This is a genomic window from Pseudomonas sp. AC229 (genome assembly GCF_979254655.1).
Genome location: NZ_CEEDHK010000013.1, coordinates 112,735 through 168,537 on the forward strand (window position 1 = coordinate 112,735; position 55,803 = coordinate 168,537).

A 55,803-nucleotide genomic window follows, 5' to 3' on the forward strand; every position below is an offset into this window, starting at 1 on the left:
CGAACAAGCCAAAACCCTGCTGGAGGCCGCCAGCAAAGGCGCCCGTGGGCAGAACTTCATCGGCTCGGCTGCGCTGAGCTGAGCCTTATTTCACCCGACACCGGAGATCTACCATGCACTACCAATCGCCTCGTCAACTCGCCGCCGTGGTCCTCGACTGGGCCGGCACCGTGGTCGACTTCGGCTCGTTCGCGCCGACGCAAATCTTTGTTGAGGCCTTCGCCGAATTCGGCGTGCAGGTATCGCTGGAGGAAGCGCGCGGCCCAATGGGCATGGGCAAGTGGGACCACATCCGCACCCTGTGCGACCAACCGGCGATCGCCGAGCGCTTCGTCCGCGCGTTGGGCAAGCGCCCCACGGACGACGACGTTACCGCTATCTACGAGCGTTTCATGCCACTGCAAATCGAGAAAATCGGCCTGCACTCAGCCTTGATTCCTGGCGCGCTGGAAACCGTCGCGCACTTGCGCAAAGCGGGTCTGGCCATTGGCTCGTGCTCCGGTTACCCAGCCGTGGTGATGGAAAAAGTGGTGGAGCTGGCGCGCCAGAATGGCTTTGTGCCCGACCATGTTGTGGCCACCGATGAAGTACCCAACGGCCGCCCGCACCCGGCGCAGGCGCTGGCCAACGTCATCGCCTTGGGCATCAATGACGTCGCCGCGTGCGTGAAAGTGGACGACACCTGGCCGGGCATTCTTGAAGGCCGCAGTGCCGGTATGTGGACCGTGGCGCTCAGTTGTTCCGGCAATGCCCTGGGCCTGACGTATGCGCAGTACCAAGCCTTGCCTGCCGACGAGCTGGACGCCCAGCGCCAACGCATCGGTGAGCTGTTCGCGCCCAGCCGGCCGCACTACATCATCGACACCATCGCCGAGCTGCCGGAAGTGGTGGCGGATATCAACCGTCGCTTGGCCAACGGTGAAATGCCGCAGAGCAGCTAAGCCGTCCGCCGCTCACGGCGAACGGCTGGCGACCGCGGCTTACTGAGCCAAGGTTTTGTCAGGCGTTTGCTGAGGGCTGGCCTGGGGTTTGCGCACCACCGGCCAGAACAGTTCTTCCTGCCACGACACTGGATTGAGGTCTTCGATGCCGTAGGCCTCTGGACGGCGGCGGGTGATCTTGGCGGTGCCGAACAGCACGTCCCACAGGAACAGCAAGTTGCCAAAGTTGCCCTTGTAGTGGGTCACGCCGTCGTTGGCGTTCAGGCCGTGGTGGGCCGAGTGGGTGGAGGGCGTGGAAATGGTGCGCTCCAGCAACCACATCAGCGGGCGCAGCGCTTTTATCTCGTAGAGCTTGGCATCCCAAAGCACGCTGCTGTGGGCGCCGAAAATCACCAGCATCTTGAGCACCAGGTACGGGTAATACACCGGCGCCAGGCCCATGTAGATCAGCATTCCCGACAACCACAAACCCGGCATCAGCAGGTAATAGAAACTGTTGTTGCGGTACACGATGCGAATGCTCATGTACGGCGCCGAATGGTGGGCGCGGTGCAGTGCATACAGAAACGGCACCCGGTGAGTGAGGCGATGCCACCAGTATTGGGTCATGTCATCGAACAGCAGAAACAAGCCGAAGCCGGCCCACCAGGGCAGGTTGGCCAGACTGTCTTTTAACTGCGGCGCGGTGTGGCTGAGCAGGGCGGCGCTTAAGAACATCACCAGCGGAAAGGTGACGCCCAGCAGCAAGCTCGAACCGATCCACTCGATCAGCACATCACGGCGGCTGCCGGCGGGTTGGCGAAAACAGGCGAAGGCCAGCTCCAGGGCGATAAACACAAAGAAGATGGCGGCGACGACGGCGATAGGGTTATTGGCGGTCATTGTTATATCCATGGCAATCTTTCGTCTGGCCCGGAACGGGCAGTGCCACCCTATGAGAAACCATGGCCTCACCTGACAACAGGCGCGAAATGGACAGAAAACTGACCGAACTGGCCAATGCGCCGCACGCCCCCGGCCAACGCTTTCACCGTGGCCCGTTAGGCGGCGTGCTGGAGCGGTTTCTCAACAGCAAGCGCCCCGCCAAAGCCGACTACAGCGCCCTGGCACTGGAACAGTTATGGGACGAAGCCGCGCGCCATAACCCGGCAGTTGGCTTGCACTTGTTTGGCCTGTTCAGTTCGCAAGACCGCCATGTGATTGCCTTGATGGCGCAGTACGCGGACACCGTTTCGCAGGCCACCCACAACTGGGTGCGCTATGCCGGCTTGGCTTCGGACATGGATCGCCTGACGCGCGTGGAAGACGCCAATGGCATTGGTGTACAGGTGACCATCGACGCGCCGGCGAATCTGGCGCGTTATCTGGTGGAACACTATTTCGTCATGGCCCTGACAGTGTGCAGCGAAGGCGCGGGCCAGCGCGTGCTGCCGACTCGGGTGCAATTGGCGCACCCGCGCCCGGCCTATCACGCAGAATATGCGGCCTGGTTTGGCGAGCCCGTCAGCTTCGGTTGCGGCCATAACCGCCTGTACTTCAGCGCGGCCAGCCTGGCGCTCCCGATGCGCAACCGCCATCCCGGCATGCTCGCCGTGTTGTGTGCCGAATTGGATCGCTGCCTGGCACGCCAGCAACAGCTCAGCGGTTGGGCGGGGAAGGTGGCGCAGAGCATTCGTCACAGCTTTGCCCGTGGCCAAACGCCGAGCCTCGACAGCCAGGCCGAGCTGCTGCATCAAAGCCCGCGCACGTTACGCAGACGCCTGGACGACGAAGGCATGACCTTCCGCCAGTTGCTCGACCTGGTGCGCGCCGACCTTGAGCAAACCCTCGAACTGCAAGGCGAAAGCCGCGCCGACATTGCCGCGCAACTCGGCTACAGCGACCTCAGCGCCTACCTGCACGCGCGCAAGCGCTGGCGCAGCGAATAGCCGATCAGGCGTTGAGGCGCGCCACCAGATCGATCAGCGCCTCGATATCGCCATCGCCGGTACGCCACGACGACACACTGATGCGCAAGGCCGGGCGGCCTTGCCACACGGTGCCGCCGAACCACGCTTGCCCTGACGCTTGCACCGCCTCGCGGGTGGCGATGGTTTGCGCATCGCTGTGCGCACGAAACAGCACCTGATTGAGCACCACGCGGTTAAGCACCTCGAAGCCTGCCGCGCGCAAGCCCTCGGCGACCCGCTGGGCCTGACGGCAATGGCGTTCCACTTGCTGGGCCACGCCCTGTTTGCCCAGGCTGCGCAATGCCGCCCACACCGGAATGCCACGCGCTCGCCGGGAAAATTCCAGGGTGAGGTTTTTCTGCGCGTCGGCGCTGGCGCTGGAGTAGGCGGCGTCGCTGTTCATGGCGCTGGCGAGCGCGTCGGCATCGCGGCAGATGGCCATGGCGCAGTCGTAGGGCGTGTTCAGCCATTTATGCGCATCGGTGGTCCAGCTGTCCGCCTGTTCGATGCCCGCCGTGAGCGGCGCCAAGGCAGAGGCGCGTGCCCACAGGCCGAAGGCGCCGTCGACATGCACCCAGGCGCCGGCTGCATGTGCCTTGGGAATCAGTTGGGCGAAGGGGTCGAACTCGCCGGTGTTCACCTCGCCGGCTTGCAGGCAAACGATGGTGTGCGCATCCAGCGCCGGTAAGCGCTCTGGGTCGACCTGGCCGAGGGCGTTAACCGGCGCGTAGATGATCTTCGCGCTGCCAAAGCCCAGCACGCGCAGGGCTTTTTTCACGGTGATATGCGCAAGTTCAGACGCCACCACTTTGATTTCCGGCGCGCCGATCAACCCGTCGCGGTCGAAGTCCCAGCCGTGGCGCGCCAACAGCGAACGACGTGCAGCGGCCAGGCAACTGAGCGTGCAGGCGGTGGCGCTGGTGCCGAAACCCACGGCGCTGTCACGCGGCAGATCCAGCGCCTCCAGCACCCAGCGCGCGGCCGTGGCTTCCACCGTGGCGGCCACGGGGGCGTTGTCGAAGGTCGAGGCGCATTGGTCCCAGGCCAGCATCAGGCGCTCGGCGGCCGCCGCCACCGGCAACGACGCACCGATCACGAAACCGAAATAGCGCGGCCCGTTGGACACCACGGTCGCTGCGGAACCGCGCTCATCCAGTAACTGCAATGTTTGTGCGGCGGGCAGCCCGAGCGCGGGCAATGGCTCGTCAAAGGCAGCCAGGCCGGCCAGTGCCTCGGCATCCGGGTACACCCGGCGCGTGGCCAGGCTGGCGGTGTAATTCAGGCCGCGCGCATCGGCGTCGGCGAGTAGTTCGACTTCGTTCATACGTCTTCCAGGCGTTGGTGCGCGGCAGTGGCGCGGTGCAGGAAGTATTCACCGACGCCGCAGCGAAGCAGCCGTACAGCCGCGTACTTCCTCAGCGCAGCAGTGGTCGCGCGATTTTCACTGTGTGCAGCACAGTTGGCCGAAAATATAGTTATAAGTAATAACTTGTTGCACCGTTGCGGTGCGGGGCGGTTTTCGCAAAGTGGATAGATAAAGCGCGGTTCGTGGCTCAAAAATGGCATCGACGGTTACCGGGGTATTCGGCAACCAGATAACATCACTAACCAATGCCTTTCCTGCACTTCTGCCATTCAACAATCATAAAAATGGAGCGGAACCGCATGACCCGAACGCCACTGGGCCTCGCCGCCGGCCTGCTTTGCTGCCTCGCGCTGCCGGCGCACGCCGTTGAACTCAACGAAGATTTCTCCTTGGGCCTGACGCTTACCGCGCTTAGCGACTACCGCACCGGCGGCATCTCGCAAACCGCCGGCGACCCGGCGCTATGGACGGATGTCACCCTGACCCACAGCAGCGGCGCGTATGCCGGCATGTTTAGTTCCAACGTCGACTTCGGCACCGACACCCGCCGCGAGTACGACTATTACGTCGGCTTCGCCCACGACTTCAGCGAGCAGTTGAACGTCAACCTGATGTACGTCGAGTACGACTACCCCAAGGACAGCGAATTTAACTATGGCGAGTGGATCGGCACGTTCGGCGCCTATGGCGCGACCTTCGGCATCAAGTACACCAACGAGGTGAAACCGTTCGACGATGACCGCAGCGTGATGTGGCTCGGTTACACGGTCGATCTGCCCTACGAAGCCGCGCTGGATCTGCGCTACGGCTACAGCGACGCCAAAGACGAGGTCTGGGTTTCCAGCGACGGTTCCACGCGCCATAGCTACTACGACTGGGAAGTGGGGCTGAGCAAAACGCTGTTCGGTGTTGACTGGCGTGTGGCGTACATCGACACCGATTTGTCGCAGGCCGAATGTGCCTCGGTAAACGGCTTCGACGATGTGTGCTCGGCCACGGTGGTCGCCCAGGTGGCGAAGCGTTTCTGATCCCTTTCAGGTATTAATCGATGAACCCAAAACACTTCATGCTCGCCGCCTGGGCGTTGCTATTTTCCCTTGGCGCCCACGCGGCCCAGGATGTACCAGGCCAGGATGTCAGCAGCGCCCCGACGCGCACCTGGCAACCGTTCTGGGGCAAACGCCTCACCGGTTACCTGGCCGCACCAGACGGCACCGAGTTGCGCTATTCGGTGTTGCTGCCCAAGGGCGAGGGCACGTTTCCGGTGCTGGTGCGCTACAGCGGATACGACAGCGGCAGCATCGGCGGCTCGGCCTATCTGGCTGACGACGAAACCTTCTCCGTCGACCTCGACAAACAACTGGTTGAACAGGGCTACGCCATCATGGGCGTGCAAGCGCGGGGCACCGGCTGCTCGCAAGGCACCTTCGATTTTCTCGGCCCGGATTACGGCAAAGACGGTCGCGCAGCAGTCGAGTTTGCTGCCAGCCAAGGCTGGTCCAATGGCCGTGTCGGCATGTTTGGTTGGTCGTGGGCGGGCATGTCGCAATTGATGACCGCGTCCGAGCGTCCGGCCGGCCTCAAAGCCATCGCACCCGGCATGGCCATGGGCGATGCGCGCAGCGACAGTTGGGCGCCCGGCGGCGTGCCGGCACCGGAATTCGTCACGGGCTGGCATTGGTATTTGAGCCAGCGCTGGGCGGCCGTCAAAGCCAGCGCGCTAAGCGAGCAAGACCAACGCTGCCTCAAGCAAGTGGCACAAAACGAAGTGGATGTAAAAAAGCACGCGCTGACTTACCAGATCATCCGCCATCCGCAGCGTGACGCCTGGACTGCGCAACGCAGCATTCGTGATCGCACTCAGCGCATTCAGGTGCCGGTGCTGTCCATGCAGGCCTGGCAAGACGAAGCCGTGATGGCGCGTGAAGGCTATTACCAGGAAACGCTTGATCCCGAGCAACTGTGGCTGGTGCAAACCAACGGCCCGCACGACTTGTATGAGTCGACCCATTTCCGCAAACAGCTGCAGGCGTTTTTCGATCACTTTGTGAAGGGGCTGGATAACGGCTTCGACAAACTGCCGCACGTGGAGATATGGCAAGAAACCAGCAGTACCGGCTCCGTCAATGACCTGCATGGCCTCAACGAGCCGGCCAAGCCTGGCTGGACCATCACCCGCGAGCGTTTCCCGGTGGCCGTCAAACCGCTGAGCTTCGCCCTGGGCGCCAACCGCACGCTCGTCGAAGGCGGCAAAGCCAGCGGCGAGCCCGATGAATACAACTACCCAGTCGCCGGCCCGGACGTGAACACCTACGAGGTCGATAACGCCTGGGGCGAACTCAAGCACGGCTGGAAAGAAGGCAGCCTGGCCTACACCAGCGCACCGCTGAGCCGCGACCTGGTGACCTACGGCCCAGGCAGCGCCGACCTGTGGCTGGCCACGCCATTAGGCCCGGACATGGACGTGCAAGTGACGCTGACGCAACTGCTGCCCGACGGCCAGGAAGTGTATGTGCAGCGCGGCTGGCTGCGCTTGTCGGCTCGCGCGCTGGACCCGCAAAAATCCACCGCTGTGCGCCCATGGTTGCTCGACACGCCCGACAGCCTGATGCCGCTGGAACCCGATGAGCCGGTGCTGGGCCGCGTGGAGTTGCGGCCGTTCTCCCACACCTTCCGCGCCGGTTCGCGACTGCGCATCTGGATCGACGCCCCCGGCCGTACCGGCGGCTATGGCTTCGACACCTACGCCCTGGCAGCGCGCAGCAAATTGCTGCACGACGCCGAGCACCCGTCGCAGCTGGTGCTGGGCGAGTTGCAAGGCGTGAACGTGCCGGTGCCGCAACCGGCCTGCAACAGCCTGCTCAAACAGCCATGCCGTCCCGACCCGCTCCAGTCACCCTTCGCTGAGGATTAACCACCATGAACAGAGTTCGCACCGTATTGCTCGCCGCTTCACTGCTGGGCCTCGCCAGCGTCCAGGCTGATGAACTGAACGAACCCAAGGCCAACCGCGTGACCAACGAGTTGGTGATGCAGATTCACGTCAAGCTCGGCCCCGAGGAAGACATGGGCAAAGGCGCTGACGGCCACCGCATCAACTACCCCATTATCGGTGGCACGTTTGTCGGCAAAGGCATGAAGGGCACCGTGGTGCCCGGCGGCGCCGATATGTCAGTGGAGCGCGCCGATGGCGTGACCCTGATCGAAGCGCTGTACCGCCTGAAAACCGATGACGGGCAAATAATCATCATCCACAACCCGGGTATCTGGCGGCCCAACGCCGAGGGTTTGGCCAAGCAGGCCAAAGGTCAGCAATTGCTCGAAACCGACTATTACTGCCGCACCACACCGAGCTTCAAAACCCAGCCCGGCGCCTATTCGTGGCTGAGCGATTACGTGTTCGTCGGCACCATCGATGACGTCAGCGAAGACGAGGTACTGATCGGGGTGTACCGCGTCGACGGCGCCTAATGGTTAATAACATCCTGTATAGATTGGAGACCTGAAAGGGCTGTGCCAGAGCGGTCGGCGGCGGCTAGGCTTTGAGCTTTTGGAGGATTATTCATGTTCAAACGCTCATGCCTGGCGCTGCTGTGCGCCGCGCCACTGCTGGCCAGCGCCGCCCCCGAATACGGCCAGCAACTGGAGGGTTTCGACTACCCGTATCCGGTTCAACGCTTTACCTTCGAGTCGCAACATCAGGCGCTGGACATGGGCTACATGGACGTCGCGCCCACCGGCAAAGCCAACGGCCGTACCGCCGTGTTAATGCACGGTAAGAACTTTTGCGGCGCCACCTGGCAAGACAGCATCAAGGCGCTGAGCGCGGCGGGATACCGCGTGGTGGTGCCGGATCAGGTCGGCTTCTGCACCTCGACCAAACCTGAAAATTACCAGTACAGCTTTCATCAGTTGGCGGCTAATACCCATGCCTTGCTGAACAAGCTTGGCGTGAGCAAGGCCAGCATCATTGGCCACTCCACCGGCGGCATGTTGGCCACGCGCTATGCGCTGTTGTATCCGCAGCAAACTGACAAATTGGTCATGGTTAACCCCATCGGCCTGGAAGATTGGAAAGCCCTGGGCGTGCCATGGCGCAGTGTTGACCAATGGTACGAACGCGAGCTGAAGGTCACCGCCGAAGGCATTCGCAAGTACGAGCAGAACACCTATTACGCCGGACGCTGGAAACCCGAGTACGACCGCTGGGTCGACATGCTCGCCGGCCTCAGCAACGGCCCGGGCAAACAGCGCGTGGCATGGAACTCGGCGCTGATCTACGACATGATTTTCACCCAGCCGGTGTTCTACGAGTTCCCCAACCTCAAGGTTCCGACCGTGCTGATGATCGGCGATGCCGACACCACCGCCATCGGCAGCGACATCGCCAGCCCGGAACTGAAAGCCAAGCTGGGTCGCTACAGCGTGCTGGGCAAGCAGGTCACCGCCATGATTCCGGGCGCGAAGCTGGTGGAATTTCCGGGCCAGGGCCACGCGCCGCAGATGGAGGATCCGGTGGGGTTCAATCAGAAACTGGTCGAGCAGCTGAAGCTGTAAAAACCGCTACGCCGTCGGCCACGCCCCTTCGCCCAGCACGGCGGCGAGGGTGCGTTCGCCCAGGCCCAGCCCTACGCTCATGCCCACGCCGGTGTGCATCAACACCGCCGTGACGCCGTCGGCAGCGCGGGTAATGCTGAACGGGCCTGGCCCGCGCGCGCCATAAACGCCTTGCCAGCGTTCCAGCACTTCAACGCCCATGCCCAAGGTGTGTTCAGCCAGCTCAAGCATGATGCGGTCGGTGCTCTCGGCGTTGAACGGCGAGGCGTCGCTGCCGTAGTCGTGGGAGTCGCCAATAATCAGCTCGCCATAGGGCGTTGGGCTGATGAGCAGGTGAATGCCCAGGGTTTCCAGTTCGGGTTGGTCGCGGCGGATTTGCGCGCGAATGGCATCGGCTTCAGGCAAGTCTGAGAACGCGCCGTAATGAGCGCAACTGAGCCCGGTGAGTACCGCGTGCTTGAGCGCCAAGGGTTTCGCGGGACGAGCCCTGAGCATTTGCAGACGGCACACCTTCGGTTGCAAGCGAGCCAAGTGGTCAGCCAGCAGTGTTTGGTAGTCGTGGCCGGCGCACACCAGAATATGCCGCGCGCGAAAACGTCCGGCCGTGGTGTCGGCGTGGCCGGATTGCACATCGCGCACCAGCGTTGAGAAATGGAAGGCCACGCCCAGTTCACTGTGCAGGTAGTCGACGATTTGCGGCAGCGCTTCGCGCGAATAAAGCTGTTGATCGTCGAGGCCATGCAAGGCCGCACGGTGATGACTGAAACTGCCGTCATACAGCGCATTCAACGCCTCGCCGCGCAGCAGTTCGGTGCGATAACCCAGCTCGTCACCGCGCCCGTTTACGAAGGCTTCCAGTAATGCTTCTTCGGTCTCGGTGCGGGCAAACCACAACGAACCTTGCTGGTGCAGCGTCAGCCCGGCAGCCTGGCCCAACTCTGCCCACAGCCCGCGCGACTGTCGCGCCAAATTGAGCATGATGCCGGGCGGCTGACCGCTCACCAGCGCCTGGCCGAAGTTGCGGATCGAGGCCCCCAGCGGCGTATGGCTGCGTTCGAATACCTTGACCTTGAGGCCACGCTTAGCGCCTGCCCAGGCGTGGGCGAGACCTAGAATGCCGGCGCCGACGATCAGCAGATCGCAGTCGTGTTCAGACATGTGTTGACTCCTGTATTCCACCGACCCGTAGGAGCGAGCTTGTTCGCGAAAAAGGCCACGCGGTTTCGCAAATAACGGCGTGGGCAATTCGCGAGCACGCTCGCTCCTACAAGGGCGGGGCGGTGATAGCGGCGGGTTATTGGGGCAGCGGTTCGGATTTGCCGTCGTAGCGTTTGCGCCACTCGGCGAGAATTTTGTCGCGGTTTTCCGAGGCCCAGTTGAAGTCGTTCTTGATCAGGCGCTGTTCGTAATCGGCCGGCAGTTCCTGGAAGCGTTCGGCAATGCCCGGCTGGGCGAGTACGGCAAAGTTGGCCTTGTACAAATCCATCGCTTCGCGGCTGGCGGAGAAGTCGGCGAGCTTTTTAGCGGCGGCCAGGTGGGCGGTGCCTTTGATGATGCCGGTGGCTTCAATTTCCCAACCCAGACCTTCCTTGGGCAGCACGATGTCCAGCGGCGCGCCTTTGCGCTTGAGCTGTACGGCTGGGTATTCAAAGGAAATACCAATCGGGAATTCGCCGGCGGCGGCGAGCTTGCAAGGTTTGGAACCGGAATGGGTGTACTGCCCGATGTTGGCGTGCAGTTTGTCCATGTAGGCCCAGCCCTGGGCTTCGCCGAAGGTTTGCAGCCAGGCGCTGACGTCGAGGTAGCCGGTGCCGGAGGAGGCCGGGTTAGGCATGACGATTTTGTCTTTGTAGACGGGGTTCGTCAGGTCTTCCCATTTGGTCGGTTTGGGCAGGCCCTGCTTTTCCGCTTCCACGGTGTTGAAGCAAATGGTGGCGGCCCACACGTCCATGCCCACCCACGACGGCGGGTTGGCGGTGTCGCGGTAGTTGCTGCCGATTTTGTCGAGGTTGGCCGGTGCGTAGGCTTCAAGCATGCCTTGCTGTTTCAGAATCGCCAGGCTGGAACCGGCCAGGCCCCATACCGCGTCGGCTTGCGGGCGTTCTTTCTCGGCCAGCAACTTGGCGGTAACGATGCCCGTGGAGTCGCGCACCCATTTGATCTCAATGTCCGGGTTCTGTTTTTCAAAGGCTTCTTTGTAGGCCTTGAGTTGTTCCACTTCGAGCGCGGTGTACACGGTCAGCTCAGTGTTGGCTTGAGCGTGAAATGCACAGGCAGCGAGCAGGCCGGCGGCCAGTGCGGTGCGTTTGAACATGTGAAGCTCCTTGGGTTGGCGTTGGTTGTACGGGGTTGTTCAAAGGCCCGGCGTTGGCTGACGCCAGGCTTGGGAGCGGCGCAACAGGCCACGGGAAACTCCAGCCAGCAGCAGCGACACGCCGGCCGAGGTGAGCAGAATCAGGGTGGACATGGCCGCCGCACCGCCGACGTTGCCGGCGTCGTCCATGTTCAACACGGCCACGGCGGCGAGCACGCTGTCGGGGCTGTAGAGGAAAATGGCGGCCGACACCGTGGTCATCGCCGACACGAACAGGTAGCGAATGATGTCGAGCAAGGCGGGCAGGCAGATCGGCAGCGTCACGCGGAAAAAATGGCGCAGCAGGGGCACTTTCAACGACAGCGCAGCGGCTTCGTATTCGCCGTCGAGTTGGCGCAGCGCAGCAGCGGCTGTCATCTGCGCGGTGGTGAAAAAGTGGGCGATGGTGCACAGCACCAGCAACGTCAGCGTGCCGTACAAACCGCTCAGTGGGTTGTTCGGCTGGTTGAAGAAAAACACGTAACCCAGGCCGAACACCAACCCTGGCACCGCCATCGGCACGAAGCTGAGCAAGCGCAACAATTGCGTCAGCGCGGTTTGCCGGGTTTTTTCGATCAAGTACGCACCGGTGAAAATCACCAGGCTGCCAAACAGCGCGCTGCACCCTGCCAGCACCAGACTGTTGCGATACGCCAACCAGCCGCCGGGCAGTTCCGAGAAGGCGTAGTGGTCCAGCGACAGCGATAAGTTGTACGGCCAGAACTTCACCAGCGAGGAATAAATGGCCATGCCGAATACACCGAGCAAGGCCAGGCAAATCAGCGCCGTGGTGCAGAGAAACGCCAGGTCGCGACCGCGCGATGGTCGCGGGTGATACACCTGCGCCCGGCCGCCCATGGCGTCGCGCTGGCGGCGGCGTAGCCATACATCGACGGCGAAACTCAAGAGCGCCGGCAGCAGTAGCACCATGCCGATCAACGCGCCGCGGCCAAATTGCTGTTGGCCCACCACCGCCTTGTAAGCTTCCAGCGCCAACACTTGGTAATCGCCACCGACCACCACGGGCACGCCGAAATCGGTAATGCACAGGGTGAAGACCAGACACAGCGCGGCAAATACGCCTTGTCGACTGCCCGACCAGGTGATGCTGCGAAACGCCCGCCACGGCGAGGCGCCCATGCTCGACGCTGCGTCGAACAGGCGTGCATCGGCGAGCGCCAACGCCGATAGCAACACCATCAGCGCGTGGGGAAAGGTGTAAATGGCCTGGCCAATGACGATGCCCCAGAAGCCATAAATGTTGTCGCTCAACAGCCCACGCAACACGCCTTGGTTGCCGAACAGGTAGATCAGCGCAATGCCGGGCAGCATCGACGGCGCCAGCAACGGCAGCAGCGAAATACCGCGCCACAGCGGCTTGGCGCGAATGCAGGTGCGCTGCAAGGCGTAGGCGAATGCGTAGGCCAGCGGCACCACAATCAGCGCCACGGTGAGCGAGACTTTCAAACTGTTGCCCAGCAACCAGCGGAAGTTGGCGCTGCTCACTAACGTCATCGCCGCCTGCATACCGCCGCCCTGGCTGGCATCACCGGCAATGCCCCGCCACAGCATGGCCGCCAGCGGAAACACCACGGTGAGCAGCAACAGCGCCAACAGCAGCCATTGCCCGCCCTTGATAAACAGCCGGTCGGCGATCACGCCGTTGCTGCCCAGCGTGTCCTTGAGCTGCGGATTCGGCCGCGCTTGGCTCCCAGCCGAAACGGGTGTTTCGGCCTCCATCACACAAACACCTGCAGGCTGCGCGGCGGCAGCGCCACCCACATGTCTGCACCGGTAAGCCTTGGCATGGCGTCGGGCTCAACTTCGGCGAGCAACGAATGGCCGGGCAGGGCATCGAGTTCAAAGCGCAGGCGGCAGCGATTGCCTAGAAAGGTCAGCTCGTGCAGGTGCGCGCTGAACAGGTTGTCTTCGTGCACCGGCGGGTTGACCACCACCGATTCGGGGCGACAGAACAGCCGCCCGCGCGACTCACCGGGCAAGCGAACGGGTAGGCGCACGTGTAGGCCACCGACCTGGGCATGGCCGTCCAGGCTGCGCTCGAAGGGCAGCCAGTTGCCTTGGCCGACAAACTCGGCCACGAACGGTGTAGCGGGGCTGCGGTAAATGTCCTGGGCGCTGGCGTATTGCTCAACGCGACCTTGGTTGATCACCGCGATACGGTCGGCCATGAGCATGGCTTCGTCCTGATTGTGAGTGACCATCAGCGTGGTGATGCCGAGGCGTTTTTGCAGCTCGCGCAACTCGCCGCACAGGTGTTCACGCACCCGCGCATCCAAGGCCGACATGGGCTCGTCGAGCAGCAACAACGACGGCGCCGGTGCCAGCGCGCGCGCCAGGGCGACGCGTTGCTGCTGGCCGCCGGAGAGCTGGCCGGGGTACTTCTTTTCGCTGCCGGCAAGGCCGACCAATTCCAACATTTGCGTAACCCGCGCCTTGATGGTGGCGCGGCTGTTGCCGTTCAGGCCGTAGCCGATGTTTTGTTCAACGCTGAGGTTGGGGAACAGCGCGTAGGACTGAAACACAATGCCGTAGTCGCGGGCTTGCGGCGGCAGTTCGGAGACGTCGCGCGAGCCGATGACGATGGTGCCGCTGTCCTGCTTCTCCAGGCCGGCAATGCAGCGCAGCAAGGTGGTTTTGCCGCAGCCCGACGGGCCGAGCAGGCACACCAGTTCGCCTGCTGCGATGTCCAGCGAAATGCCATCCAGGGCCTTGAATGCGCCGAAGCCTTTATGGATGTTGCGGACTTTCATGCTCACGGCGTGGGGCGTGGCCATCGGAAACCTCGAAGCGCGATTGGGCTAGACCAGGCTCATGCTAGAGAGACCATGCGAAGGCTTTGTGGCAGGGAGGCAAAAGTTACCGATAGTGGTATCGGCATTCTTGGGTAGGGCGGGCTATTCGATGGCGCCGCTGCGCGCCAGGCTAAGAAACGCAGCGGGCAAACGCGCCTGGCGACGTTCTTTCAGGCAGTACAGATATTCGGCCATCAACGGCGCACCTTCGAGCTCAACGACTTTGAGCTGCGGGTTATCAGGCACTTCGTGGCGCGCGATCAGGCTAATGCCAATGTTGCGCAGCACCGCTTCACGGATGGACTCACGGCTGCCGATTTCAAGTAGCGGTCCCAGCGCCACGCCAGCCTCGTTCAACAGCTTTTCGCTGAGCTGACGCGTGGTCGAGCCAACTTCGCGCATCAGCAGGCAATGGCCAGCCAGTGCACTCAACGGCACGCGGTTGTGCATTGCGAGGGGATGGCTGCGGTGCACGGCGAGCACCAGGGGATCGTGGCCCAGCACCAGGCGCGTCAGACGCGCGTCTTCCACCAATTGCGAGGAGGCAGCGAGATCGACGCGGTAGTCTTCCAGCGCTTCGAGCACTTCCTGCGAGTTGCCGATGGTGAGCGTGACCGTGCACTGGCTGAACTGCTCACGGAAACCGCGCACCAGATCCAGCACGTAGTAGGGCGCCGTGGCGCCAATGCGCAACGCGCCCTGAACCGACCCGCTATTGCGCAGGAAAAACTCGATGTCGGCCTCTTGCTGCAACAGCGTTTGCACCATGGGCAGCAGGCGTGCGCCTTCGTCGCTCAAGGTTAAACGCCGGCCGCCACGGTAAAACAGCTCGACGCCGTATTGGCCTTCCAGTTGGCGGATTTGCGTGGTCACCGTTGGCTGGCTCAACCCCAGCTTTTTCGCCGCCTGAGTGATGCTGCCGAGGCGGGCCACCATGTGAAAGGATTTGAGTTCGCTGCAAAGCATAGGGAGGGGCCGCTGGGTGTCGGGACTACATGACGAGACGGCAACGGTATGAAAAAAATATGACGGTTAGATGATGGTTGTGGGCGTTGGCGGGGCGTGCGCGACATTGGCCAATCTGCCCCCAGGGTTTTTTCCAAGCTGGCCTTTTACCATCGGCGGCTGCCCTCTAGAATCGGGCGCGCGCCTCCGGCGTTGGAGCGTTTAAAACACACAAGGAAGCTGCGATGCACAAAGGAAAGATTCTGGGGTTGGCTTTGGCAATGGCGTTAAGTGGTTGCGCCAGTTTTACCAAGGATGAAGTGGCCCCGGTGACGTTACCGTCGATGGCGAGCTACGCCAGCAAACCCAACGTATATGTCGATTTCGACTACTACGAAGGGTTACCGAGCAACCCTTCGGCGATTGAAGTTCCGCAAGTTCGCGACGTCTATAAAACCCAGCTGGAAAAGACCATTACCGATTCCGGTCTGTTCGGCCGCGTGACGTTCGACGAGTTTCAAAAGCAGCCCGGTGACTACGGTCTACGCCTGAAAGTGCATCACCATCCATTGCCGGGCGGGCAGATGGTTTGGGCATTTTTCAGCGGCTTTACCTTCGGCGTCATGCCGGCCATGGGCACTGACCGCTTTACCATGACTCTGGAAACGCTGGATGCAAACGGCCAGAAGTTAACCGATGCCAGCAACCAGGACGCGGTGAACACCTGGATCGGTTTGGTGTTCATTCCGATGATGGGCAATACCCCGGACGAGGCGGCTCGCGACACGTTCAATCGCCAGGTGAACGCGTTGCTCAAGCGCATGGTAGAAAGCAAAACCCTGCAATATTCCGCGCTGTCAGCTTTCGAACCACGCGCGTAAGGCAAAAAAAGAGCCACAGCTGTGGCTCTTTTTTCGGTTCAGCGCAACGTTATTTAAGGGCTTGCACGAACAGTGGGTCGCTATACAGGTTGTGCAGCAACTCACGAACCAGCGGGTTGTAAGCATTGGCTGCGGCGGGAACGGCGACCGCACCGACGAAGCTGCTTTCCCACGTGCTGCTCGATTGTTGGGTGGCGTCGTACAGCACATCGCTGCCTTTGTGGACGGTGAAGCGAGCCGCCAACTTGCCGGAGCCGGTGCCCATGCCGGCGTCCAATTCACTGGTGACCAACACGACATCCAGGCTGCGGTCGGCTTTTTCATCGACCAGACCGGCCAGGCGCAACTCTTCGGTAATGGCCGCCTGAATGTGTTGAGGAATATTGCCGTTAGGCGACTTGATCGGGTTGGCCCGAACCGACAGGCTGCTGAGCGAAGACGGGGCGGTAACTTGCGGGGCGGTTACAGCGTGCAACGGCAGGTCTTTTTTCAGCACCTGAACGTTGTCGAAGTTGGGTTCGTAGCGGGTCATGTTTACACCGCAGCCTTGAAGCAGCAGCGCAAAAACGGGGACGCACAGCAGCAGTTTTTTCACGAGCACTTTCCTTGTGTAGTTGCGTGGAGAGGCCGTGATTATCAACAGGTGCGTAGGGGCCGGCAACGATTATTTCCAAAATGCCACTATCGTTGATCGGCCGTCATTCACCACGCTGAACCGAGGGAAATACGCTCTCGCAGTGGCTCTTGCGGACCTTCGCTGAACCCGCACATTTCGGTATGCACTTCGCTGTGCACCAAATGAAACGGCACGGTGATCGGCAAACCCTGCAGCAGCTCGCGGGCATGGGTCACCGAGCGTAAACGCAGCATGGCGCCGTCGGGCATTTTGATGGAATGCACACGCCCTTCGACATGGGCTTGCAGCAAGTAAATACCGCCCTCGATGGAGATCAGTTCGAGCGCTTGCAAATCGCCGGTGGCGGCATTTTCGTAGACGTCATTGACGTTCATGTTCGCTTCCCTTCGTTTGAACCGAGTGGCGCTGTGTTCTGCCTGGACGAGGCGAACACAACAGGGCCAACCGCGAACCCGAAAGCGGGTACGGGGAAATCCGGGATGGCTGAGTTAACCCTAAGCCAGATTCGCCATTTGTATAGGAAACAGCTCGCACATTTCGCCCGCAAAAGCCCGTTCTAGGGCGGTTGAGGCAAAAAATGTGATGGGATTGGCGTCAAAAGCGATGGCGTGTGTGCCACCGCGATTATTCAGGGCAAGCGAGGCGGGGCTTTGCCTGCGTTTCATAAATGAGACTGGCCGGCTGGCCGGGCACATCATCGAGCACGCCGGTGCGCTGCATGCCGATCTTCTCAAGCACTCGAATAGAGGCTACGTGGGTCGGCCGCACGATGGCAAAAACACGGGGTTGTTGCAGGTCTTCCAGGGCATAGCGGAGCGCTTGCACTGCCAGTTCGGTGGCGTATCCATTGCCCCACGCCGATGCTGCAAAGCGGTATCCCAGATTGAGGCGCTCGACGTCACCGTAGAGGCGCTGAGCGATACCGCCAAAACCGATAATTTCTTCAGGCTGTTCGCGATTGGCGATGGCCCACTGGCCGTAGCCATGCTGTTGCCAATGGGCGAGCCAGGCGTCGAACAGCGTCTCGGCTTTGCTGCAATCGGTGAGCGGCCCTGCCGGGTTGAATTGGTTGGTAGCTGGGTCGGAATGAATGGCGAAGAACTGCTGGAAATCTTCCAGCACCGGGCGGCGTAGCAGCAGGCGAGCGGTGGTGATCGACATTAAGCGCTGCTCCTGGCAAAGCGGGTCGAGCATCAAGGCAATGCCGCGAAACGCTCGATGGCAGGCTGGGGTCGATTTCGCGCTTGCCACAGGTCGTAATCGATCTGCACGCTCATCCAGGTTTGCGCCGTGCCGATACCGGCAGCCTCCAGACGCACCGCCAGGTCCGGACTGATGGGCGCATGGCCATGCAGGATGCGCGACAGGGTTTCGCGGGCAAAGCCCAAACGGCGCGCCAGTTCCGCGACGCTGATGTTCAGCTCGGGCAGCACGTCTTCTCGCAGCGTTTCGCCAGGGTGTGGCGGGTTGAAAATGCCCATGGTGCGGTTTTCCTTTTCAGTGGTAATCCACGTAGTTGACCAGTTCGATATCGGAATCGACGAAGCGAAACACCATTCGCCAATTAGCGTTTACCGTGAGCGACCAGTATTGATCAAGCTCGCCCTTGAGCGGGTGCAGCCGCCAGCCAGGGATGTCGAGGTCGGCCGGTGCGACAGCGTGGTCCATAAACTGCAGCTGTCGCGCGAGGCGTTTGGCATGATCGGCTTGAATGCCGCGGGTACAGCCGTTTTCATGAAACTGGCGTAAACCCTTGTGCTGGAAGCTGCGGATCATGGGAAAGAAGTGTGATGTATTGCATCACGGTTTGCAAGTGATAAAAGCCCAGCGCGTGTACTCATTTGGAAATCCCTCTCCGTTAGTGCCGCCAAGGCCGCTGCCCTGGCTGCAACGACACTAGGCCGCCGCGCCAGTTGCGTCTGGAGGAAGTAACGCACAGCAGCGTGGGAGAAAGCAGGGAGCGCGCGGCGCTATTGCCGCGTTCAGCCGCTCAGTCGTCCAGACGCCACATCGGGTCGTCGGCCATGGTCGCTGCCGCCCACGTGGTAAAGGCGCGAACCCGTGCCGAAAGGCGCCTGGCATAGGGATACACCACGCTGATAGGCATGCTCGGCAGGCTCCAGTCCGGCAGTAGTTGCACCAGCTCGCCGCTGACTAGCAGCGGTTGCGCTTCGCACAACGGTACCGACACAAACCCCAATCCAGCCTGCGCTGCCGCGATGTACGCACCGCCTGTGTTGAAGCGCATGGCCGGGGGCTGCTCAATGACCACGCTGTGTTCAGCGCGACTCAAACGCACCGGGTTCTGCCGCCCGGTCACCGGAAATACAAACGCCAAAAAGCGGTGCTGCGTTAGGTCGGCGGGCGTGCGGATGGTCGGTTTGCCGTGCAGGTAGCCGGGCGACGCGCACAGGACGAAGCGCATCTGGCCAATGGCCCGGCACACCAAATCCGCGTCGGTGACGGTGCCGCCGCGAATGGCGCAGTCGACGCCTTCTTGCACCAGGTCCACCACGCGTTCGCTACAGCCGACGTCGAGCTGAATGTCCGGGTACTGGGCAACGAAATCCGGCAGGGCTGGAATCAGCAAAAAACGTCCCACCGGCGAAGGCATTTCTACGCGCACCTTGCCCCGCGCAACGGTGCGGGTTTGCGAGACGCTGGCTTCCAGTTCGTCGACATCTTCAAGCACGGTTCTGGCGCGCTCGTAATAGGCGGCGCCGTCTGTGGTGGGGGTTACACGGCGCGTGGTGCGGTGCAGTAATTTCACCCCGAGCTGGCTTTCAAGCGCCTGAATCTGTCCAGACAGCGTGGTTTTCGCCACGCCCATGGCTTCGGCGGCGCGGGTGAAACTGCTCAATTCCACGATGCGGCAGAACGCGCGCATTGCATCGATACGGTCGAAAGCCATGATTGTCCGAGAGTCCGTCTAATGTTTCCGGTTTCAGTGTATTTATCCGCGCACAGCGGAGCAATAGAGTGGTTTCACCCCGGCAAGCCGCCGGCCACCACTGAGGAAACGGACATGAACAATTCGCGCGTTAACTACGCTCAGGTCGCTCCCCACGCCTTCAAGGCATTACTGGGGCTGGAAAAAGCGATGGGCGAATCGTCGCTGGAAAAATCGCTGCACGAGCTGGTGAAAATTCGCGCCTCCCAGCTTAACGGCTGCGCCTACTGCATCGATATGCACAGCGCCGACGCGATCAAACTGGGCGAAACCCCGCGGCGCATCTTTGCCCTGTCGGCTTGGCACGAAACGCCGTTTTTCAGTGAACGCGAGCGGGCCGCGTTGCTGTGGACTGAAACCCTGACCTTGCTGGCCGAGCGCGGCGCGCCAGACGCCGTTTACAGCGAAGTGGCGAAGCAATTCAACGAACGCGAACTCGCCGACCTGACCTTCGCCATTGCCACCATCAACGCCTGGAACCGTTTCGGTGTGGGCTTCGCCATGCAGCCGGGGGTGTGACCATGGGCACGCTCTTGCGCACCTCGGCATTGCTGCTAACGCTGTTCACTTCCCTGGCACATGCCCACGGCGGCGGCGCTGGCGACGAAACGGTAGCGCCCGTCGCCCATGCCAATTTGCCTGCTGTTGCCAGCTCTGATGCCACCGCATTGCGTGTGGAATTCGCCCCGGGCGCCACGTCCGAGCCGCACCGGCACCCCGGGCCGGTGTTTGTGGTGGTGGTCAGCGGCGCGGTTGAATCGTCGTTGGACGACGGCCCGCTGCACACCTACAAGGCTGGCGACGCGTGGTACGAGGCGCCCGGACAGGAGCATCGCGTGACCCGCAATGCCAGCCAGAGCCAGCCGGCCGTGTTAGTGGCGTGGTTGCTGTCCGACGGCAAAGCGCCGTTGGTAAAGCCGCTCGGGGTTGCCGACTGATCAGCGCGGCGACGCTTTCGGCTCAAAGCGCCAGGCCACGAAAAACACTATCAGACCGGCAAGCGCTGTGGCCGCGCCGATGTAGCCGGTGGACGTCCAGCCGAAACCGGCGCTGATCGCCATGCCGCCGAGCCAAGGGCCGAGCGCGTTGGCCACGTTGAAGGCGGCGTGGTTGGAGGCGGCGGCGAGGGTTTGCGCGTCCTGAGCAACGTCCATCAAATGCGTTTGTAATGGCGCGCCGAGCGACACCATGGAACCCACCGCGAACACGGCCGGCAACACGCTCCAGGGCGACAGCGCCGCCAGTGGGAATATCGCCAGCACCAGCGCACTCCACACCAACAGCCACGCCACGGCTTTGAATTGCAGTTTGTCGAACAACCAGCCGCCGACCATATTGCCGACAATGCTGCCCAGTCCAAACGCGGCGAGGGCGAAGGGAATCCAGGCGGCGGACAGGTGGGTCACTTGCAACAAAGTGGGCGCCATGTAGCTGAACACGCAAAACATGCCGGCGAAACCGACCGAGCTGATGGCCAGCGCCAACCACACTTGTGCACGGTTAAACGCGCGCAGCTCGCGCATCGGGTAACTGCGCGGCTCGTTTTTATCCAGCGGCAAAAACCACGCAACCATCGCCACCGTGCTGAGGGCGATAACGCCGACCAGAGCAAAGGCATAACGCCAACTGGCCAACTGACCGAGCCAGGTGGCCAGCGGGTTGCCCACTAGAATCGCCACCGTAAGGCCCAGCATTACCCGGCTCACGGCCTTGGCCCGCTTGTGCGGCGGCGCCATGGACGCCGCCACCAGCATTGCCACGCCGAAATAGGCGCCATGGGGCAGGCCGGCGAAGAAGCGGAACGCCATCATCGAGTGGTAATCCGGTGCCAGCGCGGTGGCGAAGTTGCCGACGGCGAAAATCGCCATCAGCAGCAAGAGCAAATTACGGCGCGGCAGACGCGAACCCAATATCGCCAACAGCGGTGCGCCGACTACAACACCAAGCGCGTAGGTGCTGATCACATGGCCCACCTGCGGCTCGGTGATGCCCAAGTCGGTGGCCACGTCTGGCATCAAGCCCATGATCGAAAACTCACCGGTGCCAATGGCGAAACCGCCCAGGGACAGCGCCAGTTCAATCAGCAAAATCGCGCGGGCCGACAACTGCTTGGCAATCGGTGCAGTGGGCGCCGCAGCAGGCAACACATCAGACATGGATACAGCCTCGAATCGGATTGCTTGAACGGGGTGAACGGATTCACCGGTGGGGCAGGTGAGAACAAATTCTTGCGGGAAGGTTTAGCGGTAACTGGCCAATATTTTTTCGAATTCGCCGTCGTTGCTCATTTGCACCAGCGCGCGCAGCAACGCCATGGTGGGGACGTCCGGTTCGTCGCGAACAATGCATGAGGCCAGGTCTGACGACAGTTCCTGCAAGGCCTGCAACTTATGCTGGGGCTTCTGAGTGCGGTTGAACCAGTTAAGGGTCAGCTCGCTGCTCACCGCATAATCGTTACGGCCGGCGTCGAGCTTGAGCAGGGCCAGTTGCTGGGTGCGGGCGTCGTCGCGCTGCAAGTCGCGGCTGTCGAATTTGCCTTGTAGCTGCGGGTAGACGTAGCCCAGTACGGTGCCGACCGTTTGGCCGTGCAACTGTTCGAGCGTCATTTCTTGCGTGTTGCGGGCCACCAGCATGTCGCGCTGTTTCATAAACGGCACGCTCCAAATGTACTGATGGTGGGACTCGGTCATCCAGGTCGGGTTCACATAGCAGCGCACATCAATCTCGCCGCGAACCAGCATGGCCTGCACGCGCTTGCGTGGCAGCACGAGCATTTCAGCGCGCCGGCCGACCTTTTCGGCCAGGCGCGTCTGCAAGTCATAAATGATGCCGCCGGTGGCTTCGCCGTTTTCTACGTTGATCAGCGGCATGGCCCAGCTTTCGATCACCGAAAAACGCAGCGGGCGCTCTTCTGCTGCGCTGCAGGCGCAAAGCAACAAAAGGGCAAAAGGCAGAAAACGCATGGCGATACCGGGTTGAGTCAGTCGCCCGGACGTGGTCAAAAGCAGGCCGGGAGCGGGCGAGGGCGGTCAAATCTAACCACAAAGCCCGCGCCCGTGTCGCCGCGATCAGGGCAGCAGAATGAATTTATCGCCGCTGCCGGCATTCACCGCGTGATAACTCGCCACGCCTTCGCTCAATGGCACTTCGCGCAATTGCTCGGGCAGCGGCAACAAGCCTTGATCGAACAAACTGCCAAAACCGTCGAGCATCGCTGCGCATTCTTGCGGGCTGTACAGCAACGAATTGACGCCCACCAGCACGCCGCCGCGCCGATACAGCGCCAGCGCCGGGAATTGCACGTTGCCGTCTACTGGCGCTGCGATAATGGCGATGCGCCCGAAGGTGGCCAAGGCCGGTACGGCGGCGGGAAGCCAGAAGCCGGTGGTGTCGAAGATCACCTCGGCACCGCCCGGAAAGTGCGCCTCAACCTGGGCCGCCAGCGCTGCCGGATCGCCCAGAAGCAAGGCAGCAATGCCGCGCTGGTTGAGATTTTCCACCGCTTCCGGCCGGCGCACCGCTGCGAGTACCTGGGCGCCTCTGGCCTTGGCCAGGTTCACCGCTGCGTCGCCGACGGCACCGTTGGCGCCGATCACCAGCAACGTGGTGCCGGCTTTTACCCCGCTGCGCTCCAGCGCATCCCAAGCGGTGGTGAACGGCACGCCGCAACTGGCTGCCTGGGCGAAACTCAACGCCCGAGGCTTTAGCGCAACGGCTGCAGCCGGCAGGGCGATATGGCTGGCGTGGCTGCCATCCCGGGTGAAACCCAGGCCCTTGCCCGTGCCCCACACCGCTTGACCGAGCAAGTGACTCGGTCCTTCAACGACTACGCCGGCAAAATCGCGACCCGGAATTCGCGGCACGGTGGTGTACGGAAAACGGCCCAGCACATTCTTGATGTCGCTGGGGTTCAAACCCGCTGCGCGAATTTCCACCAGCACCTCGCCTTCGGCCACGGTGGGTGTCGGCACTTCAACGTGCTGTAGCGAGTTCAGATCGCCCGTGAGGGTAAATTGCAACGCGTGCATATGCGCTCCTTATGCGAGGCAGATTGAAGAGGAATCAGGAGAACCAGTGGGCGATCAATTGGCGGCCGACCGGAATCAGTTGCTCGCCGGCCAACATGCCCAGCAAACCGACCAGGGCGATGGCCGGCGGCGCGGGAGAGCGCACGTCCAGTACGTTGTAGATAACGCCGACCAGCAGCCCGGCGGCTAGAGAAATCAGGTAGTTCATGGGAGCCTCCTTTCCCGTAAGTGAGGTGGGAATGGGGCTCAGTCTACTGACGGGAAAACGCTGCTCAGGTCAAAGGCTTCTGTATATCGGCCAACGTGAGCGCGGCTATTGCTTCGCCACGTACTCGGAAGGTGCCATGCCCAGCTCGCGCCGGAACATGTCACTGAAGCTGCTGGGCCGATAGCCGAGGTCGGCGGCAATTCGGCTCACCGGCGCCCCTTCGATCAACGCCGCCACTGCTGTGGCCAGTTGCACCTGCCGGCGCCAGTGGGCAAAGCCCATGCCCATGCTGTCCTGAAACAGCCGCGCCAAGGTGCGCACGCTGGCGCCGGCGGCTGCCGCATGTTGCTCGAAAGAAAACGCCAGCGAGGGCGAGGCGATTACCGCTTGGCACAGCGTCAGCAAACGCCGGTCGCTGGCATCGGGCAGCGGAACGCGCAAAAACGAGTGGCGGGCGCGCTGCAACTCCAACACGGCCAGGGCGCTCAGGTGCTGGTAGTACTCGCTGTCTTCGGCGCCTTGTTGCTCCACCAGCCCGAGAATCAGCTCACGCAGCAGCGGCTTCACGTCGACCACTTGCGTGGTGGTGGGCAAGCTATGCGGCTGGTCGGGGCGCAAGTAGATGTTGCGCATCTCCAGCTCCGAAACCACCCGCACCGCATGGGGCACATGGGCCGGCAACCACACCGCGCGCAACGGCGGAACCAACACCGCCTCGCCGGGGGTTTCCACCCACATGATGCCGCTCATGGCATACAGCAACTGGCCCCAGTCATGGGCGTGGGGCTCGATAAACAAACCGCGTGGGTAGCTGCGCGCCACCGTGCGTAAAGCGGCGCCCGGGCGATGCAGGTCGGGAGGAGCAGCGCGAGCCATGATTTAACGCAACGTCGGCAACGCCGCCCCCATCACCGCGAACATACCGCCGCACGCCCGATTGAAGCCTTTGCCGGTGCGCTCCAGCCACGGTCGAATGCGATGTGCCATGCGCGCCAGCAAAACTTCCACCACCGCTTCAAACAACACGAAGGTCAGCACCAGAATCACAAATTGCAGCCACAGCGCGCGGCTTGGATCGAGGAACTGCGGCAAGAAGGCGCCGAAGAACAGGATCACCTTCGGATTCGAAACGGCTGACAACAGCCCCTGACGAAACAAGGCGTGGCCGGCTCGGTCCGGCCCGGTTTCATCGGTCAGCGTAATCGGCGGCGCGCGCCATAGTTGAAATCCCAGCCACACCAGGTACGCCCCACCTATCCACTTCAACACCGTCAGCGCATGGGCCGACGCCTGCAACAACGCACCGATGCCAAACATCGACAGCGCCATTAACAGGGTGAAACCGAGCATGCCGCCGGTGATGGTGAACAGCGTTTTGCGCTGCCCATACAACGCCCCGTGACTGAGCGCCAACAACGCGTTCGGCCCCGGCGTTAGCGACAGGCCAACGACGGCGAGTAAATAAACCAGCCAGGTGTGCAAAGCCATGGGAACGATCCGAAACGGGCGAGTGAGCGGCGAGAATAGCAGGGCCACGGCGTGCTTTTACAGCGCGAAGCAGGGCCGGTTTGCCCGTTCCAAACAAGGCCACCGCCACTCAACAGAACGCTGCTGCTTCTATAACGTTCCGTGGCGTGATGAGGCTCGCTTAAACGCTTTCCACCGCATCCGGTTTTACCGGTGCAACCGGTTGGTGGTCCGGCTCAGGCGGCGCTGGATCGAAGCTGTCGGCGCGGGCCATTTTCCACATGCGCTCGTAGAACTCGCCGCTCACCTGGCCGCTCAACAGCGCGCCGGGTTTGAGGAAAACGTGCTCCTGGGAAAACAACTTGATCTCGGTGTTGGAAATGCGCCGCACCAAGTGGCGTGCATCGAGTTGCGAAGGATGGCTCAGGCCGGCGGCCGCCAACATTTCGGCCAAGGCTTTGAGGGTGTTGCGATGGAAGCTGAACACTCGCTCGGCTTTGTCTTCCACCACCAGCGCGCGCTGGCGCAGCGGGTCTTGGGTGGCGACGCCGGTGGGGCATTTGTTGGTGTGGCAGCTCTGACTTTGAATACAGCCGATGGCGAACATGAAGCCGCGCGCGGAGTTGGCCCAGTCGGCGCCGATGGCCAACACGCTGGCGATATCAAAGGCACTGACGATTTTGCCGCTGGCGCCGAGCTTGATGTGCTCGCGCAAATTCAACCCCACCAGCGTGTTGTGCACAAACAGCAGCCCATCACGCAGCGGTACGCCGATGTGATCGGTGAACTCAACCGGCGCCGCGCCCGTGCCGCCTTCCTTGCCGTCGACGACGATAAAGTCCGGCAAAATTCCGGTTTCCAGCATGGCCTTGGCAATGCCCATGAACTCCCATGGGTGGCCCAGGCAAAACTTGAACCCAACCGGCTTACCGCCCGACAGCTCTCGAAGCTGGGCAACGAATTGCATCAGCTCGGTGGGCGTGGAAAACGCGCTGTGGCGCGAGGGCGATACGCAGTCTTCGCCCATCGGCACGCCACGGGTTTCGGAGATCTCCTTGGTAACCTTGTGCTTGGGCAGAATGCCGCCGTGGCCGGGTTTGGCGCCTTGGCTCAGCTTGATCTCAATCATCCGCACCTGCGGGCTTTGCGCCTGCTTGGCAAAGCGCTCGGGGTCGAATAAGCCTGTGCTGGTGCGGCAACCAAAATAGCCGCTGCCCAGTTCCCAGGTCAGGTCGCCGCCGTGTTCGCGGTGATAAGGGCTGATGCTGCCCTCGCCCGTGTCGTGAATAAAATTGCCGAGTTTCGCGCCTTTGTTCAATGCGCGAATGGCGTTGGCGCTGAGCGAGCCAAAGCTCATGGCCGAGATGTTGAACAACGAGGCCGAGTACGGCTGCTTGCAGGCCGGACCGCCGACCATCACGCGGAAACTGTCAGGGTCGGTGAGCGCCGCCGGGCGCATGGAGTGGCCGATGAACTCGAAGCCGTTCTGGTACACGTCGATCAACGTGCCGAAGGGTTTGTCGGCCCCCTCGTTCTTGGCACGCGCATACACCAACGAACGCTGCGCGCGAGAAAACGGCAGCTTGTCGCCGTCGGCCTCGAGCAGGTATTGGCGGATCTCCGGGCGGATGCCCTCAACCAGGTAGCGGATGTTGCCCAGAATCGGGTAATTGCGCCGCACCGCGTGGCGCGTCTGCAGCAAATCGCCAATGCCCACCAACGTCAGCACGCCGGTTAACAGCGTGAACGGCCACAGCCATTCGTGGTGGTAGAAGGGCAAACTGGCGAAGGTGAACACGAGACAGACGACAAAAAACGCGTAACGGCTGAGTAACGACAGGCTCATGCGAAGTCCCTTGGGGCGGTGGCGGCAAGGGCTGAGAGTAGACGGGCCGGGCAGGGGAGTCGAGCGTCGATTCCGCGCATGCAGCCCGTTTCATTGTTGGGCGCAGGCGCCTACTTTTCCTTCGCCGCGCTGACGCCTTCCAACGTCGAGAACGACGTGTCTTTCGCAGTCAACAGGAAATCGCGCATAAACGGCGCATCGAGCATGTCGGTGCGAATGCCGGCATACAACGTGGCGAACAAGCCCTTATCGCCCAGGCGCTTGGCCGTCACGTAGCCGCGCGAGCTGTATTCATGCAGCGCCCAGTTGGGCAGGCCGCATACGCCACGGCCGCTGGCCACCAGCTGCATCATCATCACCGTCAGTTCCGAGGTTCGCACCTGCGCCGGTTCGATGTCGGCCGGTTCCAGGAAGCGGGTGAAGATGTCCAGGCGATCGCGTTCCACCGGGTAGGTAATCAGTGTTTCCTTGGCCAAGTCGCCAGGCACGATGTAGGGCTTGTTGGCCAAACCGTGCTGGTTGGCCACGGCGAGCATGGCTTCGTAGGTGAACAGCGGCACGTAGGTGATGCCCGACAGCTCGATAGGGTCGGAGGTGACGACCAAATCCAAATCACCGCGCGCCAGCGCCGGCAGTGGGGCAAAGGAAAAGCCCGAAGCCAGGTCCAGCTCGACCTCGGGCCAAGCGTCGCGGAATTGGTCGATGGTCGGCATTAGCCATTGGAAGCAGCTGTGGCATTCGATGGCCATGTGCAGCCGGCCCGCCGTGCCGCCGACCAGGCGCGCCATGTCGCGTTCGGCCGCGCGCAATTGCGGCAGCAGCGAGTCGGCCAGTTGCAGCAGGCGCAAGCCAGCGCTGGTGAAGCGTACGGGTTTGGTTTTACGCACAAACAGTGGCATGCCCAGGCGTTCTTCCAGCTCTTTGAACTGATGCGAGAGCGCCGATTGCGTCAGGTGCAGCCGTTCCGCTGCGTCGACCAAACTGTCGGTTTCACGCAGCGCGTGCAGGGTTTTCAGGTGGCGCAATTCCAACATGGGCGTGGCTCTCGGTGCGGCTGACGGGCTGAACATGAACGAAACTAACGTGAATGGATGTACGGATCAACTGGAAAATGTTGAGTTTGTTTCATGTGTTTTAGCTGCCGACAATGTGCGCCATCAGTTACCTGGAGCACATCGCAATGGCAGTGGCACACAACCTGGGCTTTCCCCGCATCGGTCGCGACCGTGAATTGAAAAAGGCGCTTGAGGCGTATTGGCAAGGGGATCTCGATGAAGCCGGCCTGCGCGCAGTAGGCCGTGACCTGCGCGCCCGCCATTGGCAGTTGCAAAAAGAGGCCGGCATCGAGTTGCTGCCTGTCGGCGACTTCGCCTGGTACGACCAGGTGCTCAGCCACTCGCTGCTGTGCGGTGTGGTGCCCGAACGGTTCCGTCATGGCAGCCGCCTGCCGACGCTCGACACCCTGTTCGCCATGGCCCGTGGCAGCAGCGGCCACGGCGCAGGTTGCTGCGCTGGCGCCCACGCCGAAGAAATGACCAAGTGGTTCGATAGCAACTACCACTACCTGGTCCCCGAATTCAGCCATGACCAACAATTCACGCTGAGCTGGGAGCAGCTTTTTGAGGAAGTAGCCGAAGCCCACGCGCTCGGCCATCAAGTGAAGCCGGTGATTCTCGGCCCGCTCACGTTCCTTTGGCTGGGCAAAGCCCGTAACGGCGACTTCGACAAGTTGGACCTGCTCGACCGCCTGCTGCCGCTATACGGCGAAATTCTCGGACGCTTGGCGGCCCAAGGCGTGCAGTGGGTGCAAATCGACGAACCGATTCTGGCGCTGGACCTGCCGCAAGCCTGGAAAAACGCCTTCGAACGCGCCTACAACCTGCTGCAGTACTCGCCGACGCAAAAGCTTGTCGCCACCTATTTCGGCGACTTGCAAGACAACCTCGGCCTGGCCGCCAGCCTGCCGGTGCAAGGCTTGCACGTGGACGTTGTGCGCGCTCCGGAGCAACTGGCGGCGGTGCTCGACCGCGTACCCACCTACAAAGTGTTGTCGCTGGGCGTGGTCGACGGCCGCAACGTCTGGCGCTGCGATTTGCAGCAGGCGCTGGCGCAGTTGCAGGAAGCGCAGGCGCGTTTCGGCGACAACCTGTGGGTCGCCGGTTCGTGCTCGTTGTTGCACAGCCCGGTCGACCTGAACCGAGAAGACCAATTGGACGAAGAGCTGCGCGGCTGGCTGGCATTTGCCGTGCAGAAGTGCGCTGAGATTGCCCTGCTGGCCAAGGCCTTGAACACGCCGCAAGACCCTGACGTGGTCGCCGCACTGGCCGCCAGCACTGCGGTGCAAGCCAGTCGGGCTCATTCCACACGCATCCATAAACCTGAGGTGCAGGCGCGCATCGCCTCCATCCAGCCGGCCGACAGCAAACGCCAAACGCCCTTCGAGCAGCGCATCGACGTGCAGCGGGCGCGCCTGAAGTTGCCGCTGCTGCCGACCACCACGATCGGTTCGTTCCCGCAGACGTCGGCCATTCGTCTGGCGCGTCAGGCCTACAAGCGCGGCAAGTTGTCGGTGGGCGAATACACCGAGGCGATGCACTGCGAAATTCGCCATGCCGTGCAGGTGCAAGAACGCCTTGGCCTGGACGTGCTGGTGCACGGCGAGGCGGAGCGCAACGACATGGTCGAATACTTTGCCGAGCAGTTGGACGGCTATGCCTTCACCCGTTTCGGCTGGGTGCAGAGCTACGGCTCGCGTTGCGTAAAACCGGCGGTGATAGTCGGCGACCTCAGCCGCCCGCAGGCCATGACCGTGGACTGGATCACCTACGCTCAAGGCCTGACCGACAAGGTGATGAAAGGCATGCTCACCGGCCCGGTGACCATGCTGATGTGGTCCTTCGCCCGCGACGACATTCCTCGCGAGCAACAGGCGCGACAACTGGCGTTGGCCATCCGCGACGAAGTGGTGGATCTGGAGCGCGCCGGAATCAAGATTGTGCAAATCGACGAAGCCGCCTTCCGCGAAGGGCTGCCGCTGCGCCAAGCCCAATGGGCGGCGTATCTCGACTGGGCGGTGGAAGCGTTTCGCCTGTGCGCCAGTGGCGTTGGCGATGCCACGCAGATTCACACGCACATGTGCTACAGCGAATTCAACGATGTGATCGAAGCCATCGCGGCCATGGATGCCGATGTCATCACCATCGAAACCTCGCGCTCGGCCATGGAGTTGTTGGATGCATTCGAAGCGTTTGACTACCCCAATGACATCGGTCCGGGCGTGTACGACATCCATTCGCCACGGGTGCCGGACACGGCGGCAATGGTTGGGCTGCTGAGCAAGGCGGCTAGGCGTATCCCGCTGGAGCGGCTGTGGGTGAATCCGGACTGTGGGCTGAAGACGCGAGGGTGGGTTGAGACGGAGGCGGCGTTGGTGAATATGGTGGCGGCGGCGCGGCAGATGCGGGCGGGCGGATGATCGAGGTTTTGGGTTCTAACTGCGTTCCCCACCCCAACACCGTCATCCTCGCGCACGCGGCGGTCCGACGATTCGGGATCCAGAATCTCGGATGGTTTCGCGATGGACGTCCGCCACGCAACTCTGGATCCCCGCGTTCGCGAGGATGACGGAGGTTTGGGTTTCTAATTGCTTTCCCCGCCCAACACCGTCATTCCCGCGTAGGCGGAGGTTTCGGTTTGTACCTGCGTTCCCCAATGCAACACCGTCATCCTCGCGCAGGCGGCGGTCCGACGATTCGGGATCCAGAATCTCGGATGGGGCCGCGATGTATGTTCGCCACGCAACTCTGGATCCCCGCGTGCGCGGGGATGACGGAGGTTTTGGCTCTAACTGCGTTCCCCGCCCCAACACCGTCATTCCCGCGCAGGCGGCGGTCCGACGACTCGGAATCCAGAATCTCCGATGAGTCTTCGATGCATGTCCGCCACACAACTCTGGATCCCCGCGTTCGCGAGGATGACGGGGGTTTGCTGAGGTTACGCATTCACTCGCCCCAACACCGTCATTCCCGCGTAGGCGGCGGTCCGACGATTCGGAATCCAGAATCTCCGATGAGTCTTCGATGCATGCCCGCCACACAACTCTGGATCCCCTCCTGCGCGGGGATGACGGAGGTTTTTGGTTTGCACCTGCGTTTCCCACCCCAGCTCACTACCGTTCAGCGCCCTTCATCAAACTGTCACGGTTATGTGGCAGCGCGCTCGCACGGATGTCAGCAGAATCCGCCCTTACTGGGGTTTTGCGTGTTGGTGTTTTTCTTATGCGAGCGTTTCTTTTCTGGGCCGCCTTGTGGTGTGCCTTGCCGTCTTTTGCGGCTTCACGGTGTGATGTCACGGTTCCCACTCAACGGGCAGATCTGGGCGCGGTAAATCTTGCGTACCAGAGCATTGGCCGCGATTCCGATCCGGCATTGCTGCTGGTCATGGGCCTGGGCGGACAATTGATTCACTGGCCCGACGAAGTGGTGGTTGCCCTCTGCCAGCATGGCTTTCGGGTGATTCGTTATGACAATCGCGACGTCGGCTTGTCGACCTGGGCCCACGCGCCGGAAACGGCCAATCTCACGTATGAAGTGCTGCGCTACAAACTCGGTTTTTCCGTTACCGCCCCGTATCACCTCACCGACATGGCGCAAGATGCACTCGGCTTGATGAACAGCCTGCACGTGACCCGTTTCCATGTGTTGGGCGCGAGCATGGGCGGCATGATTGCTCAGCATATGGCCGACATGGCGCCTGATCGGGTCGCCAGTCTGACGCTGATCATGACCAGCTCGGGCGCCCAGGGTTTGCCGGAGCCCAAGCCGGCGTTGCTAGCCTTGTTGGCCCGCCGTGAAGCGCCGAACCGAGAGGTGGCCATCGAGCAACAGGCCGACTTGCTCGCCGCGCTGGGCAGCCCGACGGTGCATGACGACCGCGCCGTGCTCAAAGAACAGGCCGCCGTGGCCTACGACCGCGCGTTCAACCCGGCTGGCGTACAGCGGCAGATTCTCGCCATCCTCGCCGAACCCAGCCGCGTGGCGTTGCTGGATCGCCTGCGGGTGCCGACCCTGGTGGTGCACGGCACCGCAGATCCGCTGCTGCCGGTGATGCATGGCGTGCACGTGGCGGCGCATATCAAGGGCGCGCAGCTGAAGCTGATTCCGGGGCTGGCCCACCGCTTCCAGGAAGCCTTCAAAGCGCCGTTGCTGGCCGCCGTGTTGCCATATCTGGCTGAGCATCGCCAGCCGGTCGGCTTGGCGCAGCTTTAAAGCGGGACGGCCAGTTGTCGCTGTCGCCCACGCACAACTGGACCGCGCTTCTGTCTCGCTGACGGCGAGTTTTCTCTTCTACCCTCACGACACAATCCGGCAACCGCGCTATGGTCGCCGGCTATTTATTGGGGTGGGGAAAGGCATGAGGTTGTCCGGTCGCGGGGTGGCGTTGTCGGTGCTGGCATCGGTGTTGTTCGCCTTTATGCCCGGCTACGTGAACCAACTGGCGCCGCTTGATGGCATTCAGATTTTCGCCCAGCGCGTGCTGTGGTCCATTCCCATGGTGCTGTTGTTGGTGGCGCTGTCGCGGCAATGGGGGCTGTTGCTCGGCGCGCTGCAACGCCTGCGCCGCGAGCCGTTGCTGGTGCTGGCCTTGCCCGTGGCGGCGGCGCTGATCGGCATCCAATGGGGGCTTTTTCTCTGGGCGCCCCTGCAGGGCATGATGCTGGAAGTGACGCTCGGCTACTTCCTGTTGCCGCTGGCGATGGTGCTGGTGGGGCGCGTGTTTTACCGCGAACGATTGAGCCCCTTGCAGGGCATCGCCGTCGGCCTGGCACTGTTGGGCGTATTGCATGAGTTGTGGCTGACCCGCGCGTTTTCCTGGGCGACGCTGGTGACTGCGTTGGGCTACCCGCCGTATTTCATGCTGCGCCGCTGGATGCGTCTGGATTCGCTGTCCGGTTTTATTCTGGAAATGCTTATGCTGGCGCCGGTGGCGATTTGGCTGATCGTTGCCTACGGCCCGGACAACCTGTTCACCCAAGCCCCGCAAATGTGGTGGCTGCTGCCTGGCATCGGCTTGCTGGGCACGCTGGCCTTTGCCGCGATGATGGCCTCCAGCCGGCTATTGCCGCTGGGCGTGTTCGGCATTCTCAGTTACCTGGAGCCGGCGCTGCTGTTTGTGGTGACCTTGTTGTTTCTTGGCGAGACCTTCAACCCGGCGCAGTTGTGGACGTATCTGCCCATTTGGTTGGCCATCGTGCTAACCGCCTGGGACAGCATTCACGTCCTGCGCAAGCAAAGCCGACAGCCGCTTTAACCGGGGCGAAACGGCGCGCCTGCGGTCGACCGCCTGCACAGACTGCGGGCGTTCCGGGGCAACAACCGGTAACCTATGCGGCTGTTTAGTGATCTTCGCCGAGGTAGCCCCTGTGTTTTCCCAATTCGCCCTGCATGAACGCCTGCTTAAAGCCGTGGCCGAGCTGAAGTTTGTCGAGCCCACCCCGGTACAAGTCGCGGCCATTCCGCCGGCGCTGGAAGGGAAAGACCTGCGGGTTACCGCGCAAACCGGCAGCGGTAAAACCGCGGCATTCGTGCTGCCAATGCTCAACCGCCTGATGGGCGACGCCAAACCCCGCGTGGTGATTCGCGCGCTCATTCTGCTGCCAACCCGCGAACTGGCACAGCAGACGCTCAAGGAAGTGGAGCGCTTCTCGCAGTTCACCTTTATCAAGTCTGGCCTGATCACCGGCGGTGAAGACTTCAAAGTGCAAGCCGCCATGCTGCGCAAAGTGCCGGACATCCTCATCGGCACGCCGGGCCGTCTGCTCGAACAACTGAATGCCGGCAACCTCGATCTCAAGGCCGTGGAAGTGCTGGTGCTGGACGAAGCCGACCGCATGCTCGACATGGGCTTTGCCGAAGACGTGCAGCGTCTGGCCGGCGAATGCAAAGGTGCGCACCAAACCATGCTGTTCTCCGCCACCAGCGGCGGCAATGGCTTGCGCGAAATGGTCGCCTCGGTGCTCAAAGACCCGCAACACCTGCAACTGAATGCCGTAAGCCAACTGAGCGACGGCGTGCGTCAGCAGATCATCACCGCCGACCACAACCAGCACAAAGAGCAACTGGTGTTCTGGTTGCTGGCCAACGAGACGTACCAAAAAGCGATCATCTTCACCAACACCCGCGTCGCCGCAGACCGCCTCTACGGCCGCCTGGTTGCAGCGGAGCACAAGGTGTTCGTGCTGCACGGCGAGAAAGATCAGAAGGACCGCAAGCTGGCCATCGACCGCCTCAAACAGGGCGGCGTGAAAATTCTGGTCGCCACCGATGTAGCCGCCCGTGGCCTGGACGTGGATGGCCTCGACCTGGTCATCAACTACGACATGCCGCGCAGTGGCGACGAATATGTTCACCGCATCGGCCGCACCGGCCGCGCGGGCAACGAAGGCTTGGCGATTTCGCTGATCTGCCACGGCGACTGGAACCTGATGTCCAGCATCGAACGCTACCTGAAACAGAGCTTCGAGCGCCGCGTGGTCAAGGAATTGAAAGGCACCTACGGCGGCCCGAAAAAGGTCAAAGCGTCGGGCAAAGCGGTGGGCGTCAAGAAGAAAAAGACTGACAAGAAGACCGACAAGAAAGCAGTCGCCAAAGCGCCAAGCAAACGCAAAACGGCCAACAAGCCGAAGAGCTCTTTGGTGAGTGGCGATGGCATGGCGCCGTTGAAGCGCAAGAAGCCAGAGGCGCCAGCGGCGGAGTAATCGCCGCACACCGCAATTCCTGTAGGAGTGGCTTTAGCCGCGATGCTTTTCCACCTTGAGATTCTGGATCCCGAATCGTCGGCCCGCCGCCTACGGGGGAATGACGGTGATGTTTAGAAGTCCGGTGTATCCCGTCTATACACCGTCATCCCCGCGAAGGCGGGGATCCAGAGTTTCAAGATGGAACAAGCATTCGAAAACAACGCCAAAGCAATTACTTCGGCACCACCAAAATCTTCCCTTCCCGTTCACCGCTAGCCGCCGCCTTCACCGCGTCCTTGATCTGACTCACGTCGTACGTCGCCGCAATGCGGGTTTTCAATTTGCCGCTGGCGATCAACTGCACCAACTCCCCAAACACCTTGCCTTGCTCAGCCTGACTGGCGCTGCGGAACCACTTCGCCAGCCAGAAACCGCGCAGGCTGACGTCGCGGAAAACGATGGCCGACGGCGACACCTGGCACGGTTCGCCGCTCATCATTCCGTAGTTCACCACCACGCCGCCTTCGCCCAGGCACGCGGCGAGGTGGTCGGTGGCGGCGCCGCCCACGGCGTCGATGGCCAAGCGCAGGGTGGCGCTGCCGGTGGCTTCGCGAACGCGCTTGGCCAGGTCCGGGCCGTCGACCAGTACCACGTCGCCGCCGTCTTGCTGGGTGGCAGCGACGGCTGAGTCTCGGCGCACCACGTTCACGGTTTTAAAACCGCGCAACTTGGCCAACTGCATGATGTAGCTGCCAACGCCGGAGTTGGCGGCGTTCTGAATCAGCCATTCGCCTGGCTGCAAATCTACAAACTGGCTCAGCAGCAACGAGGCAGTGGGTGGGTTGACGGTGAGCATCGCCAGCTGTTGCGGATCGGCGTCTGGCAGCGGGATGAGCTTGCTGGCGTCGGCGTTCAGGTGCGTGACCCAGGTGCCGCTGCCAACCGGCAGCAAGACGATTTGGCCGACGCTGAGGTTGCTCACAGTGGCGCCCAATTCCTCGACCTTGCCCACGCCTTCGTTGCCGCCAATGGCGGGCAACGGCGGCAGCATGCCGTATTCGCCAGTGAGGGTGAGCACGTCGGAGGGGTTGATCGGCGCGGCCAGCACTTTGACGCGCACCTGCCCGGCGCCAGGCGCCGGCAGTTGCAGTTCAACGGCTTCGATCACCTCATGCGGCACTTTGCTGCGGGTTTGGTATTGAGCTTTGAGCATGTTGATCTCCTGGCAGTTAAACGAACGAGGCAGTCTAGCTGCCCTGAAGCTTCGACGCCTCAGCGCACGCGATCACGGCTTTTTACCGCCAGGTCGAGGGCCTTTTGCATATCCAACCGTGCCGAGCGGCCGACGTCTTTGTTGTTGAGGTCGTAGTTGCGCTCGGAGGGCAGAATTGGGGCGGTCAGGTCTTCGGCGTCGGCGGGCTCGAAGTCGAACTCCTCGCCGATGGTCATGGCGCTGCGACGCAGCAGCATGCGCACCTGTTCGGGGTGCAACTGCGGGTTGATCGACAGCACGGCGGCAACGATGCCGGTGACCATCGGCGTGGCATACGAGGTGCCGCAATGGGCATCGCCTGGCGCATCGGCCGCTACCGTGGAGGCGTGGGCGCAGGCGGCAGCGGTGATGTCGACGCGCATGTCGCTGTTGGACGAACTGCGTTTGACCACGTAGGCCGGATCGTCCACGGCCACGTCTTGACGCTCGCTGCGCTGGTGGCCGCCGACGACGAACAGTTGATCGGTAATAAACGAAGAGGGCAGGCGATATTCGTCGGCGCCCGAGAACGAAGAGCCATTGCCAGCGGAATTCACCACGATCACATCCGGGTGCTTGGCGCGCAGCCAGAGGAAAAATTCTTCCAGCAGTTCCTCGTAGCCGTTCATGGCCAGGCCAGAACGCACCAGCGAATCCACCTCGTCGCCTTGGATGTTTTTCGCGCCCACGCGGTGAATGCCCCAGCTCCAATTCAGCACGCGCACGCCGTCTTCAACCAGGTTCACCGAGGCGGCGATATTGGCGGTAATGCCTGCGTCAGAGTTGCGCTCAACTATCACTTCAAACCCCGGCCCGGCGCGGTCGAGCCCGCGCAGAAAGCCGGTGTTGCCGCCCTTGTCCCAGCGTGCAGCGAGAATGCCGGTCACGGTGGTGCCGTGGCCATCGGGCTTGCTGGCGTCGCGGGCGTACACGCGGGTGTGCGGCTTGCCGTCGTCACGAGTCGCGGCGCCGAGGTAATCCGCAAAGTCGGCCGTATCGAAATCGACGTTGCGTTCAATGATGCCGATGCGGATGGGTGCCACCGGCACCGGTTTGTTCTTGGATGGAATGCGCCGCTGGTAGTAATTCACCGCGTCTAGAAAACGGTTGGCGGCCCACTCATCACCGCTGGGTTTTTCTTCGGGCGCTTGTTTGCCGGCAGCGAGGTCGTCGTCCAGGTTTTCGTTTTCGCCTTCTTCGGCAGCGGACTCCTCAATCACCACCGCGTCGACGCTAACTTCCGTGCCCAGACGCAGAATCAACGCATCGCGCTCCATCAGGTTTTTCGCCGGCAAACGGAGCTGGTAGGTATTGAGCGGTGGGATGGCGCCGACCACTTCTGCGCCGTATTTTTTGGCCAATTGCCGGGCCATGCTCAGGCCGTCGGTGTCTTCTTCGATGATCAGGCTGACCAGGTTGATGTAAGTGGTCAGGCCATCCATGTTCTTCGTCACTTCGTCTTTCGTGGCAGCGACCACATGGCTGCGATTCAACGTCAACCACACCGGATTGCTGACCTGGCCCTGTTGCTCCAGCCACACCGGCGCGCTTTTGTAGCGTTCGCCGCTCAGTTGCACCTGCACGTGTTGCCCGTCGCGTTGCACCACGCTTTCGGGCAGCGCCTCGCCGCCGAACATGACGCGCACAGCGCCGGTTTGCAGCCCTTGGGCATTCAGACAGAACTGCTGAGCATCGCTCAACACATCGCCACAGCGTTGCAGATGCACCAGGCGCAGCGGGTCGGCGGCGTTAGCGGGCAGGGCGGTGACGAGCAGGGACAGGGTCAAACCAGCGAGGGGAAGGGCGCGCATCGATAGGGTTCCATGGCAGATCGAAGTAGGGCTGTGAGTCGCCCTGGCGGCATTGGTTCAGGCCACGTTATGCCAGGCAGCGCGGGCTGGGCGCGCTATGCTTGAGCAACACGCCGACAAACCCGGGAGGTCGCATGTTTTGCCGACTGTGGGCCTTGGTGTCGCTCGTGATTATGGCGGTGGCCGCGCACGCGGAGCCGCTGCGTGTTGGCTTTGGGTTGAACAAGCCGCCGTATGTGTTCGAGGTCGAACGACGCGGCTTGGAGTACGAAGTGGTGGAAGCGGCGCTGCGCCGTGCCGGCTATGAAATGCAGCCTTACTTCGCACCCATGGAGCGCCTGCATTTAATGCTGGCCCACGGCGAGCTGGACTGCATTACCACCACCAACGAACTGAGCGGCGTGCGGGCGTATTACTCCGATACCTACATTTATTACCACAACACCGCAGTGGCGCTGAGTTCGCGCAAGGTGCAGTTGCACAGCATCAACGACCTGCGCGGTTATTCGGTCAGCGCCTTCCAGCGAGCGCGCTTTTTGCTCGGCCCCGAGTACGCCGCCGCCGTGAAAGACCACCCCAACTACCGCGAGGAAGCGCAGCAAGTCACGCGCAACCGGTTGCTCTACAGCGGCCGTATCGATGTCGTCATTGGCGACCTCAAGGTGATCCGTTATTTCAACCGCGACGTGCTCGGCCAGGTGGACATCACCCAGCCGCTGACGTGGTACGAGCTATTCCCGCCCACCGCTTACAAGGCAGGTTTCCGTTTGCAGCGCCAACGCGATGCCTTCAATCACGGGTTGGCCACCATACGCCGCACGGGTGAATACGAGGAGATTGAGCGCAAATATGCGGACTATTGAGGTCTGCGCAGGCCCTCGGCTGTAGTTTCCCGTTGCAATTGCAAACAGCCGCGCCGGCGTTTTTTTGCCAGTCTTTTGCCCACTCGATTTCAAGCCTGGAGAACGGACGATGCTGTTCAAAGCGTTAGCAGTGGTGGGGTTGTCGGTGTTGGGCGGTGCAGCGCAAGCCGAAGAAGATTTTCAGCAGAGCAGCGAACGCGGCACGGTGCAGGTGCAATACCTGCTCAACGATTTGCGCCATCCGTGGGGCATGGCGTTTTTGCCCGACGGCCAGTTGCTGATCACCGAGCGGTCTGGGCAGTTGCGCTTGGTGGCAGCCGATTTCAGCGGTTCATCGCAGGTTAGCGGTGTGCCCCAGGTTTATAGCCGTGGGCAGGGTGGATTGCTGGATGTTGCCCTGTCACCCAGCTTCGCGGAGGGCCGTTGGGTGTACCTGGCCTACGCCGAAGAGGGCGACGACAACCTGGGCGGCACCGCCGTGGGGCGCGGTAAATTGGCTGCCGACGGTAAAAGCCTGGAAGGCTTTGAGGTGATTTTTCGCCAAGCGCCGAAGCTGTCTACCGGTAACCACTACGGCGCGCGCTTGGTGTTCGATGGCGAAGGTCATTTGTTCGTAACCCTTGGCGAAAATTACCAGCGCACGGCGGCTCAGGACCTCGACAAGCTGCAAGGCAAAGTGGTGCGCCTGAACCTGGACGGCAGTATTCCGGCCGACAACCCGTTTGTAGGTAAGCCAGGCGCGCGTGGGGAAATTTGGTCCTACGGCCACCGCAACGCTCAGGGCGCGGCGCTCAATCCCTGGACTGACGCACTGTGGCTGCACGAGCACGGCCCGCGCGGTGGCGATGAAATCAATATTCCCCAGCCTGGCAAAAACTATGGCTGGCCGCTGGCAACCCATGGCATCGATTACACCCTGCTGCCGATTCGCGAGGCCAAGGGCAAAACCGCGCCGGGCACCGAGCCGCCCCAGCATGTCTGGGAAAAATCACCCGCCGTGAGCGGCATGGCGTTTTACAACGCCGAGCGTTTTGCCGGCTGGCAGCACAATCTGTTTATTGGCGCGCTGGCCGACCAGTCACTGATTCGCCTGGAGCTAAAAGGCAATGACGTGGTGCACGAAGAGCGTTTGCTGAAAGACAAACTCGGGCGCATTCGCGATGTGCGCCAGGGGCCGGACGGCTTCTTGTATGTGCTGACCGATGCCGACACGGGCAGTCTGGTGCGCATCGGCTTGGTGGAATAAACCGCGTTACAGCTCGACGGGTTCGTCGAGCGTTTCTTCAGGCGCGCTGCTGTCGGCCTGGGCGCTTTCCTCGGTTTTCTCCAAATCGAGCATGTCGGCGGCGAGCAACGGTTCGGTCACCACACTGAAGTCGGTAATTTCGATAGCGCCTTGGCCTTCGCCCAGCAGGTGAAAGGAGAAGGCCTTGCGGGTTTCGAGGTTGTCGAAACCGAAGCTCAGGTTCAGCGTTTGCCCAGGCTTGAGCGCCGGCAGCTCGGGAATCAGCCCGGCCACATCACGGTCGAACTCCTTGGTTTTGAGCAGCAACTTGGCGCCTTGCTTGGCCATGTGCACCGCGCGAATGGTGACGTTCACCCGCGTGCGGGTGCCTTGCGGCAGTTCCAGATATTGGGCGCCGATCAGGTTGTCGGCCCAGTCGTCCTTGGCCTCCGCCTTCAAGCGAATTCGCTCGTTGTTGGCGAACTGATACTGCTGGCCGATCTGGCCGTTGCTAAGCGATTGATCCAGCAGGCCCGCGCGCTCGCTAACCAGCCGCGCCTGCTTGCCGCCCACGCGACCGAGGTAGCGGGCCTGGTCGGCGATAAATCCTTCGCTGGCGTAGCGTCGGCAAATTTGCTGAAAGTCGCACTCGGTAAACGTGCCTTTGCCGTCGTGCTGGCGCAGCAAGCCGTTGGTGTACGACAGAATCTCGCGGCCCGTGCTGTAGTCGCGAAACAGCGAACGGCCGGTGAGGTTTGGCGGCACCTGAAAGTCGAAGTAATCGAGCACCGAGGCGGTGAGGTCGACGTGCCCGTACACGCCCTGTTTCAGCCGTGGCAACTGGCTTTGTTCGGGGGCGAGAATCAGATTGAAGCCCCACGCTGACGCAAGCCGGACATCCTCGATACCGTGAGACTCGTCTGAGGTAACGATCACCAAGGTGTCCTTGAGCACGCCCTGTTTTTCCAGTGCGGCGAGGAAGTCGGCGACGGCATCGTCCAGGTAACCGATGGCGGCTTGTTTGGCGCTGGGGTAGCGGTCCAGGTAATCCTGCGGCGCCGAGTAGGGCTGGTGGGTGCCAACCGTGAGCAGCGTGAGCATCCAAGGTTTTTTCGACTGGCGAAGCTCGGCCACCTGTTTCAGCGCGCCTTCGAAGTACGCCTTGTCGTCCATGCCCCACGGGAACTCCAGGTACGGCTTGTTCTTAAACCAGCTGCGACCGCGAGTTTGCTCGAAGCCCATGTGCGGCATGATTTTGTCTTTGGCCATAAAGCGCAGGCCGGCGCCTTGCAGAAAGGTGGTGCGCATGCCTTGGTCACGCAACTGCGCAGGCAAACATTGCAGATTGCGTGTGCTGCTGTTGAGCAATTCCACGCCCTTGGGGGTGCCGCTGTCGAGCTTGCTGTAGTCGCCGCACAGCATGGCGTACAGGCCGCGAATGGTTTGATGGCTGTGGAGCACGTAGTCGGGCGTGTTCATTGCGCGGTCGGCCCACTGGCTCAGACGCGGCATCAAATCCTCTTGATAACTGCTGTGCAACGCCTGACGATTGGTGGCGAGGTACGCGCCAGGAATACCTTCGAGCGTCACGATCAACACGTTCTTCGCCTGGCCTTTGCCGGCGAACAGCTTGCTGCCGTTGAGATCGAGCTGGCTGAGGCCGGCGATGTCGGGCTTGGTTTCGGGGTCGTCGTTATCCAGCCAGGCTTCCAGACGCATCTGGCCACCGTTGAACCCTTCGGCGAGCAGTTTGTGCGGCAGGTTGAATTGCTTCCACTGCACCGCCTCACTGGGCGTCAGGTACTGGCCGCTGGCGTGCAGCGCCGCGAAACCGAGGGGCAGGGCATAGGTATAAAAGGGCAGACGGCGGGCGTTCTTTTGCCGACGGATAAGCAGATTCGCAATAAGCCCTAGCGCCAGACCAATGCCGAGCAAGGGATAGGTAAGGCCGCCGCCTTGGGTGGAATGGCCAACGAACTGTGGGTCGGTGAGGTATTGCAGGTCGCTCACTTCCGGCATGCGACCCACGGCGCCTACCAATTCAGCGGTGCTCAGGGTAAATACGCTCCACACCAGCAATACCGGCAGCGCCAGCCACAATGGCCGGTTGTGCAGCAACACGATCAGCAGCGAACCAATGGCCAGATCCGACAAATAGCCGAAACCGTTCGACCAGCCAAGGCAATAGCGCGCCAGCAGGGGCACAACAAGCAGAAGGAAACCGCGAGCGAGAAATGTGTAAGCGGGGTGCTGCAGCCAGGGGCTGGAAATGCGCACAGGAGCTCCTGAGATAAGGCAGAGAGAATCCAAGCCAGTCGGCAAAGCACCTAAGAAACTAGAGCGAGAGCGGCGACCGCGTTGTCACGATTCTGAAACATCTCTATGCGTGAGGCCAGAAGCTTGTTCTGCGCGGCGGGGCGAATGTGTGAGCAGTGGTGTAGCGGGGCGTAAAACGAGAAAGGTCAGACGGACAAGGAGGGGAGAATCGGGGCGGGTACTACAGCTGTTCGAGCGCTTTCATTCAAGAATGACAAACAAAGCGCCAGGAACAGCAGCAATAACGAATAACTTATTTTTTACCGAGGGTGATATGGCGCGACGGGGCGAACACCTGACCGCTAACACCTTTTGGAATTTCCTGAATCTGGCCACCAGCTTTCAGGAATGCCGTCACTGCATCGTCGATCGAGCTGTGCGTTTCAACGGCGGGAGGGGCTTTTTTCTTCATTTCGGATGCTTTAACGCGCATGGCGGCCATTTAACCTGTCAACAGTAATTTGGCCAGGTATTGTACACAAAATGAGCGCCCCTGGCCCGGCTAAATAACGCTGAATTCTCGTTCGAGTGATTTTCCGGCGCGCCGTTGAATTCACTTAAGCCCTTGTAAACCCTTAAAAACGGCCGCTATCGAGGACGGTTCCGGCCCAGCACCGTCGGTCAGTGCAGCCGTGTGCGCACGTACAGCGCTTCCACTTTTTCGCGTGCCCACGGGGTTTTCCGAAGAAATTTCAGACTCGACTTCACGCTGGGTTCGCTCTGAAAACAGCGAATGGCAATGAGCTCGCCCAGCTTTTCCCACCCGTAATGCGCTGCCAACGCCGTCACGATGGCTTCCAGAGTGACGCCGTGAAGCGCGTTGTGCTGTTTCTCGCTGATCATGAGCCGCTCGTTATCAAAAGGGAAAATGCCGCCGGCCATGGGCGTGCATCGACGGCAGATTATCCGGCAATGGCGCCTGGCCGTCACTGTTGCCGGCGTGCTTCGGGTAGAATGCCGGCCACGCAACGAGGGCAGTGCACATGGCTTTAATCGGACGTTTCAACAGTTTGCAGGTGGTTAAACACACCAACTTCGGTCTTTACCTGGACGGCGGCGCTGATGGCGAAATTCTGCTGCCCAACCGTTACATCCCCAAAGACACGCCGACCGAAGTGGAAGACTGGCTGAATGTCTTTATCTACCTGGACAGCGACGACAAGCTCATCGCCACCAACGAAAAGCCGAAAGTGCAGGTCGGCGAATTCGCCAGTCTGAAGGTGAAAGAGGTCAACAGTATTGGCATCTTCCTCGACTGGGGCTTATCCAAAGACCTGCTGCTGCCGTACTCCGAAGAAAAGCGCACGCTGCAAGCCGGCGATTATTGCGTGGTGCACGTCTACCTCGACAAACACACCCGCCGCATCACCGCCACTGCCCGCCTGGACCGTTACCTGGATAACACGCCGGCCGCCTATAAGGTCGGCCAGGCCGTTGATTTGCTGGTCGCTGAATCCACCGACATGGGCTTCAAAGCCATCATCAACAACCAGCATTGGGGCTTGATTCACAAGAACGAAGTGTTCAAGTTTTTGCGCGCAGGCAAGCAGGAACAAGGCTTTATCAAAGAAATTCGCCCCGACGGCAAAATCAGCCTGAGCCTGCAACCGGTTGGCAAGGAAGCGGCGGTCGGGCTGCATGAGCAAATCCTCAACAAACTGCGCGAAAGCGACGGCGTGCTGGCGGTCAGTGACAAGAGTCCGCCAGAAACCATTGCCGGACTGTTTGGCGTGAGCAAGGGCAACTTCAAAAAAGCCATCGGCGCCTTGTACAAACAGGGCGAGCTGGTTATTCACGCCGACCGCATCGAATTGCCGAAATAACGCTTCGCTCCGAGGCTCGGGGCTGGTCTAGAGTTTCTCACGTGTACGCCGTTGTAGCTCAGTCGGTAGAGCATCTGATTCGTAATCAGGAGGTCGGGGGTTCGATTCCTCTCAACGGCACCATCTCGAAGAAAAGTGTCGTGCAGCCGCGCGGCGCTTTTCTCGTAACCGGCAATTCGCAGATTCACACCCCTTCGTTCCGATGGCCGCCTGGATGCAGGCAAAAGGGCGCGCATCAATCATGAATGCTGTAGCTATCTGGCTGATTCAAAAGACATTTATAAAATACCTCGGCAAACCGAGCACAGCGCACGCGTGTGATAACGGCCGTCAGCTTCACGATAATGGCCGCGTTCGCGCTCGCAATTGGGCTGGCGCGTTTGTCGATGAGATGCCCTGCGATGCGTACAACCGTACGATTTAAGTTTTTTATTTTTGCCCTCGTACCTTTCTTTTCAGCCTGCTCGTCCCTCTCTGGTCTTCAGCTACCGGGGCGGTATTCCCATGAGCCCGTCGTTGATCATTGTGCGGTCGGCTGCCCAGCGGGAGGCAGCGCGCTGACCCTCAACCGAGAGGCATACAGCCTGAACAATAATGGCGAAACCAAGTTCGCCAACTGGGTGGCCTACCGAATTACCAAAGACACGCCCGCCAGCAACCGGCCGCGAAAATGGCGGGTCGATCCCGATATTCCGACGGGCCAGACGCTGTCGCCAAAGGACTACACCGGAGCGAGCGCCGCATTGAAGGTAGACCGTGGTCACCAGGCGAATCTCGCCTCGATGGGCGGCGTGGCGGATTGGGAAACGCTGAATTACTTGTCCAACATCACGCCGCAAAAGTCGGACCTTAACCAAGGCGCCTGGGCAGCGCTGGAGGATCGCGAGCGTAGCCTGAGTAAACGTGCCGATGTCGACGAGGTGCACGTGCTGACCGGCCCGCTCTATGAGCGTTACATCGGCACGCTGCCGGGAACGGCGACGCCGCACACCATTCCCAGCGGCTACTGGAAAATCATCTTTGTCGGCAACACGCCTGAAGCGGGTCTTTACGCCGCCTTCATCATGGAGCAAGAGACGCCGCGCGGCGCCAGCTACTGCACCTATCAAACGAGCGTGGTTGAAGTGGAGAAACGCGCGGGTTTAACGGTCTGGAGCAATCTGCCGACGTCGTTGCAGGCGAGGCTCAAATCTCGGCCAGGACAATTGGCGGCCACGATTGGCTGCTGAGCTGCCACTTCAATCGTCCTGCTGAACCACCCAAAACAAATGCACGCCGCCATCGTCGCGGTAGGCGATGGTGACGTTGTCGGTTTCGCCAATTTCAGCCAGCACCTGTGCCCAGTCATCGTCGGATTCGTCCGGCGCTTTATAGAGCAGGGCGGTTTTCGATTTCTGCGCGGCGGGGGAATTGATGATGCGTTGTAAGCGAGTGGCCAGCAGTTCGTACTGGCTCGGCTGGCGAGCGGCGGCAGCTTTCGACATCGTTCGAAACCTCTTGTACTGTTTGGATATACAGTATTCTAGTTCGCGGGTTTTTCAGATGTCGAGCGCTGATTTAAGCGTTGTGCAGTGCCAATCAAAACCCGCGAAGTTGAGCGAATTCGTCAACCGGCGCGCGCTCCGAGCGCAGTTGGTTGACGGTCGCTTCGCGGTCCGGGTAGCCCAGGGCCATGCCGCAATACACCACTTCGTTATCAGGCAAGCTGAAATGCCGGTGCAGGCTGTCGCGCGCCATGCCCCAGGCTTCCTGCATGCAGGTGCCCAGGCCGCGTTCTTCAGCCAGTAGCGCCAGCGACTGCATAAACATGCCGACATGCGCCCACTGCCCGTTGCCCATGGCTTTGTCGATAACGAAGAAGAGGCCCACCGGGGCGCCGAAAAACTGGTAGTTGCGCGACATCCATTTCAACCGCGCGCCTTTATCTTCCCGAGGAATGCCCAGCAATGCGTACATGTCTTCACCGATTTTGTAGCGCCGCGCGCGGTAAGGGTCTTGAAGCCCTTCGGGATAAATCGGGTAATCGCCCACCTCGCCCTTGGGGTTTTTCATAATGGCTTCGACAGCCAAACGCTCCAATGCGGTTTTTTCGGCGCCAGCGACGGCGATGACTTTCCACGGTTGCAGGTTGCCGCCAGAAGGTGACCAGCGTGCGTCTTCCAGCAAGGCGTGGACGGTGGCGGCATCCACGGGGGTGTCGAGAAAGGCGCGCACCGAGATGCGTTTTTTCAGGGTGTCGGCTACAGACATGAATGGCGTCCTTGAATGGCGGTGCGTGTTCATTGTTCTAAGGACTTAACGCGCCGAACGCAATCCACCAGGCTGCCGTTAAACCGCCAGTGACTAAGCGGTTTTAACCGATGCAGTGTCGCCCAAGCCTGTTCCGCCGCCATTTGTGGGAGCGGCTTTAGCCGCGATGGCCGTTGCCGCAAATCGCAGACAACAAAAAGCCCGCGTAAAGCGGGCTGTTTGCAGATAGGGGCTGGTCCTTCAGCTGCCTCGAGTATTGCACAGCAATTGTGAAGATTTCGTGAAGGATTCCAACAAGCCCGTCTGGGCGTTACGCCGGTTGTTCTTCGTCGCGAATCAGCACGCACAGACGGCCGCTTTCATCTTCCACGGCGTCATACACGTAATACATCACCACTTCGCCCAAGCCGGGCAGCGCCGCTACGTAGTCGCCGATCTCGGCGCTGAAGTGCGCTTTGCTGCCGGGCTTGGCTTCGCTTTCGATGTAGGCGTTGAAAAACAGGCCAGGGTCGGCATCGCCGAAGAAGTCTTCATGGGCTTCTGCATCCCACTCCGCCGGTGCGGTGAATTGGCCGGCGAACAGCACTTTGCCGTCACCCAGGTCTTCTTCTTCAGCCTCAGGGTCGCTTTCGTCGAGACGGTACACCGTGCAGCTCAGCGCGTCGGCGTGGCCCAGGATGAAGGCGCGGGCGGCCATACGTTTGTCGGTATCCATTACAGGCATGGGTGTCTCCAGTAGGGGCGGCGATGTGCCTGCGAGCGGGCAGTGTGCCGTTCAACCGGTGGCCTCGCAAGCGCAAGCGTTGCACCGCAAGGCCATGCGCCAGCCAGGGCAGCCGGCGCGTGGCAGGGCGTGCGCTTAGAGCGCGTCGACCATCGGGTCGCTGTCGGGCTGCACCTGCACGAACGGCAGTTGCAGACGTTCGCTGCTCCAGGCGCGCGTGGCGTTGGTCAGCTCAAGGTCGTTGTTCAGCTTCTTGCCGTACGAGGGAATGATCTGCTTCAGCTTGGCCTGCCACTCGGGCGTTTTGACCTTGTCTTTGAAGGTTTTTTCCAGCACCGAGAGCATGATCGGCGCCGCCGTGGACGCACCGGGCGAGGCGCCGAGCAGGGCGGCGATGCTGCCGTCTGCCGAGCTCACCACTTCGGTGCCGAACTGCAACACGCCACCCAACTGTGGGTCTTTCTTGATGATTTGCACGCGTTGGCCGGCGTGCACCAGCTCCCAATCGGCGTCTTTGGCTTCGGGGAAATACTCGCGCAAGGCGGCCATGCGGTCGTCCTGGCTGAGCATCAGCTGGCCGACCAGGTAGGTGGTCAGCGAGGTGTTATCCAGCCCGGCGTTGGCCATGGGCATCAAATTGTTCCAGGTCATGGCGCTGAACATGTCCCACAGCGAGCCGTTGATAAGGAACTTGGTCGAGAATGTGGCGAACGGGCCGAACAGCAGCGCTTTCTGACCGTCGATCACGCGGGTGTCCAGGTGTGGAACAGACATCGGCGGCGAGCCCACCGAGGCTTTGCCGTACACCTTGGCTTGGTGCTGCGCGACGATTTCCGGGTTCTTGGTGACCAGGAATTCGCCGCCGACCGGGAAGCCCGCGTAACCGTCTGCCTCGGCGATACCAGACTTTTGCAGCAGCTTCAGCGCGCCGCCTCCGGCACCGATAAACACGAATTTGGCTTTTACGCTTTTCAGTTGTTCAGCGTTGCCGAGGTCGGCGACCACCACGGTCCAGGTGCCGTCGTCGTTGCGCACAATGTCGCGCACTTCGTGTTGCAGGTGCAGCGCTACGCCAGGCCGAGTGGTCAGCGAGCCGAACAGCTGGCGGGTGATTTCGCCGAAGTTAACGTCAGTGCCAATCGGCATACGCGTGGCCGCCAACTTCTGGCCTTCAGCGCGGCCGTCCATTACCAGCGGAATCCACTGTTTGATCTGCGCCGGGTCTTCGGAATATTCCATGCCGCGAAACAGCGAGCTGTGCTGCAAGGCCGCGTGGCGTTTGTGCAGGTAGGCGACGTTTTCATCGCCCCAAACAAAGCTCATGTGCGGCACGTTGTTGATAAACGTCTTGGGGTTGTTGAGCACTTTTTGCTCAACCTGATACGCCCAGAACTGCTTGGAGATTTCGAACGACTCGTTGATCGCCACGGCTTTGCTGATGTCGATGCTGCCGTCGGCAACTTCGGGCGTGTAGTTCAGCTCGCAGAAGGCCGAGTGGCCGGTGCCTGCGTTGTTCCAAGGGTTCGAACTTTCCTCGGCGACCTGGTCCATGCGCTCGTAAATGTCGATGCTCCAGCCCGGCTCCAGTTCGTTCAGGTAGGTGCCCAGGCTGGCGCTCATGATGCCGCCACCAATTAGCAGCACATCGACAGTTTTTTCGGGTTCGGGGGTTTTTGCGCAGCCGACAACGAGCAGGCAGACGAGGGTTAACAACAGCTTTTTCATCAGTTTGACCATTTCTAGTTTGCTATCCAGACGGCATACAGCAAGACCGGGGCCAGGTGCGGCAGGGCGCCGCAGCACGGGGCTTTTGGCGGTCATTCAGGGAAAAGGCGCAGCGGAATGTGGCCGGATTCCGCCAGCAGCGGGCGGAATGTCGCCGTCAGGTATCTGCTTCGACCGTGTGCCGCAGACGGTTATCAGCCATGCACAAGGCGATCAGCAGTGGGATCGCGGCGATCGCGGCGTCCACTAGCAGCAGGTCGCGAAAGGCAGTGCGCAGTGTCTCGCGGTCTACCTGGCCGAGGCTGGCGCTGATGTGTTCGGGGTCGACGCTGGGCAGCAAGTGCCAGAGCAGACTCGACAACAGCGTCACCCCGAGGGCACCGCCCAGGCCACGAAACATCCCGCACGCAGCCGTCACCACGCCCAAATGGCTGAGCGGCGCCGCGCTTTGTACGGCCACCATCGACGTCGGAAATTGCAGGCCCAGCGCCACGCCGCAGCACATCAGCAGCGGCAGGCTGAACGCGTGCAATTCGGGCGGTAGAAAGGCCAGCGCCACCAATGCCGCCGGCAATAGCAAGTTGCCGCTCAGAATCAGCGGCTTGTAGCGGCCGAGCAGGGAACTCATGCGCCCGCCGATAAACGCACCCAGCGGCGCACCGATGGCGATCGCCATCAGTTGAGTGGCGCCAGTGCTGGTCCCGCCCTCAGCGTGGGCGTGGAGGGGAAACAGCACGGCCAACGCCACCGCCTGGAAGTTGGCAAAAAACAGCAAGCACCAGCCCGCGCGCACCGGGCCGATACGGAACAATTCCATGGGAATGACCGGCTCGCTGGCGCGCCGCTCTTGCACCACGAACAGCAGCAAGCCAACCAATGCGATCCCCAGGCCGGCGGCGTTTTCCAGAGTCAGCCATTGGCGCTCCTGGCCGAGGCGGGTGATCAGCAACAACAGGCTGCCCAGGCCGATCAACAGCAGCAAACCACCGAGATAATCGAGCCGCGCCTTGCGGCGTTTTTCCGCTAAGCCGGCCAGCCGCTTTTGGCTCAGCCAGATCGCCAGCAAGCCAATCGGCAGGTTGACCCAAAACACCCAGCGCCACGACAGCTGCTGGCTCAGCAGGCCGCCCAGCGGTGGGCCGATCAGGCTGGCCAGGGCGAACATGCCGCTGAACCACGCTTGGTAGCGGCCGCGTTCGGCCGGGGCGATAAGGTCGCCTATCAACGCCTGAATCGTGGCGATCATGCCGCCTGCGCCAATGCCCTGAAGCGCCCGGGCGCCGACCAGTTGCCACATGTCTCGCGACAGCGCGCAGAGCACCGAGGCGAATACGAACAGGCTGATGGAAATCAGCAGCAAACGGCGCCGACCGAACAGGTCGCCAAGCTTGCCGAAGAAGGGCGTCGAAATCGTCATGGCCAGCATGTAGGCCGATACCACCCACGCCAGCACTTCGCTGCCCGGCAACTGCACACCGATTTCCGGCAACGCCACGGCGACGATGGTTTGGTCCAGCGCCGAGAGAAAAATGCCAAGCAGCAAGCCCAGGAGGATTTTGCGCAGTTGCGCCGGGCTGAGCGGAACGGAAGTAGAAGCGGCAGTCACAACAGGCCCTTAACGGCTGGAAGCTGAGGCGGGATGAAGCGTTAACGATGGCGCGTGTAGCCGTGCGCTAGAGCGCAGCAGGTTCGGTAACAGGAGCGTCGCCAGGTTCTGTAGGTGTTCGCCTGCAAGCGTGGCGGAAACAGCATTTTTGTGGAGTTTCCCTACAGGTTGCAAGGGCGCTTCTGATTTTTTAGTAAGGGGCGCGCGGTGCCTAATTACCGCCGGCGACACGCTTCGCCAAACCTGTGTTCACAGTCAGTTGCAAAGCACTACGTAAAGTCACGATAGCGGTAGTCAGTACATGTTCTCAGTTCATTTTTTAGTCATTACGTAGCTTCAGCCTACGCAACGCGTAACAAAGGAATGTCCGCATGGATGCCATAGAACGCTCAGCGTTCACTCAAGCCGCCGCGCAATGGGCGGCTTTTTTTTGCCTGTGAATTTTGCGCGCTCTACAAGGAATAGTTGGCCAACTCGCGGGCAATCAGCAGCCGCTGGATTTCGCTCGATCCCTCGTAAATTTGCGTAATTCGCGCATCGCGGTAGTAGCGCTCGACGGGATAATCCTCCAAATACCCGTAGCCGCCATGAATCTGAATGGCATCGGAGCACACGCGCTCGGCCATCTCCGAGGCAAACAATTTCGCTTGCGAAGCCTCGGACAAACACGGATGCCCGGCCGTCTTCAGCCGGGCGGCGTGCAGAATCAGCAGGCGGCTGGCGTTGAGTTGGGTGTGCATGTCGGCCAGTTTGTTGGCGATGCTCTGGTGCTCAATGATCGGCTGACCGAACTGCACGCGCTCGCGTGCATAACCCAACGCAGCTTCGAATGCCGCGCGGGCAATGCCCAGTGCTTGCGCGGCGATGCCGATGCGTCCGCCCTCCAGATTTGAAAGCGCGATGGCCAAGCCTTTGCCGCGCTGGCCGAGCAGGTTCGCCTCGGGGATCACGCAGTTGTTGAGGGTGACGGCGCACGTGTCGGATGCCTTGATGCCCATCTTCTTTTCGCTGCGGTCCACCACGAAGCCTGGGTTGTCGGTGGGCACCAGGAAGGCCGAAAGGCCCTTCTTGCCCAGCTTCGGATCGGTTACGGCGAACACAATGGCAAGCTTGGCGCGCTTGCCGTTGCTGACGAATTGCTTGGCACCGTTAAGCACCCACTGGTCGTCTTTCAGCTCGGCACGGGTGCGCAGGTTGTTGGCCTCGGAGCCGGCGTGGGGCTCGGTCAGGCAGAAGCAGCCAATCGCCTCGCCGCTCGCCAGTGCCGGTAACCAGGTGTGCTTTTGTGCGTCGCTGCCGTAGTTAAGCACCGGCCCGCAGCCCACGGAGTTGTGCACGCTCATCAGCGTGCCGGTGGCGCCGTCGGCGGCGGAAATTTCTTCGACGGCCAAGGCGTACGCCACATAGTCGGTGAACGAGCCGCCCCAGGTGTCCGGCACCACCATGCCCAACAAGCCCAGCTCGCCCATCTTGCGCACCACGCTGTCGTCAATCCACCCGGCCTCGGCCCAGGCTTGGGCGTGCGGGGCGATCTCGCTGCGGCCGAAGTCGCGGGCCATGTCGCGGATCATGCGTTGTTCGTCGCTTAGTTCCAGGTCGTGCATGCAATGTTCTCGGTCAGAAGAATGATGGGCGCTCAGGCTTTGCCGCTGTAGAGCTTGATGATCGCGGAGAAATCCAGCTCGCCATGGCCTTGGGCACTGAAGCTTTGATACAGCTGCTGCGCCAGGGCGCCGAGCAACACCGGTTGCTGGGCCTGTTTAGCCGCTTCGGTGGCCAGGCCGAGGTCTTTGAGCATCAGGTCGGTGCCGAAACCACCGCTGTAACCGCGCGCGGCGGGAGCTGTTTCCAGCACACCGGGGAAGGGGTTGTAGGTGTCCGAACTCCAGCAGCGGCCGCTGGAGGTGTTGATCACACCCGCCAGCACCTTGGCGTCCATGCCCAGCGCTACGCCGAGGTTCATCGCCTCAGCGACGCCGATCATGGAAATGCCCAGCAGCATGTTGTTCGCCACTTTGGCCACCTGGCCATTTCCCGCGTCGCCGCAGTGCACGATGTTTTTGCCCATGGCCGCGAGCACCGGTTGCGCCTGGGCAAAATCGCGGGCGCTGCCGCCGACCATAAACGTCAAGGTGCCCGCCGCCGCACCACCGGTGCCGCCGGAAACGGGTGCATCGAGCATCGGGTTGCCTTGCTTGCTGGCGGCAGCAGCCACCTCGCGCGCCGTCATCGGGTCGATGGTGGAGCTGTCGATCAGGCGCACGCCGTTGCGGACATGGGCGAGCAATCCGTCGTCGCCCAGGTACACGGCTTTCACATGGCGGGCGGCGGGAAGCATGGTGATGATCAGCTCGACGTCGCTACGCGCGATGTCAGCGGGCGAGCCCAACGCGCGTGCGCCCGCCTCGGTGAGGCGCTGGACGGAAGCCGGCACCAGGTCGAACACCTGCAGCGAATGGCCAGCCTTGAGCAGGTTCAAGGCCATGGGCCCGCCCATGTTGCCCAGGCCGATAAAACCGATATTCATAAACGTCCCTCTTATTGGATTTGTAGGACTGGCTCTACGCCACGCTTATTTCAAGGTGATGGTGGTGTTGACCGCACCGACGTCCTCTTCATCGAACCAGCGTTGGGTCACTGTCTTGGTTTGGGTATAGAACTGCACGACTTGCTTGCCGTAAGGGCCAAGGTCGCCGAGCTTGGAGGCGCGTGAGCCGGAGAACGAGAAGATGGGCACCGGCACCGGGATCGGCACATTGATGCCCACCTGGCCGACGTCGATCTCCTCCTGAAAATGCCGGGCCGCGGCGCCAGAGCGGGTGAAGATTGCCGTGCCGTTGCCATTGGGGTTGGCGTTGATCATGGCGATGGCCTCATCGAGCGTGGCGGCATTCATCACGCAGAGCACCGGGCCGAAAATTTCCTCACGGTAAATACGCATGGTCGGCGTGACGTCGCTGAACAGCGTCGGCGCGATGAAGTTGCCGCGCTCATAGCCGGCGACCGTGGGGTTGCGACCATCCAACGCCAGCGTGGCGCCCTCTTCAACGCCCGCAGCAATCAGGCCCTGAATGCGTTCCAGCGCCGTACAGGACACCACCGGGCCGAGGTCCGCGCCGGCTTCGGTACCGGCGTTGAGCTTCAGGGTTTTGCTGCGCTCCACCAGCTCGGGCAGCCAGGTCTGCGCTTCGCCGACCAGAATGACCGTCGACAGCGCCATGCAGCGTTGCCCGGCAGCGCCAAATGCCGCGCCTACCAGGTTGTTGAGGGTTTGCTGGCGGTTGGCATCGGGCATGACGATGGCGTGGTTTTTCGCGCCCATCATGCATTGCGCGCGTTTACCGTTTTGCGTGGCGCGGTTGTACACGTGGGTGCCGACTTGGGTGGAACCGACGAACGACACCGCCTTTATGTCCGGGTGATCGCACAGCCGATTCACTACGTCGGCACCGCCATGCACCACATTCAGCACGCCCGGCGGCACACCGGCCTGCATCGCCAATTCGGCCAGGCGCATGGTCACCATCGGATCCTGTTCCGAGGGCTTGAGCACGAACGTATTGCCGGTGGCGATGGCCATGGGAAACATCCACAGCGGAATCATCGCCGGGAAGTTGAACGGCGTGATGCCGGCGCATACGCCCAGGGGTTGCAGCAGCGTGTAGGTGTCAACGCCGCCGGCCACGTTATTGGCCAGCTCGCCGAGTTGCAGGTTGCCGATGCCGGCCGCGTGCTCAACCACTTCCAAACCACGGAACACATCACCTTCGGCGTCCGCCAGGGTTTTGCCCTGCTCGGCGGTGAGCATCGCCGCCAGCTCGGCCATGTGTTCGCGAATAAGGTGCTGGTACTTCAGAAATACCCGAGCGCGGGCACCGATTGGGGTTTTGCGCCAGGTTTTGAACGCCTCGGCGGCGGCGCTGATTGCCGCGTCCACCTCGGCCTGGGTGGCGAAGGGCACGCGCGCCAGCACCTGTTGCGTGGCCGGGTTGATGATGTCGCGCCACTGGGCGCTGGCGGAGTCGATCAGCTCGCCGCCAATCAACAGTTTTACGGTGGGGACGGCAGTCGTTTCGGTCGTTTGCATTGTTGTTATCAACCTTATTTTGGCAAAGCGAGCCCTGAGCTTAGCAGTGAGCTTTTCGGCGATACAGGCCGCTCGACTCCGAAGTCCTAGGAAAGCTCCTACAGTCATTGAACGCCGCTTCTACAGAGTGTTTTCTGTTCCTCTGTGATCCTCGCCCGACATTTTTTCCGGCGAGTTTTTCATCATGCATCCATCCGACGTAAACCCTTCCTCTCCTTTCCAACGGGCCGCCAGAAGCATTGGCTTCGCTGTTATCACCCTTGTGGCGCTGGCCGCCACCCAACCTGAATTTCCAGTTCGCGTATACGACTGGATTTTGTCCCTCGAACACTTCCTCCTGACCGTGTCCTAATGCCCCGCAGCTTTCGGCTTGGCCGCCAATAACGTGTCGTATAACGCCTGAGCGGCCACCGATAATTCGTGATCTTCCTTCCGTAAAATCCCAATAGCTCGCTCGATAATTGGCTCACGCAATGTGAGACAACGCGCTCCCAGCTCACGCATCTGCTCCACGCACAGCGCCGGCACGGCACTTACCCCCAAGCCATTGGCAACCATGCGGCCGACCGTCGCCAACTGATGACTCTCGAATGCCACCGGCAGCTTCAGGCCGCGCGGGCGCAAGTGATCTTCCAGCATAAATCGCACGGTAGACGGGCGTTGCAGCGTGACAAAGGGATATTCCAGCAGCGTCGTCCATTCAACTTCCTGCCGTTCGGCCAACGGCGAATCGGCGGCGACCACCGCGACGAAACGGTCCAGGTACAACGGCGTGAAGTGCAGGCTGACATCGGCCTGCGGCTCGAAGGCGATGCCCAATTCCACCTGCCGGTCGCGAACCATCTCGATCACTTGCTCATTGATAACGTCGTTTACCGTCACATTCACCTTCGGGTGCCGCGCGCGAAACTCCACCAGCAACGGCGGCAGCAAATTCCCCGCAAACGAGGGCATGGCCGCCAGGGTTACGCGACCTTGTTGCAGGGTGAAGCGTTGGCGCAATTGGTCTTCGGCGTTCTCCCAGTCAGCCAGCAGACGCCGCGCCAGTGGCAGCAACGCCTCGCCTTCGGGCGTCAGGCTGACATTGCGAGTGGTGCGACTAAACAACCGGCCGCCCAACCCTTCCTCCAACCCTTTAATGGTCAGACTCAGGGCCGATTGCGACAGGTGAAGGCGCTCGCCGGCCTGGGCGAAACTCAGGCTCTGCGCCACAGCGAGAAAGGCGCGCAATTGTTTGACGGTCATGGCGGGCTCGATAAAAGGGCGACGGTTATTGTGCTGTTTTATCAATCAATCCATTTTAAAAATCAACTTAACAAATATATCCGTCCGCTCAACACTCATGCCTCCGGCCCGGCAGAGGCCTTCACGAACAACAAGAGAGGCGTCGCCCATGGCTGGTTTCGATAAACGTGTGGGTTCTTACGAAGAGGCCCTGGCTG

At 61.4% G+C, this 55,803-nt stretch carries 54 protein-coding genes and 1 tRNA gene (2 of these 55 cut by a window edge); 20 read left to right on the forward strand and 35 right to left on the reverse strand.

What is annotated here, in order from left to right:
- Together psrA and phnX are read left to right on the forward strand one after the other, a co-directional pair.
- On the forward strand, nt 1–82 hold the final stretch of the coding sequence (psrA, locus tag AC0IW7_RS18510; protein ID WP_471819938.1) for an iron-containing alcohol dehydrogenase PsrA. It extends 1,013 nt beyond the left edge of the window; only the last 82 of its 1,095 coding nucleotides appear in the window; its start codon lies beyond the left edge, outside the window; it ends in the stop codon at nt 80–82.
- Between the two features lie 31 nt (nt 83–113).
- Nucleotides 114–941 (forward strand): phosphonoacetaldehyde hydrolase, encoded by an 828-nt coding sequence (gene phnX / locus AC0IW7_RS18515; protein ID WP_471819940.1) that lies wholly within the window; start codon nt 114–116, stop codon nt 939–941.
- Between the two features lie 39 nt (nt 942–980).
- Here phnX and AC0IW7_RS18520 read toward each other — a convergent pair whose 3' ends face one another.
- Nucleotides 981–1,835, reverse strand: coding sequence for a sterol desaturase family protein (locus AC0IW7_RS18520; protein WP_471819942.1), 855 nt, complete (start codon nt 1,833–1,835; stop codon nt 981–983).
- A 77-nt stretch (nt 1,836–1,912) separates the two neighbouring features.
- Here AC0IW7_RS18520 and AC0IW7_RS18525 point away from each other — a divergent pair, with 77 nt between their 5' ends.
- On the forward strand, nt 1,913–2,869 hold the full coding sequence (locus tag AC0IW7_RS18525; protein ID WP_471819944.1) for an AraC family transcriptional regulator ligand-binding domain-containing protein: 957 nt from the start codon (nt 1,913–1,915) through the stop codon (nt 2,867–2,869).
- A 4-nt stretch (nt 2,870–2,873) separates the two neighbouring features.
- Here the strand turns inward: AC0IW7_RS18525 and AC0IW7_RS18530 are convergent, their stop codons facing one another.
- Nucleotides 2,874–4,214, reverse strand: a complete 1,341-nt coding sequence (locus tag AC0IW7_RS18530; RefSeq protein ID WP_471819946.1) for a pyridoxal phosphate-dependent decarboxylase family protein — start codon at nt 4,212–4,214, stop codon at nt 2,874–2,876.
- A 341-nt stretch (nt 4,215–4,555) separates the two neighbouring features.
- Here AC0IW7_RS18530 and AC0IW7_RS18535 point away from each other — a divergent pair, with 341 nt between their 5' ends.
- The 4 genes from AC0IW7_RS18535 to AC0IW7_RS18550 all read left to right on the forward strand — a co-directional run bounded on the left by AC0IW7_RS18535 (nt 4,556) and on the right by AC0IW7_RS18550 (nt 8,813).
- The gene (locus AC0IW7_RS18535) at nt 4,556–5,284 is read left to right on the forward strand and encodes a TorF family putative porin (protein WP_471819948.1); all 729 of its coding nucleotides are present in this window, start codon (nt 4,556–4,558) and stop codon (nt 5,282–5,284) included.
- 20 nt (nt 5,285–5,304) lie between these two features.
- Nucleotides 5,305–7,170, forward strand: a complete 1,866-nt coding sequence (locus AC0IW7_RS18540; protein WP_471819950.1) for a CocE/NonD family hydrolase — start codon at nt 5,305–5,307, stop codon at nt 7,168–7,170.
- A gap of 5 nt (nt 7,171–7,175) precedes the next feature.
- On the forward strand, nt 7,176–7,727 hold the full coding sequence (locus AC0IW7_RS18545) for a DUF3237 domain-containing protein (RefSeq protein ID WP_471819951.1): 552 nt from the start codon (nt 7,176–7,178) through the stop codon (nt 7,725–7,727).
- A gap of 93 nt (nt 7,728–7,820) precedes the next feature.
- Nucleotides 7,821–8,813: an alpha/beta fold hydrolase gene (locus AC0IW7_RS18550; protein WP_471819953.1), complete on the forward strand. Its 993-nt coding sequence runs from the start codon at nt 7,821–7,823 to the stop codon at nt 8,811–8,813.
- Between the two features lie 6 nt (nt 8,814–8,819).
- On the opposite strand, the gene AC0IW7_RS18555 is transcribed toward AC0IW7_RS18550, so the two are convergent.
- From AC0IW7_RS18555 to AC0IW7_RS18575, 5 genes are all read right to left on the reverse strand, one after another.
- The gene (locus tag AC0IW7_RS18555; protein WP_471819954.1) at nt 8,820–9,971 is read right to left on the reverse strand and encodes a TIGR03364 family FAD-dependent oxidoreductase; all 1,152 of its coding nucleotides are present in this window, start codon (nt 9,969–9,971) and stop codon (nt 8,820–8,822) included.
- A 136-nt stretch (nt 9,972–10,107) separates the two neighbouring features.
- On the reverse strand, nt 10,108–11,127 hold the full coding sequence (locus AC0IW7_RS18560; RefSeq protein ID WP_471819955.1) for a putative 2-aminoethylphosphonate ABC transporter substrate-binding protein: 1,020 nt from the start codon (nt 11,125–11,127) through the stop codon (nt 10,108–10,110).
- Nucleotides 11,128–11,166: 39 nt separating this feature from the next.
- A complete protein-coding gene (locus AC0IW7_RS18565; protein WP_471819956.1) occupies nt 11,167–12,906 on the reverse strand; it encodes a putative 2-aminoethylphosphonate ABC transporter permease subunit in 1,740 nt (579 codons plus the stop codon).
- On the reverse strand, nt 12,906–13,961 hold the full coding sequence (locus AC0IW7_RS18570) for a putative 2-aminoethylphosphonate ABC transporter ATP-binding protein (protein ID WP_471819958.1): 1,056 nt from the start codon (nt 13,959–13,961) through the stop codon (nt 12,906–12,908). Before AC0IW7_RS18570 ends, AC0IW7_RS18565 begins: the two co-directional genes overlap by 1 nt.
- Nucleotides 13,962–14,081: 120 nt before the next feature.
- Complete coding sequence (locus AC0IW7_RS18575; protein ID WP_471819960.1) at nt 14,082–14,945, reverse strand: LysR family transcriptional regulator; 864 nt, start codon at nt 14,943–14,945, stop codon at nt 14,082–14,084.
- A gap of 224 nt (nt 14,946–15,169) precedes the next feature.
- Here AC0IW7_RS18575 and AC0IW7_RS18580 point away from each other — a divergent pair, with 224 nt between their 5' ends.
- The gene (locus tag AC0IW7_RS18580; RefSeq protein ID WP_471819962.1) at nt 15,170–15,805 is read left to right on the forward strand and encodes a hypothetical protein; all 636 of its coding nucleotides are present in this window, start codon (nt 15,170–15,172) and stop codon (nt 15,803–15,805) included.
- A 49-nt stretch (nt 15,806–15,854) separates the two neighbouring features.
- Here the strand turns inward: AC0IW7_RS18580 and AC0IW7_RS18585 are convergent, their stop codons facing one another.
- The 6 genes from AC0IW7_RS18585 to AC0IW7_RS18610 all read right to left on the reverse strand — a co-directional run bounded on the left by AC0IW7_RS18585 (nt 15,855) and on the right by AC0IW7_RS18610 (nt 19,353).
- Nucleotides 15,855–16,400 carry a hypothetical protein gene (locus AC0IW7_RS18585; RefSeq protein WP_471819963.1) on the reverse strand — a complete coding sequence of 182 codons (546 nt, stop codon included), beginning with the start codon at nt 16,398–16,400 and terminating at the stop codon, nt 15,855–15,857.
- 107 nt (nt 16,401–16,507) lie between these two features.
- The gene (locus AC0IW7_RS18590) at nt 16,508–16,816 is read right to left on the reverse strand and encodes a DUF6482 family protein (protein ID WP_463381974.1); all 309 of its coding nucleotides are present in this window, start codon (nt 16,814–16,816) and stop codon (nt 16,508–16,510) included.
- A 250-nt stretch (nt 16,817–17,066) separates the two neighbouring features.
- Nucleotides 17,067–17,603, reverse strand: coding sequence for a GNAT family N-acetyltransferase (locus AC0IW7_RS18595; protein WP_471819965.1), 537 nt, complete (start codon nt 17,601–17,603; stop codon nt 17,067–17,069).
- Nucleotides 17,604–17,635: 32 nt separating this feature from the next.
- On the reverse strand, nt 17,636–17,923 hold the full coding sequence (locus AC0IW7_RS18600; protein ID WP_122492637.1) for a HigA family addiction module antitoxin: 288 nt from the start codon (nt 17,921–17,923) through the stop codon (nt 17,636–17,638).
- A gap of 16 nt (nt 17,924–17,939) precedes the next feature.
- Complete coding sequence (locus AC0IW7_RS18605; RefSeq protein ID WP_471819967.1) at nt 17,940–18,218, reverse strand: type II toxin-antitoxin system RelE/ParE family toxin; 279 nt, start codon at nt 18,216–18,218, stop codon at nt 17,940–17,942.
- Nucleotides 18,219–18,432: 214 nt separating this feature from the next.
- Nucleotides 18,433–19,353, reverse strand: coding sequence for a LysR family transcriptional regulator (locus tag AC0IW7_RS18610; protein WP_471819969.1), 921 nt, complete (start codon nt 19,351–19,353; stop codon nt 18,433–18,435).
- A gap of 114 nt (nt 19,354–19,467) precedes the next feature.
- Here AC0IW7_RS18610 and AC0IW7_RS18615 point away from each other — a divergent pair, with 114 nt between their 5' ends.
- Nucleotides 19,468–19,911 (forward strand): carboxymuconolactone decarboxylase family protein, encoded by a 444-nt coding sequence (locus AC0IW7_RS18615; RefSeq protein ID WP_471819971.1) that lies wholly within the window; start codon nt 19,468–19,470, stop codon nt 19,909–19,911.
- A 2-nt stretch (nt 19,912–19,913) separates the two neighbouring features.
- Complete coding sequence (locus tag AC0IW7_RS18620) at nt 19,914–20,330, forward strand: cupin domain-containing protein (protein WP_471819972.1); 417 nt, start codon at nt 19,914–19,916, stop codon at nt 20,328–20,330.
- Here AC0IW7_RS18620 and AC0IW7_RS18625 read toward each other — a convergent pair whose 3' ends face one another.
- The 8 genes from AC0IW7_RS18625 to metR all read right to left on the reverse strand — a co-directional run bounded on the left by AC0IW7_RS18625 (nt 20,331) and on the right by metR (nt 27,975).
- Nucleotides 20,331–21,548, reverse strand: a complete 1,218-nt coding sequence (locus tag AC0IW7_RS18625) for an MFS transporter (RefSeq protein WP_471819974.1) — start codon at nt 21,546–21,548, stop codon at nt 20,331–20,333.
- Between the two features lie 84 nt (nt 21,549–21,632).
- A complete protein-coding gene (locus AC0IW7_RS18630) occupies nt 21,633–22,355 on the reverse strand; it encodes a substrate-binding periplasmic protein (protein ID WP_471819976.1) in 723 nt (240 codons plus the stop codon).
- 105 nt (nt 22,356–22,460) lie between these two features.
- Complete coding sequence (locus AC0IW7_RS18635) at nt 22,461–23,420, reverse strand: quinone oxidoreductase family protein (protein ID WP_471819977.1); 960 nt, start codon at nt 23,418–23,420, stop codon at nt 22,461–22,463.
- 34 nt (nt 23,421–23,454) lie between these two features.
- Nucleotides 23,455–23,628 carry a DUF1427 family protein gene (locus AC0IW7_RS18640; RefSeq protein ID WP_471819978.1) on the reverse strand — a complete coding sequence of 58 codons (174 nt, stop codon included), beginning with the start codon at nt 23,626–23,628 and terminating at the stop codon, nt 23,455–23,457.
- Between the two features lie 105 nt (nt 23,629–23,733).
- Nucleotides 23,734–24,504 (reverse strand): AraC family transcriptional regulator, encoded by a 771-nt coding sequence (locus AC0IW7_RS18645; protein WP_471819980.1) that lies wholly within the window; start codon nt 24,502–24,504, stop codon nt 23,734–23,736.
- A 3-nt stretch (nt 24,505–24,507) separates the two neighbouring features.
- Nucleotides 24,508–25,116, reverse strand: coding sequence for a LysE family translocator (locus AC0IW7_RS18650; protein ID WP_471819981.1), 609 nt, complete (start codon nt 25,114–25,116; stop codon nt 24,508–24,510).
- 160 nt (nt 25,117–25,276) lie between these two features.
- Nucleotides 25,277–26,941 (reverse strand): FMN-binding glutamate synthase family protein, encoded by a 1,665-nt coding sequence (locus AC0IW7_RS18655; RefSeq protein WP_471819983.1) that lies wholly within the window; start codon nt 26,939–26,941, stop codon nt 25,277–25,279.
- Nucleotides 26,942–27,051: 110 nt separating this feature from the next.
- Complete coding sequence (metR, locus tag AC0IW7_RS18660; RefSeq protein ID WP_122492624.1) at nt 27,052–27,975, reverse strand: transcriptional regulator MetR; 924 nt, start codon at nt 27,973–27,975, stop codon at nt 27,052–27,054.
- A gap of 146 nt (nt 27,976–28,121) precedes the next feature.
- Here metR and metE point away from each other — a divergent pair, with 146 nt between their 5' ends.
- The 4 genes from metE to AC0IW7_RS18680 all read left to right on the forward strand — a co-directional run bounded on the left by metE (nt 28,122) and on the right by AC0IW7_RS18680 (nt 34,697).
- Nucleotides 28,122–30,416 (forward strand): 5-methyltetrahydropteroyltriglutamate--homocysteine S-methyltransferase, encoded by a 2,295-nt coding sequence (metE, locus tag AC0IW7_RS18665; RefSeq protein WP_471819985.1) that lies wholly within the window; start codon nt 28,122–28,124, stop codon nt 30,414–30,416.
- Between the two features lie 802 nt (nt 30,417–31,218).
- On the forward strand, nt 31,219–32,208 hold the full coding sequence (locus AC0IW7_RS18670) for an alpha/beta fold hydrolase (RefSeq protein WP_471819987.1): 990 nt from the start codon (nt 31,219–31,221) through the stop codon (nt 32,206–32,208).
- Nucleotides 32,209–32,353: 145 nt separating this feature from the next.
- Nucleotides 32,354–33,250 (forward strand): EamA family transporter RarD, encoded by an 897-nt coding sequence (gene rarD, locus AC0IW7_RS18675; RefSeq protein WP_471819988.1) that lies wholly within the window; start codon nt 32,354–32,356, stop codon nt 33,248–33,250.
- Nucleotides 33,251–33,362: 112 nt separating this feature from the next.
- Nucleotides 33,363–34,697, forward strand: coding sequence for a DEAD/DEAH box helicase (locus tag AC0IW7_RS18680; RefSeq protein ID WP_162998689.1), 1,335 nt, complete (start codon nt 33,363–33,365; stop codon nt 34,695–34,697).
- 214 nt (nt 34,698–34,911) lie between these two features.
- Here AC0IW7_RS18680 and AC0IW7_RS18685 read toward each other — a convergent pair whose 3' ends face one another.
- Together AC0IW7_RS18685 and AC0IW7_RS18690 are read right to left on the reverse strand one after the other, a co-directional pair.
- The gene (locus tag AC0IW7_RS18685) at nt 34,912–35,892 is read right to left on the reverse strand and encodes a zinc-dependent alcohol dehydrogenase family protein (RefSeq protein WP_471819989.1); all 981 of its coding nucleotides are present in this window, start codon (nt 35,890–35,892) and stop codon (nt 34,912–34,914) included.
- A 59-nt stretch (nt 35,893–35,951) separates the two neighbouring features.
- On the reverse strand, nt 35,952–37,742 hold the full coding sequence (locus AC0IW7_RS18690; protein WP_471819991.1) for a S8/S53 family peptidase: 1,791 nt from the start codon (nt 37,740–37,742) through the stop codon (nt 35,952–35,954).
- Between the two features lie 134 nt (nt 37,743–37,876).
- On the opposite strand from AC0IW7_RS18690, the gene AC0IW7_RS18695 reads away from it, so the two are divergent.
- Both AC0IW7_RS18695 and AC0IW7_RS18700 read left to right on the forward strand, forming a co-directional pair.
- A complete protein-coding gene (locus tag AC0IW7_RS18695) occupies nt 37,877–38,605 on the forward strand; it encodes a substrate-binding periplasmic protein (protein WP_471819993.1) in 729 nt (242 codons plus the stop codon).
- 109 nt (nt 38,606–38,714) lie between these two features.
- Complete coding sequence (locus AC0IW7_RS18700; protein WP_471819995.1) at nt 38,715–39,851, forward strand: PQQ-dependent sugar dehydrogenase; 1,137 nt, start codon at nt 38,715–38,717, stop codon at nt 39,849–39,851.
- A 6-nt stretch (nt 39,852–39,857) separates the two neighbouring features.
- On the opposite strand, the gene AC0IW7_RS18705 is transcribed toward AC0IW7_RS18700, so the two are convergent.
- The 3 genes from AC0IW7_RS18705 to AC0IW7_RS18715 form a co-directional block, all read right to left on the reverse strand.
- Entirely contained in the window at nt 39,858–42,107 is a 2,250-nt protein-coding gene (locus AC0IW7_RS18705) for an LTA synthase family protein (protein ID WP_471819997.1), read from the reverse strand.
- A gap of 292 nt (nt 42,108–42,399) precedes the next feature.
- Nucleotides 42,400–42,588: a hypothetical protein gene (locus AC0IW7_RS18710; protein WP_205898675.1), complete on the reverse strand. Its 189-nt coding sequence runs from the start codon at nt 42,586–42,588 to the stop codon at nt 42,400–42,402.
- 179 nt (nt 42,589–42,767) lie between these two features.
- Nucleotides 42,768–42,986 carry a VF530 family protein gene (locus tag AC0IW7_RS18715; protein WP_471820054.1) on the reverse strand — a complete coding sequence of 73 codons (219 nt, stop codon included), beginning with the start codon at nt 42,984–42,986 and terminating at the stop codon, nt 42,768–42,770.
- Nucleotides 42,987–43,129: 143 nt separating this feature from the next.
- On the opposite strand from AC0IW7_RS18715, the gene AC0IW7_RS18720 reads away from it, so the two are divergent.
- The 3 genes from AC0IW7_RS18720 to AC0IW7_RS18730 all read left to right on the forward strand — a co-directional run bounded on the left by AC0IW7_RS18720 (nt 43,130) and on the right by AC0IW7_RS18730 (nt 45,198).
- Complete coding sequence (locus tag AC0IW7_RS18720; RefSeq protein WP_471819998.1) at nt 43,130–43,969, forward strand: CvfB family protein; 840 nt, start codon at nt 43,130–43,132, stop codon at nt 43,967–43,969.
- Nucleotides 43,970–44,016: 47 nt separating this feature from the next.
- Nucleotides 44,017–44,092: transfer RNA gene (locus AC0IW7_RS18725), tRNA-Thr, on the forward strand.
- 278 nt (nt 44,093–44,370) lie between these two features.
- Nucleotides 44,371–45,198, forward strand: a complete 828-nt coding sequence (locus AC0IW7_RS18730) for a DNA/RNA non-specific endonuclease (protein ID WP_471819999.1) — start codon at nt 44,371–44,373, stop codon at nt 45,196–45,198.
- Between the two features lie 9 nt (nt 45,199–45,207).
- On the opposite strand, the gene AC0IW7_RS18735 is transcribed toward AC0IW7_RS18730, so the two are convergent.
- The 9 genes from AC0IW7_RS18735 to AC0IW7_RS18775 all read right to left on the reverse strand — a co-directional run bounded on the left by AC0IW7_RS18735 (nt 45,208) and on the right by AC0IW7_RS18775 (nt 55,606).
- Entirely contained in the window at nt 45,208–45,453 is a 246-nt protein-coding gene (locus tag AC0IW7_RS18735; RefSeq protein ID WP_463381999.1) for a DUF1654 domain-containing protein, read from the reverse strand.
- Between the two features lie 94 nt (nt 45,454–45,547).
- Nucleotides 45,548–46,219 carry a nitroreductase gene (locus AC0IW7_RS18740; RefSeq protein ID WP_471820001.1) on the reverse strand — a complete coding sequence of 224 codons (672 nt, stop codon included), beginning with the start codon at nt 46,217–46,219 and terminating at the stop codon, nt 45,548–45,550.
- 310 nt (nt 46,220–46,529) lie between these two features.
- Nucleotides 46,530–46,943 carry a hypothetical protein gene (locus AC0IW7_RS18745; protein ID WP_162998688.1) on the reverse strand — a complete coding sequence of 138 codons (414 nt, stop codon included), beginning with the start codon at nt 46,941–46,943 and terminating at the stop codon, nt 46,530–46,532.
- 135 nt (nt 46,944–47,078) lie between these two features.
- On the reverse strand, nt 47,079–48,668 hold the full coding sequence (locus AC0IW7_RS18750; protein ID WP_471820003.1) for a malate:quinone oxidoreductase: 1,590 nt from the start codon (nt 48,666–48,668) through the stop codon (nt 47,079–47,081).
- Nucleotides 48,669–48,825: 157 nt separating this feature from the next.
- Nucleotides 48,826–50,274 (reverse strand): MFS transporter, encoded by a 1,449-nt coding sequence (locus AC0IW7_RS18755; RefSeq protein ID WP_471820005.1) that lies wholly within the window; start codon nt 50,272–50,274, stop codon nt 48,826–48,828.
- Between the two features lie 452 nt (nt 50,275–50,726).
- Nucleotides 50,727–51,878 carry an acyl-CoA dehydrogenase family protein gene (locus AC0IW7_RS18760; protein WP_471820006.1) on the reverse strand — a complete coding sequence of 384 codons (1,152 nt, stop codon included), beginning with the start codon at nt 51,876–51,878 and terminating at the stop codon, nt 50,727–50,729.
- Between the two features lie 32 nt (nt 51,879–51,910).
- Nucleotides 51,911–52,801 carry a 3-hydroxyisobutyrate dehydrogenase gene (mmsB, locus tag AC0IW7_RS18765; protein WP_471820008.1) on the reverse strand — a complete coding sequence of 297 codons (891 nt, stop codon included), beginning with the start codon at nt 52,799–52,801 and terminating at the stop codon, nt 51,911–51,913.
- A gap of 45 nt (nt 52,802–52,846) precedes the next feature.
- Entirely contained in the window at nt 52,847–54,361 is a 1,515-nt protein-coding gene (locus AC0IW7_RS18770) for a CoA-acylating methylmalonate-semialdehyde dehydrogenase (RefSeq protein ID WP_471820010.1), read from the reverse strand.
- Between the two features lie 348 nt (nt 54,362–54,709).
- Nucleotides 54,710–55,606, reverse strand: coding sequence for a LysR family transcriptional regulator (locus AC0IW7_RS18775; RefSeq protein WP_122492610.1), 897 nt, complete (start codon nt 55,604–55,606; stop codon nt 54,710–54,712).
- 148 nt (nt 55,607–55,754) lie between these two features.
- Between AC0IW7_RS18775 and AC0IW7_RS18780 the strand changes: the two genes are divergently transcribed.
- Nucleotides 55,755–55,803: the 5' portion of a CoA transferase subunit A gene (locus AC0IW7_RS18780; RefSeq protein WP_463382006.1), read on the forward strand. 650 nt of this gene lie beyond the right edge of the window; the window shows 49 of its 699 coding nt (coding positions 1–49); its start codon is at nt 55,755–55,757; the stop codon falls past the right edge of the window.

Coding starts and splice junctions, on each gene's coding strand:
- AC0IW7_RS18530 (WP_471819946.1), bottom strand. CDS start 4,214: ATGAACGAAGTCGAACTACTCGCCGACGCCGATGCGCGCGGCCTGAAT.
- AC0IW7_RS18555 (WP_471819954.1), bottom strand. CDS start 9,971: ATGTCTGAACACGACTGCGATCTGCTGATCGTCGGCGCCGGCATTCTA.
- AC0IW7_RS18695 (WP_471819993.1), top strand. CDS start 37,877: ATGTTTTGCCGACTGTGGGCCTTGGTGTCGCTCGTGATTATGGCGGTG.
- AC0IW7_RS18630 (WP_471819976.1), bottom strand. CDS start 22,355: ATGCGTTTTCTGCCTTTTGCCCTTTTGTTGCTTTGCGCCTGCAGCGCA.
- AC0IW7_RS18625 (WP_471819974.1), bottom strand. CDS start 21,548: ATGTCTGATGTGTTGCCTGCTGCGGCGCCCACTGCACCGATTGCCAAG.
- AC0IW7_RS18645 (WP_471819980.1), bottom strand. CDS start 24,504: ATGGCTCGCGCTGCTCCTCCCGACCTGCATCGCCCGGGCGCCGCTTTA.
- AC0IW7_RS18520 (WP_471819942.1), bottom strand. CDS start 1,835: ATGGATATAACAATGACCGCCAATAACCCTATCGCCGTCGTCGCCGCC.
- AC0IW7_RS18655 (WP_471819983.1), bottom strand. CDS start 26,941: ATGAGCCTGTCGTTACTCAGCCGTTACGCGTTTTTTGTCGTCTGTCTC.
- AC0IW7_RS18750 (WP_471820003.1), bottom strand. CDS start 48,668: ATGAAAAAGCTGTTGTTAACCCTCGTCTGCCTGCTCGTTGTCGGCTGC.
- AC0IW7_RS18640 (WP_471819978.1), bottom strand. CDS start 23,628: ATGAACTACCTGATTTCTCTAGCCGCCGGGCTGCTGGTCGGCGTTATC.
- AC0IW7_RS18620 (WP_471819972.1), top strand. CDS start 19,914: ATGGGCACGCTCTTGCGCACCTCGGCATTGCTGCTAACGCTGTTCACT.
- AC0IW7_RS18575 (WP_471819960.1), bottom strand. CDS start 14,945: ATGCTTTGCAGCGAACTCAAATCCTTTCACATGGTGGCCCGCCTCGGC.
- AC0IW7_RS18720 (WP_471819998.1), top strand. CDS start 43,130: ATGGCTTTAATCGGACGTTTCAACAGTTTGCAGGTGGTTAAACACACC.
- AC0IW7_RS18550 (WP_471819953.1), top strand. CDS start 7,821: ATGTTCAAACGCTCATGCCTGGCGCTGCTGTGCGCCGCGCCACTGCTG.
- AC0IW7_RS18635 (WP_471819977.1), bottom strand. CDS start 23,420: ATGCACGCGTTGCAATTTACCCTCACGGGCGATCTGAACTCGCTACAG.
- AC0IW7_RS18545 (WP_471819951.1), top strand. CDS start 7,176: ATGAACAGAGTTCGCACCGTATTGCTCGCCGCTTCACTGCTGGGCCTC.
- AC0IW7_RS18600 (WP_122492637.1), bottom strand. CDS start 17,923: ATGGGCATTTTCAACCCGCCACACCCTGGCGAAACGCTGCGAGAAGAC.
- AC0IW7_RS18770 (WP_471820010.1), bottom strand. CDS start 54,361: ATGCAAACGACCGAAACGACTGCCGTCCCCACCGTAAAACTGTTGATT.
- AC0IW7_RS18565 (WP_471819956.1), bottom strand. CDS start 12,906: ATGGAGGCCGAAACACCCGTTTCGGCTGGGAGCCAAGCGCGGCCGAAT.
- AC0IW7_RS18735 (WP_463381999.1), bottom strand. CDS start 45,453: ATGTCGAAAGCTGCCGCCGCTCGCCAGCCGAGCCAGTACGAACTGCTG.
- AC0IW7_RS18610 (WP_471819969.1), bottom strand. CDS start 19,353: ATGGCTTTCGACCGTATCGATGCAATGCGCGCGTTCTGCCGCATCGTG.
- AC0IW7_RS18730 (WP_471819999.1), top strand. CDS start 44,371: ATGCGTACAACCGTACGATTTAAGTTTTTTATTTTTGCCCTCGTACCT.
- AC0IW7_RS18535 (WP_471819948.1), top strand. CDS start 4,556: ATGACCCGAACGCCACTGGGCCTCGCCGCCGGCCTGCTTTGCTGCCTC.
- mmsB (WP_471820008.1), bottom strand. CDS start 52,801: ATGAATATCGGTTTTATCGGCCTGGGCAACATGGGCGGGCCCATGGCC.
- AC0IW7_RS18595 (WP_471819965.1), bottom strand. CDS start 17,603: ATGTCGATCACCACCGCTCGCCTGCTGCTACGCCGCCCGGTGCTGGAA.
- AC0IW7_RS18605 (WP_471819967.1), bottom strand. CDS start 18,218: ATGATCCGCAGCTTCCAGCACAAGGGTTTACGCCAGTTTCATGAAAAC.
- rarD (WP_471819988.1), top strand. CDS start 32,354: ATGAGGTTGTCCGGTCGCGGGGTGGCGTTGTCGGTGCTGGCATCGGTG.
- AC0IW7_RS18650 (WP_471819981.1), bottom strand. CDS start 25,116: ATGGCTTTGCACACCTGGCTGGTTTATTTACTCGCCGTCGTTGGCCTG.
- AC0IW7_RS18740 (WP_471820001.1), bottom strand. CDS start 46,219: ATGTCTGTAGCCGACACCCTGAAAAAACGCATCTCGGTGCGCGCCTTT.
- phnX (WP_471819940.1), top strand. CDS start 114: ATGCACTACCAATCGCCTCGTCAACTCGCCGCCGTGGTCCTCGACTGG.
- AC0IW7_RS18710 (WP_205898675.1), bottom strand. CDS start 42,588: ATGGCCGCCATGCGCGTTAAAGCATCCGAAATGAAGAAAAAAGCCCCT.
- metR (WP_122492624.1), bottom strand. CDS start 27,975: ATGTTGGAATTGCGCCACCTGAAAACCCTGCACGCGCTGCGTGAAACC.
- AC0IW7_RS18690 (WP_471819991.1), bottom strand. CDS start 37,742: ATGCGCGCCCTTCCCCTCGCTGGTTTGACCCTGTCCCTGCTCGTCACC.
- AC0IW7_RS18570 (WP_471819958.1), bottom strand. CDS start 13,961: ATGGCCACGCCCCACGCCGTGAGCATGAAAGTCCGCAACATCCATAAA.
- AC0IW7_RS18700 (WP_471819995.1), top strand. CDS start 38,715: ATGCTGTTCAAAGCGTTAGCAGTGGTGGGGTTGTCGGTGTTGGGCGGT.
- AC0IW7_RS18560 (WP_471819955.1), bottom strand. CDS start 11,127: ATGTTCAAACGCACCGCACTGGCCGCCGGCCTGCTCGCTGCCTGTGCA.
- AC0IW7_RS18685 (WP_471819989.1), bottom strand. CDS start 35,892: ATGCTCAAAGCTCAATACCAAACCCGCAGCAAAGTGCCGCATGAGGTG.
- AC0IW7_RS18590 (WP_463381974.1), bottom strand. CDS start 16,816: ATGAACGTCAATGACGTCTACGAAAATGCCGCCACCGGCGATTTGCAA.
- AC0IW7_RS18580 (WP_471819962.1), top strand. CDS start 15,170: ATGCACAAAGGAAAGATTCTGGGGTTGGCTTTGGCAATGGCGTTAAGT.
- AC0IW7_RS18760 (WP_471820006.1), bottom strand. CDS start 51,878: ATGCACGACCTGGAACTAAGCGACGAACAACGCATGATCCGCGACATG.
- AC0IW7_RS18670 (WP_471819987.1), top strand. CDS start 31,219: ATGCGAGCGTTTCTTTTCTGGGCCGCCTTGTGGTGTGCCTTGCCGTCT.
- AC0IW7_RS18525 (WP_471819944.1), top strand. CDS start 1,913: ATGGACAGAAAACTGACCGAACTGGCCAATGCGCCGCACGCCCCCGGC.
- AC0IW7_RS18615 (WP_471819971.1), top strand. CDS start 19,468: ATGAACAATTCGCGCGTTAACTACGCTCAGGTCGCTCCCCACGCCTTC.
- metE (WP_471819985.1), top strand. CDS start 28,122: ATGGCAGTGGCACACAACCTGGGCTTTCCCCGCATCGGTCGCGACCGT.
- AC0IW7_RS18745 (WP_162998688.1), bottom strand. CDS start 46,943: ATGCCTGTAATGGATACCGACAAACGTATGGCCGCCCGCGCCTTCATC.
- AC0IW7_RS18540 (WP_471819950.1), top strand. CDS start 5,305: ATGAACCCAAAACACTTCATGCTCGCCGCCTGGGCGTTGCTATTTTCC.
- AC0IW7_RS18775 (WP_122492610.1), bottom strand. CDS start 55,606: ATGACCGTCAAACAATTGCGCGCCTTTCTCGCTGTGGCGCAGAGCCTG.